We start from the raw sequence: 57,671 nt of genomic DNA on the forward strand, positions 1-57,671 counted from the left end.
GACCAGCAGACCAACCGGCCCGGGGACCACAGCGAGCACCGAGGTGCTGACGGTGACGAGGCCGAACACGGTCACGGTGCGCACGGTCAGCGAGGCATGCCGGGCAAGAGCGGTGTAGACGAGCCGACCGGCGACCTGCCCGAGTCCGCCGAGGCCGAGCACCCAGGCGGCGGCCTGAGGACTCAGGCCGCGCTCGAGCATAAGCGGCACCAGAGCCAGCAACGCGGCGTACATCGCCAGGGCCACCAAGGTCAGTCCGGCGGCAAGCAACCGGAACCGTGAGTCCCGCACGACGCCGGCAGCGTATGCCTTCTCAGCCTCTGGCTCCTCCGCGTCGACATGCACCGGGCGGGGCCAGGGGCGTCGCAGCACGAGCCAGTGGACCGGGACCGTGAGGACCGCCAGTACGACCGCCGCCCAGAAGTACGTGCCTCGCCATCCCAGCTGGTCATACGCGGCTGCGGTCAACGGCGCGAAGACCGTGCTCGCCAGTCCTGCCACCAGCGTCAGCGTGGTCAGCGCGCCGAGTCGGCCCGCAACGAACCAGCCGGTGATCGCGGCGAAGGCCGGCGGGTAGAGCACTCCGGCCATGGCGACTCCGGCCAGCGCCCAACCGACGACGAACACCAACAGATTCGGCGACGCGGCAATCACCACCAGCGTCACGACGCCGAGACCCGAGCCAGCCGTCATGACGAGACGGGGTCCGTGCCGATCGATAAAGCGCCCGACCGGCACCCCGGCCAACGCCGACACAGCCAGGGCCACAGAGAACGCCGAGGTCACGGCCACCGACGACCAGCCAGTGTCCGAGCTGATCCGCGGAACCAGGACCGGGAAAGCATAGTAGAGCAAGCCCCACGAGACGATCTCGGTCACGCACAGCGCAGCCAGCACCCTTCCCCGCCCGGGCCGCACAACAGCCTCAGCCAACGACGACGCCCCTCGACTGCCTGGCCAGGGCATCGACGACGTAACCCGCGTCGCGGTGGACACCGCGCAGGGTGTTCGACGAGAACGAGCGCTGGAACTCCAGGCCCAGGAACGCCAGGCCAGGCAGCACGGTCGAGACGCCGCGATCGTGCCTCGGCGCGCCGGCCTCATCGAGGACGCCGAGAGATCGCAGGTACGGCATGTGCGGCCGATAGCCTGTCGCGAAGACTATTGAGTCGACGCGCTCCCGCGAGCCGTCGGGCCACGCGACACCGTCCGGGACGTAATTGGCGAACATCGGCCGCTCGTCTGGATGTGCCGCCTCGAGCGCAGCCCTGTACTGTCCGTCGTCGATGATCGGTGTGCCTGTGATGATCCTGGCGAGGACCGACGGCGGCAGGAGGTCAGCGCGGGTGAACCGCAACCACCAGTGCAGGTCGCGCCCGGCAATGACCTGCGGCGCATACCGGACACGGTCCCGCACCGCCAGCGACGTCTCCGCGTGGTCGGCCAGTTCGTGGGCGATCTGGACGGCAGAGTTGCCCGCACCGACGACCACGACCCGCTGACCGGCGAACTCCTCCGGCGACCGGTAGTCGGCCACGTGCAGGACCCGGCCCTGAAATTTCTCCCGGCCGGGGATCATCGGCACGTAGGGGTTGGCGAACGACCCCGAGGCAGCGATGAGTGCATCCCCGACCAGGCTGCTCCCATCGGCCAGCTCCACGGCAAAGCCCGGGCCGTCGGCGGCGACCTCGGTGACGCGAGCATTGGTCCGCACCTCGACGCCCAGCCACTCTGCGTAGCCGCGGAGGTAGTCGGCGACCTCGTCGCGGCCCGGGTACCCGTCGGGGTCGCCGGGGAACCGGTGACCCGGGAAGGCGCTGTACCGGCGCGGGGAGAACAGCCGCAGGCTGTCGTAGTAGCGCGGCCACGACCCAACCGGCTCGTCACCGGCCTCGAGCACCACCGGCTCCCAGCCGCGGTCACGCCCAGCACGGGCCGCGGCGAGGCCCGACTGCCCGCCGCCCACGATCAACAGGCGACCGCGGCTCATCCGTCGGTCCTCGTGCCGATCTGGACCAGCTGGGGCGCGGGTGTGCAGCACCCGCCCGACGTCGCCTGCTCCGGGGCGTCGAACAGGCCCGATCCGCCGCACACGCCGGTGTCGGGCAGCTCCAGCTCGACACGGTCAGCCGCCTCGTGATCGCCGGCGAGCTCGGCGACGACACTGCGGACCTGCTCGTATCCGGTCATCGCTAGAAACGTTGGAGCGCGGCCGTAGGACTTCTCGCCGACGATGTAGAAGCCCGGTTCCGGGTGGGCGAAATCGGTCGCCCCCGTGGCGCGCACTGAGCCGCAGGAATGAAGATTCGGATCAACCTCAGTGGCGACCTTCGTCGGAGCCTGCAGGCGCACGTCGAGGTCGAGTCGGACTTCGGAGAGGAACGACAGGTCGGGACGAAAGCCCGTCGCGACGACCACTCGGTCCGCGGGTTCGAGTCGGCGTCCGTCCTCGGCGACGAGCACCGCCCGACCGTCTTCGACGAGGACCCGCTCGGTACGGAATCCGGTGACGAGGTCGATGAAGCCATCCTCGACTACCTTCTTCGCTCGCTGGCCCAGGGCACCGCGCTCGGGCAGTTCGTCGGCGGAACCGCCGCCGAAGGCGTTGCCGACGGTACCGCGGCGCAGCGCCCAGGTCACCCGGGTGCCCGGCTCGCGGCGGACCACTGTCGCGAGGTCGCCGATCGCGGTCGCGGCCGAGTGGCCGCTGCCGACCACGACGATGTGCTTGCCTGCCAGTTCGGCGGCCTCCTCGCGGCTCGGCGTGCGGTGATCAAGTAGGCCGGCTTCGACGGCGGCCTGTTCGCCGAGGGCGGGCAGTCCCTCCGCGCCCGCCGGGCTCGGTGCCCGCCAGGTGCCCGAGGCGTCGACCACAGCCTTGGCCTCAAGCCGTTCTTCAGTGTCGTCGGCGCGGCGGACGTGGACGACGAACGGCTGCTCCGCGCGGCCGGCGTCGACCGAGAGGTCGCGGCCCTTGCGGCCCACGCCTATGACGCGGGAGCTGTAGCGAACACGGTCGCTCAGCGTCTCGGCCAGCGGGGCCAGGTATTCCTCGACCCACTGAGCGCCGGTCGGGTAGCCGGTCTCGGGCGCGCTCCAACCGGTCGGCTCGAGCAGCCGGCGCGACGCTGGGTCGATGAGCTCGGACCACGGCGAGAACAGGCGGACGTGGCCCCACTCGGATACCGCAGATGCCGGACCGTCGCCCGACTCCAGGACCACGGGCTCCAGGCCTCGCTCGAGCAGATGAGCAGCAGCGGCCAGGCCCTGCGGACCGGCCCCGATAACGACGACGGGATTCACTTCAACCTCCATGTATTGATGTTCTTCGATGGGTCGAGCTTGCCCCACATATCGACAGATGTCAATGCATGAGGCAGAATGGACCCATGACCACTCCCCCAGCCATCGAGTCCGCATCCGACGTCGCGCCCTGCTGCGTCCTCGGCGAGACGATCGACGACGCGGTCGCCCAGGACCTCGCCAGGGTGTTCAAGGCTCTCGGCGATCCCACCCGGGTCAAGCTCATGTCCATCATCGCCGGAAGCAGCGCGGGCGAGATGTGCGTCTGCGACCTCACAGAACCGGTAGGCCTGTCGCAGCCGACGGTCTCCCACCACATGAAGCTGCTCGTCGAGGCCGGCCTGGTCGAGCGCGAGCAGCGCGGCCGCTGGGCGTACTACCGGCCGACCATCGACACCCTGGCGTCCGCAGCCAAGGCGCTCATCGCCTGATGGAAGGCGTGCGCGTCTGTCGACGGAGTGCCTGATTGCCGGACGACCCTCGCTCAGCAGCACTGGCGTCACCAAGACCGATTCTTCCTGCTGCGACAGCCTGCGGAAACCTGCGACGCAGCGGACACGTCGACCAAGACGAGCCAGTGCTAACTTGAAAGCACTACATCCCTCACGCCTCTCCACGATGCGCACTTGGGGGATTTTCTCTGCCCACGTCGTCAAGCTCAGACCGGTCGGTGCTGAGCCTTATCGAGCTCCGCCAGCACCTCGCCAGGATTCTTGACCAGGTCGAACAGGCTGCTTGTCCGGCGGGCCCACCGCGCTGGGTCGTCACCCTCAGCAAACGCGGCAGCCGAGGCGAACTGGTCGTGGAGATTGACCGGCAATGGGTCAGCCAGCTCCGCACCGAACTCGCCAGCGCGGCCGGCTCGAGGAGACGAAGGCCGCAAGAATCTGCCCGGCTTCCCGGTCGCCGGGATCAGTTCGTCTGATGCACCTTCAAGGGCTGCGACAGCGTCGCTCACCCAATCGGTGTCCCAGGCATCAGACAGAGGTACCGCGATCTGCTGAACGCCTTGGATCGCATCTCGTCCCAGCTCCAGTGAGAGCCCGCCTGGATCCTCGTGGTAGTTGAGGTAGCGTGCGACGTCGATTCCTGGAGGGCAGACCTCGGCGAGGACGACGTCACCAAGCCAGTTGCTGGGATCGACGATCCAACCCTCCCGTTCTGTGACAGATGGTTTCAGATGGACCCGGTAGAGGTAAAACTGATTGCCTCGGTCAGCCTGGTCGCGCATTCGCCTGAGCATGTTGTGCACCGCGGCCTCGTACGTGCCGACGTGGAGCGCTTTCGCCCGCTGCCGCGCGGCCCACGCTGTGACCCTCTCGTCGCCGCCCATCATCCTTCGGATCCCGGGCGTCAAGTCCGCCGCGGGGTCGAAGTCCCTCGACGGCCAGTCCGGCTGCGTGCTCGTGTGATACCAGAAAAACTGTGCTACCAGGTCGTCGTTCAGGGCAGGGTCGCCAGCATCGACCGTCACTCTGGGTGCGTCCTCGTGCTCGCACGTCAGGCCGCAGCCGGGACATGTCTCCTTCGCCTGCTCCCAGCGGTCGATCCAGTCCAGGTCGACGACGAAACAATGGCCGCAGCCGCCGCACAGCATGCGCCGATCGCGCCAGAAGTCAAGGGGTCGTTCCATGGCTCCATTCTCCAGGAACGTCTTGCAGAGAAGGACCAACAATCTGGTCCGGGTCGACGGGATGGTCTGTGGTCGTCGGTGCACGAACTCTAGAACGAATCTCAGAAAGGCTGATTGACCGAAGCCAATCGTGGCCGCCCTGAACGCACGACTCCAGACCTGCGAGCTCATCGCACATTTCGATTACACCAAAGGAGAACTCCTCCTCATAGGCGGAGACGTTCCGATCGTTGACGACAATGGCCGGCTGATAGATGCACTTGGCCTCCCGGGTGGCACCCCCGAGCAAGACGCGGAAGTCGCCCGCGATGCAACGGGCTACGAGCTCATCCTGCTCGGCGCGACGAAGCTGCTCATCGCACCGGCCTCCTCGACTGCCGCTGTGAAGTCCCGCTCGGATACTGAGTGCAGCAGGTCGGCCGGCGATCGATCCGAGCCGTCCGGACCCTTCGGTAATCCAGAGTGCGATGTCTGCCACCAGTCCAACAGCGCAGACGCGAGCAGTGTTGGGTCTGTGTCTGCGTATGTGGTGGCGAACATTCTGTTAATTTCCGCGAGGGCGTCGATGATCTTGCCGTCACGGAACTGGAAAGCGGGATAGTGCCTGGTCTTCCCGAGTTCGACCTCGATTACGACTTGGTATTTCCGATAGGCCCGCAACAGGCTGCGTTGAGCCGCCTTCATCGCTCGCGCGGCCTGCTCTGGCGTCCGATCGTACCCGGCGTCGATGACCTCTGCGCCAGTCAACGACGCTCGCGTCTCGGCGGCCGTCCGACACTCAGCACGGTCAAGCAGACTCGCCGCCAGCATGGGCGAAGTGTCGAGTGCGAAGCCCCGGTCCCATACAGGGCTGCTCCGCCAATCGTCGGGAAACCCGAGCTGCAACATTGAGAATCCAATCTCCTGCGACCTGGCTTCAATGAAGTCAGCGAAGTCGACGACATCCGACCGCTCCGGCGCGATGCTCAACATGAGGTGACGCAAGATGAGCAGCACGCCATAGAGCTTGTTATCCACGCCCTTGTCCGCGAGCGAAGCCAGAAGGTGGCTCGGGTCCGCGCGTGTCTGTCCCGGTGCGTCGATGACCACGTCGAACGTACGGTTCCACAAGCGGCCGTAATGCGCACAGATGTTCCGGACGTTGCGGATGTTGTTAAGCCAATTGCTCAGTGCACCGCGGTCGCCGCTACCGTCGGCGGTGCAGATTTGGAAGCGCGCGGCGAGGATCTCCTGATCGCCCTGGGGCATCAGGTCGTAAAGGCCGCTCAGGACGCCGAACGACATCACCTCCGTGGCGACCCAGATCGGCAGATGTGGACCGTATGTCTCGCGGAAGTGCACGACGAAGTCTCCGCGTGCGCGCTTCTCGTGGCGGTCGTACTCCTCGAGCCATTCGCGGTAGGCAGTGGTCGGCTCGGGAGACTCACTCGGGTCCGCCGACCGGAGCGCGCCAAGGTCGTCCGGCCGCCGATGGGCGAATCGGTCCGCCCTGCCGAGCCGGTGACCGATGTGGAACCGGAACGACGTTTCGACCATGCTGATGAAGTCACTTAGACGGGTCCGCAGCTCGTGGTCGAACTCGTACAGGGCGACCACGTGGGCCAGGCTCGTCTCGGGCATGAACGAGTCCAGGCGGATCTCGCGGCCGTCCTTGTCGAAACGGTCTGCAGGAGGCTCGGGTCGAGCTCGGTAGAGGTGCCAGTACCCCGACAGCCGGTAGTACCCGTAGCGTTCGAGGACGCCGGCAGCGAAGGTCTCTGTTCCGCAGTCCATGCCCCGCGTGCGCAGCCGCTGGATCTGCTCGGGGATCGTCAGGAATGGCTTGGCGTAGGTGCTGTCCGGCGTGCTCATCTGCTTATCGTCCTCGTGTCCCCGGCGCGGGGCAGAAAGAGAACAGGCCCGCGTCTCATCTAGAGAAGCGGACCTGTCGTGTTGGTACTAGCTTACGGCATCGGTTCACACGGACCAAACGGGCCGACGGAGCAGGACGAGGCCTTCATGAATCGCCAGCCTCACTAAGTCAATGCGTTGGCCGGGCTCTGGATTCACTCTGAAGACTGGCCATGCAACTGCGCGCTAGAGACATCGGCGACTGGGCAGACGACCCGTTCTGGCGTCGCCACCTCGACTGAACCATAGCCACACACATGGCCCCGTCAGGCCAGAGCCTGACGGGGCGCATGTGTGAGACGCTAGAGCTACACATAAGCGGGCATGTCAGCTGTCAGATCGCCTTCTATCTGAGCGGTTCAGCTCAACTACCGGCAAGTTGGCGAAGCACGTACTGCAGGATGCCGCCGTTGCGGTAGTAGTCGGCTTCACCCGGTGTGTCGATGCGGACGACGGCGTCGAATTCGACCTTCGTGCCGTCTTCCTTCTCGGCGGTGACCTTGACGGTCGCCGGGGTCTTGCCCTCGTTGAGCTCCGTGACGCCTTCGATGGAGAAGGTCTCGGTGCCGTCGAGTCCGAGCGAATCAGCGGATTCGCCGGCGGGGAACTGCAGCGGCAGAACGCCCATGCCGATGAGGTTCGAGCGGTGGATGCGCTCGAAGCTCTCGGTGATGACGGCCTCGACGCCGAGCAGCTTCGTGCCCTTGGCGGCCCAGTCACGCGAGGATCCCGAGCCGTACTCCTTGCCACCGAGGACGACCAGCGGGGTGCCGGCGGCCTGGTAGTTCACGGAGGCGTCGTAGATCGTCGTCTGCGGTCCGCCCTCCTGCGAGAAGTCGCGGGTGAAGCCGCCCTGGACTCCGTCGAGGAGCTGGTTCTGCAGACGGATGTTCGCGAAGGTTCCGCGGATCATGACTTCGTGGTTGCCGCGGCGCGAGCCGTAGGAGTTGAAGTCCTTGCGCTCGACGCCGTGCTCGACGAGGTACTTGCCGGCCGGGGTGTCGGCCTTGAAGGAACCTGCGGGCGAGATGTGGTCGGTGGTCACCGAGTCGCCGAGCTTCGCGAGCACGCGGGCACCCTTGATGTCCTTGACGGCTTCGGGCTTGAGACCCATGCCGTCGAAGAAGGTGGGCTTGCGCACGTAGGTCGACTCGTCGTCCCACTCGAAGACCTTGCCCTCGGGGGTGTCGAGCTGCTGCCATCGCTCGTCACCGTCGAAGATGCGACCGTATTCGTTGTCGAACATATCGGTCGAGATCGAATCGGCGATGACCGACTCAACCTCTTCAGGCGAGGGCCACAGGTCGGCCAGGTAGACGTCGACGCCTTCCGAGTCCTTGCCCAGGGGCTGGTTCTCGAAGTCGAAGTCCATGGTGCCGGCCAGTGCGTAGGCGATGACCAGCGGAGGCGAAGCGAGGTAGTTCATCTTCACGTCCGGGCTGATGCGGCCCTCGAAGTTGCGGTTGCCCGACAGGACTGCGGTGACCGAGAGGTCGTTGTCCTGGATGCTGTTCGAGATCTCCGTATCCAGCGGACCGGAGTTGCCGATGCAGGTGGTGCAGCCGTAGCCGACGATGTAGAAGTTCAGGGCTTCGAGGTCCTCGATGAGGCCGGCCTTGTTGTAGTACTCGGTGACGACCTTCGAGCCCGGTGCGATCGAGGTCTTGACCCACGGCTTCGAGTTGAGTCCGCGCTTGCGGGCATTGCGTGCCAGCAGGCCGGCGGCCATCATCACCGAAGGGTTCGAGGTGTTGGTGCAGGAGGTGATCGAAGCGATCGCGACGGCACCGTTGGCCAGCTCGAAGTTGCGTCCGTCGGCGGTGCTGACGTCCACGGACTTCGACTCCTCGCCGGGAGCGGCGTAGTTGTGGATGTCCTTGGCGAACTGGCTCTTGGCGTCGGAGAGCTCGATGCGGTCCTGCGGGCGCTTCGGTCCGGAGATCGAGGGCACCACGGTGGACAGGTCGAGTTCGAGGTACTCGGAGTACTCGACTTCGTTCTCCGGATCGTGCCAGAGTCCCTGCGTCTTGGCGTAGTCCTCGACGAGCTGGATCTGCTCTTCCGAGCGGCCGGTGAGCTTGAGGTAGTCGATGGTGACTTCGTCGATCGGGAAGATCGCGGCGGTCGAACCGAACTCGGGGCTCATGTTGCCGATTGTGGCGCGGTTGGCCAGCGGCACCTCGGCGACGCCCTTGCCGTAGAACTCGACGAACTTGCCGACCGCGCCGTGCTGACGGAGCATATCGGTGATCGTGAGCACAACGTCGGTCGCGGTGACACCCGAGGGGATCTCACCGGTGAGCTTGAAGCCGACGACGCGCGGGATGAGCATCGACACGGGCTGGCCGAGCATGGCGGCCTCTGCCTCGATGCCGCCGACGCCCCAACCGAGCACACCGAGGCCGTTGACCATTGTGGTGTGCGAGTCGGTGCCGACCAGTGTGTCCGGGTAGGCACGGAGGACTCCGTCGACCTCGCGCGGCATGACCACGCGAGCCAGGTGCTCGATGTTGACCTGGTGGACGATGCCCATGCCCGGAGGCACGACCTTGAAGTCTTCGAATGCGGTCTGGCCCCAGCGCAGGAACTGGTAGCGCTCACCGTTGCGCTGGTATTCGATGTCCATGTTGAGTTCGACGGCGTCAGCGGTGCCGAAGCGGTCGATCTGCACCGAGTGGTCGATGACCAGCTCGGCCGGAGCCAGCGGGTTCACCTGATCCGGGCTGCCGCCGAGTTCGACGACCTTCTCGCGCATGGTGGCGAGGTCGACGATGCAGGGCACACCGGTGAAGTCCTGCATCACCACGCGGGCGGGGGTGAACTGGATCTCCGTATCGGGTTCGGCATTGGGGTCCCAGCTGCCGAGGGCTTCAATATGTTCCGAAGTGATGTTTGCGCCGTCTTCCGTGCGCAGCAGGTTCTCCAACAGCACCTTGAGGCTGAAAGGAAGCTTCTCCGACCCTTTGACCTGGTCCAGGCGATAGATCTCATAATCCTTATCGCCTACGGTCAGGGTGCTCTTCGATTTGAACGTATCGACGTTGCTCATCGTGATTCTCCTGTTTCATCCGACACTCATCCAAGAAACCGGGTCCGTCCGACTCGGCGGTCGGACCCTTGCATCACGCACCGATTTACGCGACACATATGTTTCCAAAAGTATCTTGACGTCAAGATAAATTCTATCGCATTTGAGGGCCTTTGACCACCGTGGCACACGGAGGTGCGAAACCCTGCGATCGGGTTTTCCGCAGGCCCTCGTGCGGTCATCACCTGGGCCGCGGCCGGGCCTCACGGCCTAGCGTGGACAGCACACTCAAAGCAGCAGCGCACTCGCCTGCCGTCCCCGAGGAGATCCCATGGACCCGTTCACCCTAGGCGCCGGATTCGGCTTCGGCGCACTGCTCGTCGGCATCATCTTCGCCGTCGTCTGCAGCTCATTCGCGAAGGAGAAGGGCCGGTCGGGCAGCTGGTGGGGACTGTGGGGCTTCCTCACGACGTTCATCGCCCTCATCGCGCTCGTCCTCCTCCCCCGCCGCTCGGTCACCGCCTGAGGACTGTCACCGTCTCCAGGTGCGAGGTCAGCGGGAAGAGGTCGAAGCCGGTGAGGCTCTCGATCCCGAATCCCCCGCCTGTGAGCGCCGCGAGGTCCCGAGCCAGCGTGGCCGGGTCACAGGACACGTAGACCACGGTCCTTGCCGCTGATTCGATGATCGCCGAGGTGGCTTTCCTCCCGGCGCCCGCCCGTGGCGGGTCGAGGATGATGACGTCCGAATCGGGCAGTCGGGCCCGATCCACGCTGAGAGCGAGGAACCTGGCCTCGAGATCGGCGGCATTGTCACGAGCATGAGCAATGGCGGTCTCGACCCCTTCGACTCCGAACAGAGGCGCTCCGGTGGCCCGGGCGGCAGTGATGCCGAGGAGCCCGACCCCGCAGTAGAGGTCGGTGATCGCTTCGACATCAGCAGGCAGTGCTCTGACGACCTCCGAGCTGAGCAGTGCGGCCGCATCCCGGTGGACCTGCCAGAAGCCGTCGGCGCCGACGGCGAACTCACGACCGTCGACCGTTTCGGTCAGAGTGCGGTCTCCACGGATCACGCGCAGGGCGGGAGCCGGCGCATGAGCGCGACCCCGACCGCGGGGACGACCCCCGCGACCACGACCATGACTCTGCTCCGGTCCGGTCGCCTCGGTGAGGAGGGAGAACGACGTCGGCAGCCAGGACTCGATCTCGTCGAGGACCTGCGCAGTGGGCCGACCACGGACGATGAGCGCACCATGGTCGCCGGCCCACGCGAATTCGAGTCGGCGGACTCCGGGCACATGCAGTGTTGTCATGTCGAGGTCGTGCAGGGGCCCCGCGGCCAGAGGGGGCGTGGTCACAGGGATGACCGCATGTGATCTGGGGGCGAGCATTCCGGCGCGGCCCTCATCGTCGACGGCCAGCTGCACACGGGTGCGCCAGTCCGCGCCGTCGGTCTCGCCCGGTGCGGGCAGCACCTCGGCGGCGCGGTCGATATGTCCGATGCGCTGAAGCTGGTCGCCCAACACCTCGGCCTTGAGCGTGCGGGAATGGGCGAGGTCGACGTGGGCGAATTCCATTCCGCCGAACCCGGCCGAATCCGGCACGGCCCCAGCACCGGGGCCCGCAGCGAACCCCGCACCGGAACCGTCGGCAGAATCACCGGGAACATAGTCGAGACGACGATCGGGGACGCGGTGAGCCGAGGCCTCGATCACCTCGGTGACAGCGGCGCGGAGGAACCGGGCAGGCGGTCCCGCCTCGGTGCGGACTCGGACCTTCTCACCGGGCAGGGCCCCGGAGACGAAGACGACCTGACCGTCGTGTCGGGCGATGGAGGTGCCGCCGGCCGCCGGTGCCTCGATGTCGAGGGTGAGATCCTGGGCGGGAACCGAAGTGTCGCTCATGCGTGTTCTAGGCCTGTCTGTACAGCGAGGTGTCGGAATCGGGTCCGTCTCCGCCGTACTGTCGAGAGAAGGATTTCAGTCGCCAGGGCACGGACACCACGACGACATTGGGCACCAGCAGCAGTCGGGTGCGCAGTTTGAGAGCCACCTGGTTGTGCAGGATGTGCTCCCACCAGCGACCGACGACGAACTGCGGGATGTAGACGATGACGAGGTCCCTGGGCGACCTGCGGCGGATGGCGAGGATATGGGCGAGCATCGGGCGGACGAGTTCGCGGTACGGCGAGCCGAGCACGGTCAGCGGCACCGGCAGCTCCATCTCGTTCCATCGTTTCTGCAGAGCGGCCGCAGCCTCTTCGTCCACGGCCACGGTGACGGCTTCGAGCTGGCTCGATCGGGTCACCCGGGCGTAGGAGAGGGCCCGCATCGTCGGTTTGTCGATTTCGCTGACGACGACGATTGCGTGGGTGTTCGACGGGATCGTCCGGGAGTTCACGTCCGCGTCGGGGGCGAGCTCGCGGGCCACGCGCGAATAGTGGCGGTGGATGGCGCCCATGACGAGGTAGAGCCCGGCCATGGCGGCGACCGCCAGCCAGGCGCCGGCGAGGAACTTCGAGACGATGACGACGATGAGGACGCCGGCGGCGAGCACGCAGCCGACGGCGTTGACGACCTGGTTGAACTGCATCCGCATCCGGGCCTTCGAATCGATGACCAGGCGCAGCCGTTTGCGCCAGTGCAGGACCATTCCCGCTTGGCCGAGGACGAAGCTCGCGAAGACTCCGACGAGGTAGAGCTGGATGAGCACCGTCGCCGAGGCGGACGTGGCGACGACGAGGACGATCGCCGCCGCGGCCAGCAGCAGGATGCCGTTGGAGAAGGTGAGTCGGTCGCCCTTCGTCGCCAGCTGCCTTGGCAGGAATTCGTCACGGGCCAGCCGAGAGGCCAGTCCCGGGAAACCCTCGACCGCAGTATTCGCAGCGGCGATGAGCACGAGCGCGGTGATGAGGACGACGATGAAGAACATCGCCGGCGCATTGTCGAAGATCGCGTGCGCCAGCTGCGCGAGGACGGGTTCCTGTTCGTATTCGGCGCTGACCGGACTGCCGTCGCCGCGGACGAGATAGAGATGCGGATCGTCGACGTATTTGATTCCGGTGACCGACGCCAGATATGTCAGCCCCGTGAGCATGAGGGCGGCGAGCAGACCTGACAGCAGCAGGGTGTTGCCGGCGTTCTTGCCGCGCGGCTTCTTGAACGCCGGAACCGCCGTGGCCACGGTCTGCACACCGGCCAGTGCGACGGCTCCGGAGGAGAACGCGCGCAGGACGATGAGGACGGTGGCCAGGCCGAGAGTCGCCTGATCGCCGATGTTGCTGTGCACGACCGTGTAGTCGGCGGTCTGGGCGTGCGGGGTGTCACCGAGCCCGACGCGGATGAGACCGACCGACATCGTGAGGAACACGGCACCGAGGAACAGGTAGGTCGGCACGGCCAGCAGCATCGGAGTGGCCCGGGAACCGCGCAGGCCGGCGAAGCAGATGAGCAGGATGCCGACGATGGCCACGGGCACACGGTAGGGCGCGAGTGCCGGGAACGCCGTGGTGATGTAGGCGGCGAACACCGTCATCGACACGGCCAGGGTGAGCACATAGTCGACGAGGAGGGCCGCGGCCACGATGAGCCCGGCTCCGGAGCCGAGGTTCTTCGAGGCCACCTCGTAGTCTCCGCCGCCGGAGGGGTACGCACGCACGTTGATGCGGTAGCAGGCGACGATCACGAGGATGACGATGCCGACGGCCACACCGATCCAGGGGGCGACGGTCAGGGCCACAAGTGAGGTCAGTGACAGTGCCAGCAGGATCTCATCGGGGGCGTAGGCCACCGAGGAGAGCATGTCGGAGGCGAAGACGGGCATCGCGATGCGCTTCTTCAGCGCAGGCGCACGCCTGTCCTCACTGCGGAAGGGCCGTCCAACGAGTAGTCTTTTGACGGCATCAGAAAAACTGCTGGCCACGGCAACCAATGGTAGATCACTGCGGGAAGGATTACCCATGCACTTCGTGATTATGGGCTGCGGTCGAGTCGGGGCCTCCTTGGCCAAAGCCCTTGATGCGAATGGGCACTCCGTCGCAGTCGTCGACCGAGACCCCGACGCATTCCTCAAGCTCGGTCGGGATTTCAGCGGTTCGACGATCACCGGAGTCGGTTTCGACAGGGAGACCCTGTCTCAGGCGAAAACTGCCGAGGCCTTCGCCTTCGCCGCCGTCTCCAGCGGTGACAATTCGAATATCCTCGCCGCGCGTGTCGCTCGTGAGACCTTCGGGGTGAGCAATGTCGCCGCCCGCATCTACGATCCCGACCGTGCGCAGGTCTTCGAACGTCTCGGCATCCCCACGGTGCCCACCGTTCGGTGGACGGCCGAGCAGGTGATGCGCAAGCTCGTCCCGCAGGGGTCGATCACCGAATACCGTGAGCCCTCCGGCAACCTCGTCCTGGCGGAGGTGCATCTGGACCCTGGCTGGGTGGCCCGTCCGATCAAGGAGATCGAAACACGGACCAAGGCTCGGGTCGCCTATGTCACCCGCCTGTCCGAGGGCATCGTCGCCCACGATGATCTGCTCCTCCAGGACGGCGACCTCGTTCATCTCATGGCTCCGGTCGACCGCCTCGGCGAGATCGAACGGATCCTCGATCAGCCAGTGCGAACCGTGGAGGAAGAAATATGAGGGTCATCATCGCCGGAGCCGGCTCCGTCGGACGTTCGGTGGCCAGGGAGCTGCTGGACAAGGACCATTCGGTCCTGCTCATCGACCAGAGCAAGGAGGCGCTGGGCCATGAGCGCATTCCGGGTGCCGAATGGCTGCTCTCCGATGCGTGTGAGCTCGCCGGTCTCGCCGAGGCGGGGCTGGAGGAGGCCGATGTCGTCGTGGCCGCGACGGGAGATGACAAGACCAATCTGGTGCTCTCCCTGTTGGCGAAGACCGAGTTCGGAGTGCCGCGGACGGTCTCGCGCGTGAACAATCCGAAGAACGAATGGCTCTTCGACGACAATTGGGGCGTCGATGTCGCCGTGTCCACTCCGCGCCTGATGACCGCGCTCGTCGAGGAGGCCGTGGAGGTCGGCGGCCTGGTCCACCTCATGAGCTTCGAACGCGGGCAGGCGGGACTGCTGGAGTTCACCGTGCACGAGAACGCCGAGCTCGTGGCCGAGCGCGTCGGTGGGATCACCTTCCCGCTGGATACGGTGCTGGTGGCGATCCTCCGCAATTCGCGGGCGTTCGCTCCGAGCACCGATGATGTCATCGAAGCCGGCGACGAACTGTTCTTCCTCTCCTCCCCCGATCAGAAACCGGCGCTGCTAGCGCTGCTGCAGGAGACGGCGATAGCCGACGGAAACACAGAGGGCTGAGCCCGGTCGTCTGCGGCCGAGATCATCAGTTCTGCGGCCGACGGCTGCCCGGCCCCGTGAGGACGGTCAGTTGTCGGAGTCGTCGCGGGTCTGCAGGAGTTCGTAGACGGGATTGTGCGCGGTGAGCACTCCGTCCTTGCTGCAGAACCGTCCTTCCAAGACGATGAGGGACCCGGGACGGATGCCGCTGATCTCCCGGCGTCCGAGGAATTGGGCGCGGGCTTCGCCGGTGCCATCGGCGACGGTGATGTCGAGCCTGGGGCTGTCGGCGCTGCACGACTGAGTGGTCGCTGAAACGACTCCGGCGATGCGTGAGGTCTTTCGCGCCTCCAGCTCTTCGACCGGAATGACCCCGGGGATCTGGCTGACCAGTCGCAGATCGGCCCGGGCCTCGGCCTCACGGGATCCGAAGTCGCGCACGAGGCGAGGGATGAGGTTCCGCATCAGCGCTCAGCGGACCTCTGTGATCTCGGGGCCGCGCTCGAAGGGGTTGAGCTCGTCCTCGTCCTTCTTCTCCTCCGCCTCGTCCTGGTCGACCTGCGGTGCGGTCAGTGCGATGAGCTCGCGGGGAGCCATCGCTTCCTCACCGCGATCGACGACGACACCGCGGAAGAGTGCGGAGAGTTCGGCACGCACCTCGTCATCGGTCACGGCCTTGCCGGAGAACACGGCGCGGACGAACCAGCGTGGTCCGTCGATGCCGGCGAAGCGCATGGCGCGTTTGCCGGGGCGACCGGATTCCGTCTTCGCCGGAACCTCGATGGCCAGCTCCTTGCCGAGAGTGGTGTGCAGCTTAGTCGACTCCCCACCCTGTTTGGTCACGGATTCGGCGAGCTGACCTCGCACCGTGTTCCACAGGCCCTCGGAGCGTGGTGTCGCGAACGCCTGCAGCTGGATGCCTCCACCGTCGTGGATGAGGGTGACGGCCAGCACGCGCTGAGAATCGTCGTCCGTGTCCAGGCGCACCTGCATGCCGTCGACGACGGGCACCTTGAGCGCGCCGAGGTCGAGGCGGTCATGCTCCGGGTACTCCTCGGAGATGTCGAAGGGGCCCTTCTCGGACCGGCCGAAGGGTGCGGACTTCTCCAGCAGCGCTTCTTCCTCGTCGATATCGTCATCGGACTCGGCCGCCTCTGCGGACTCAGCCTCGTCGTCATCGGCGTCGTCGTCTGCACGATCGGCCGCCTCGGTGTCGGTGTCCTGAGCGTCGAGCTCATCGTCGTCGGTGAGTTCGTCGTCGGCGCGGACGTCGTCATCGGTCGGTGTGGATTTCTTGAACCGGGAGAACAGTCCCATGAGTCCTCACTTCTCCTTTTCGCTGAGGCCGGCGACGATTCCGCCGGTGGATCCGAATCCCCCGGCGCCGCGGGTGCTGTCTTCGAGGGATTCGACGATGTCGAAGTCGGCGTGGGCGATCCTCTGGATCACGAGTTGGGCGATGCGGTCGCCGCGCACGACGCTCAGCGGGGTCTTCGCATCGAGGTTGATCAGCGGCACCTTGATCTCGCCGCGGTAGCCGGCGTCGATGGTGCCCGGCGCATTGACGACCGTGACTCCGTGCTTGCTCGACAGGCCCGAACGCGGATGCACGAATGCCGCATAGCCTTCCGGCAGGGCGATCGCGATTCCGGTCGGAACGACACGGCGCTCGAACGGCTCGAGCACGAAGTCGATCGCCGAATGCAGGTCCGCCCCGGCGTCGCTGGCATGCGCGTAGCCGGGCGCGCTCATGCCCGCGTCGAGGAGCTGGAGGTTGATCTTCACGGTTTCCGTCACAAAGATGCACTCTAACGCTCCAGCCTGAGCGTGGCCAAACTTCTCGCTATGGGACAATGGCCCCATGGCAACAACTCAATCCGGAACCCATGTGGTCTATCAGGAGAAGGTCCGCCCCTCGGTCGGCATGTGGATCCTCGTCGTGGTGGCCGCTCTGTCCACGGCACTCATGGTCATGCCCGTCTGGCAGCTCGGCACCATCATCCTTCCCATCGTCAGCTTCGTCCTCTTCGCCTGGTGGCTGAATTCGCTGACGCTGACGATCATCGTCACCGAACGGCAGCTGTTCGTGGGCGAAGCTCATATCGATCGCACGTTCGTTCCGGGTGCGGTCGCCTTCGACGGCGAGGAGGCCCGCCAGGCCCGCGGTGTCGATCTCGACGCCCGCGCCTTCCTCAAGATCCGGCCGTGGGCGAAGTCCGTCGTCCGCATCGATCTCGACGATGAGACGGATCCGACCCCCTACTGGCTCGTCTCGAGCCGTCATCCCCACGAATTAGCCGCCGCCCTCACCCCCTAATTGCTACCTGACGGCGGCCCAGCAACCTCGCGCGCGGTGGCTGGGCCGCCGTCAGGTAGTAAGGGGAGAAGAACGGACCGCGACCCTTACGAGGGCGCGGTCCGTTTTCGGGTTTTCGCGAAGAGAAGCGATTCAGCCTGCACAGTCCGTGCAGATGGGGACACCGCCTTCTTCGGTCGCAAGCTGAGAGCGATGGCGGACCAGGAAGCACTCCATGCAGGTGAACTCATCGTTCTGCTTCGGCAGGACCCGAACGGAGAGCTCTTCGTTCGACAGGTCCGCACCGGGAAGTTCGAAGCCTTCGGCTACTGCAGTCTCGTCTTCGTCGATCTTGCTCGCCTGATCCTGGGAACGCTGGGCCTTGAGCTGCTCGATCGAATCGCTTTTGATCTCATCGTCTTGCTTGCGAGGTGCGTCGTAGTCTGTTGCCATATGGCCTCATCGCTCTCTGTCCGGAGGGGGTGCCGAAGAGGAGCATTTTCTCCTCTTCCGAGATGTGTCCCCAGCATTGTGCACTGTATGCTTGCCGTTGGCAAGATGGAATGAGCACCTGATGCGGTGATTCTCGTCACCAGCTTGTCCGCATGGACAGAGCACACATAGAGTTCACGAAATGCTCTGCAAGAATGCTTGTGATGGACAGCACCGACAGCCCGCTCTGTCGGTCGAATACCGGGTTCGTCCCCTGTGGAGGCGGCCCGAGGAAGGACGGATCCACAATGAGTGAATTCGCTGATCAGCTCGACACCCGAATCGATGATGTCCGTCATCGCATTCACGAGGCCCGTTCTGCCGGTGACGACTTCCTCGTCGAAAATCTCATCGACGACCTGCAGAACCTGATGGAATTGGCCGGACGCAACGATGTCGACACCGGTCCCATCGCCGAGGTGATCCAGGCCGAGACGGGGGCCCTGCCGGTCATCCCGAGCCCCGAGGATCACTGAGAGAACGCACAGAGAAGAACCCTCCCCCACCGCTTCGGTGAGGGAGGGTTCATTCTTTTCCCGGGATCAGTTCGCAATGGCCCAATTCGGGTAGGTCGCGCGTTCGATGCGGCCGCGGCAGCAGTCGATGCTGCAGGCCCCGCTGCCGGGCACCAGGGCCTTCGTCCCGGGCAGGGCAGGAGCGTCGACGCCTTCTCCGCGCAGCTGAGCCGCGCGCTCCTCGACGAGGTCGACGAGTCCCCTGACGAAGGCGTCATGGGTGCCGACGGTGTCGACCCGGGTGAAGTCGAGACCGAGTTCTTCAGCGGTCTCCTTCGCTTCGGTGTCGAGGTCGAAGGCGACCTCCATATGGTCGGAGATGAAGCCGATGGGCACGAGCACGACACCGGTCACCCCCTCCTCGGCGAGTTCGGTCATCCGGTCGTTGACATCGGGTTCGAGCCAGGGAACCTCAGGTGAGCCGGAACGTGAGCAATAGACGAGTTCGGAAGGAACACGATCGGCCTCATCGATGCGCCCCATGAGGTGGTCGATGAGCTCTTCGTGCTGGGCCCGGTATCCGTTCGTGGTCACCTCTGAGGCGTCCTGCATGACGTTCGGGATCGAGTGGGTGACGAAGAGGATCCGGTGCTTGGCCGAATCGATCCGCCCGACCTTCGACCGGAAGTCCGCGAGACCCTGGTGCAGGCAGTCGGCGCAGGCGTCGGCGTAGCCGGGGTGATTGTAGAACTGACGGATCTTGTCGATCGAGACGGTGAGACCCTCGTCCTGGAGAGTGTCGATCGTCTTCGCGAAGTCCTCACGGTACTGCCGGCACGACGAGTAGGAGGAGTAGGCGGAGGTGTCGATCGAGAGGAACTGCGTGGCACCGTCCTGTGCCAGCTTGCGCACCTCATCGGTGAGATAGGGATCCCAGTTCCGGTTGCCCCAGATCAGCGGGGTCTCGATCCCACGACGGTCAAGTTCACCGCGCAGCGCGGCCAGCAGCGCCTTGTTCTGATCGTTGATCGGAGACTTGCCTCCGAAACCGAAATAGTGCTCCCCCACCTCCTCGAGTCGTTCCTCGGGAATCCCGCGGCCGGCGGTGACGTTGCGAAGGAATGGAACCACTTCTTCTGGGGCCTCCGGTCCTCCGAATGACATGAGGATCAGGGCGTCGATGGGTGCAGTCGTATTCACCTTCCCGATTTTACAGACTGCAGAGCCGCTCGGCCCGCTGTCCACACAGTGAGCCGCGACCACTCACGGTGCAGACGTTGACAGGACGGGCCATCGCCCGCCCCCGACGGCGTGGTGGCGACGCCGGCGGCGTGGTGGCGACGCTGTCCGAGCCGACGCACGGGTTTCCCTCCCGCACATTTCTCGCACGTGCGTGGCCGGTCTCACAGAATCACTCCGCCGGCTCCCGATCCGCCCCGTGATTTCGCGACTCGCGCGGAAATCTGCCCGGCACGACGCGCCGAACGTGACACGATCTTTAAGAGACGCGACAAAGGAGCTTAAGGCAATGCGTGAACTGATCTTGAACGGAGTCAACGCAGACGGCACACATCTGCTGTTGAACGACGAGAACGGGCTTCAGTACCGAGTCGTCCTCGATGAGGCTCTCTTCGCCGCGGTCCGCAGGGACCGCTCCCACCCCAAGTCCGAGACTCCCGTGCGCCCGAAAGAGATCCAGGCCATGATCCGCGGCGGCATGGACGCCGAGGAGGTCGTGGCCGCCACCGGTGCCGACATCGAATACGTGCGCACCTACGAAGGTCCGGCGATGGCCGAACGCGAACGCACCGCCTACCTCGCCAGCCGCCATCCCATCTATTCCGATCATGATCCCAACGGTGAGCCGACTCCGCTCGTCGAGCTGTGTCAGGAACGTCTGGCGATGCGCGACGTCGATATCGAGACGATGGAGTGGGATTCCTGGAAGCAGCAGGACGGCAACTGGTACATCCAGCTCAGCTTCACCGCCGCTGATCGGGTCCGCACCGCCAGCTGGCATTACTACCGCCGTTCGCTGACCCCGATCGACGACGAGGCGAAGTGGCTCGCCGATTCCGGTCCCACCGACACCGGACCGATCCCGAACTACGGCAGCGGTGCCGAACGACAGAGGAACACCGAGGAGGTCGATGTCCTCCCGGCGACCGATCAGTCGTCCGCGTCGATCGCCGCAGACGGACCGGTGCGCCCCACCGCCGGTTCGGCGCCGTCGCAGCAGGCCCGCGATCATCAGGCCGAGACCGGCCGGATTCTGGAGAACCTGCGCAAGCGCCGCCACGCCGAGGAGGAGCCGCGGACCCGTCTGCGCGCGGTCACCGAGGACCCCGAGACTCACCCGCAGGGAGCGCACACCGCCCCGGGCCAGCCCGAAGCCGCCACGGATGACGAAGTCTTCGCCTTCGAGGAGGCGGCTCGGTCTCCCGAGGAGCCGCAGGAGCCGACCGAGAAGGTCGGTGTCTTCGACGACGAGAATCAGCTCTCCCTGCTCAATGAGCCCGGAGTGAGCGATCACGACGACCAGTTCAAGGACTCCGCCTCGGCGAAGGATTCGAAGCCGAAGTCGAAGAAGAACTCGCGCGCCTCGATCCCGAGCTGGGACGAGATCATGTTCGGGTCGAAGCGGGACTGACCTCAGACTCTCGAGTGTTCGAGCTCGGGATCGTGTGAGCCGAGGTCTGCTGCACCCGGTTCGACCGTGCCGAGGTCGACGACCTCGTCGCCGTCCGAGATCAGTCTCCTGTCATGGGTGACCATGACGACAGTGCAGTTGCCCAGGCTCCCACGCAGATCGTCGATGAGCAGCCGAGCCGTCTCGTCGTCCAAGTGCGCTGTCGGTTCGTCGAGGACGATCACATCGGCTCCCGTCAGCAGGGTTCTGGCCACCGCCAACCGCTGTCGCTGACCGCCGGAGATCTCCGCTCCGTGGTCGCCGACCCACCGGTCGAGACCCTCGGCGTCGGCCCAGTCGCTCAGCCCTGCCGCTCTCAGCACGGAGATCATCTCGTCGTCCCCGGGAACCGACCGCCCGGCGAGTGCGAGATTGCCGCGCACGGTGGAGCGGAAGACGTGTGCCTCCTGAGGGCACCAGGCGATTCGGCCGACGAGGTCCTCGGGTGAGTAGGTGAGCATATCGTGGTCGATCCCGTTCCGGTCACGGGCACGGTAGCCGCCGGACCAGGGGTCGAGGAACCGCAGGAGCACACTCAGGCTCGTCGTCTTACCGGTTCCGCTGTCACCGCACAGCACGGTCCAACTGCCGCGTTGAGCTCTCAGGTCCAGTCCTGCGACGACAGCCCGATCGTCCCATCCGACTGTGATCTCATCGAAGTCGAGGGCGTCGACGCCGACGAGCTCGACCGGGCCAGAGCGGCGCGACAAGTCGTCGCTCTCGCCGGCCGTCGTTCCGGCAGCAGGAGCCTGCACTTCGACGTCGTGCCCCGAGACCTCGGCTTCGCGGTCCGCACTGTCTGCATCGGGCAGACAGTCCAGTGCCGATCCCAGGGCGGGCAGCTGGCGGAATGCGTCGAGTGCCGAAGCGAACTCTTCGCCCAGGCCCAAGGCCATGAGGGAGAGCACCGCGACGATCTCGATCGGAGCATCCGTGGACACCGCCAGGATCACTGCGGTGGTGAACGTGCTCAGCTGCAGCCACAGTTGGGCGAGCCCGAAGTTGCGGGCAGAGGCCTTCTGCTTCTTCTCGAGGTCGGCCTCCAAGCTGGCCAACAGGCCGAGGACTGCGGAGTCGACCCGGTTCGTGCGCAGATCGTCCTTTGCATGCAGAGCGCGGGTGAGCACGGACAGGATCCGGTTGCGGTCCTCCCTGATTCCGTGCGCCAACCTGCTCTCTGCCCGGATGACGAGAATCGGGACGATGACGAGGTTGATGGCGCCCACCAGGACGAACCAACCCAGTGACCTCACGTCGAGAAGTGCCGCAGTGATGCTCACGCCGATGACGACCATGGTGGAGACGAAAGGCGGGAACAGAGTCCGGGGCACCAGGTCGCGGACGTCGTCGGCGTCGGCGACCATGGCGCGCAGCGCCGAATCCGAGGTCAGCAGACGCCGATCACTCATGCCGACGCGTTCGAAGTGCTCCCACAGCCGTGTGCGCAGTCTCGTGAGCGCGGCGAAGATCGCCGAGTGGAGTCTCAGCCGGCTGACATAGAGCAGCACGGAGCGACTGAGCCCGAAGAAGCGCACTCCGACGATGGCGACCATGAGCAGCATGATCGGCGGCTGGTACGAGGCTTCGACGATGAGCCATGCGGAGACGGCAGTCAGGGCGATGGCGGCGAGGCTGGACGCGCAGGCGGTGAGCGCGGCCACCAGCATAGTCGGGGTGAACAGCGGCAGGCTCGAGCCCAGTATCGACCAGCGACGTCGCAGTGCAACTGTCCAGGACTCGCTCCGGGAGTCCTGCGTCGAGACATCCGGGTGCCGCTCGACGCCGGACCGATGCCCGGGCTCGCTGCCCGACCCCGTCCGTTCCGCCCAAGCCGAAGCTTCAGCCCGAGCCTGCGCGGCAGGAGCCTCGGCGGCGTCGGCTCGGGCATGATCCGCGATCGCGGTCGCCTTTGAGTCCGCTGGTACACCGTTCTCTGCCGCTTCGACGTGCGTCTTCTCAGGGCGGATCTCTGAGTCGGCCAGCGCGCGAACCTGTTCGTCATGGCTGGCGAGGATCACGCGGTGGGTGGCGGCCGCCTCGGCGATCATGCCGATGACGATGGCGGCATTGGCGGCGTCGAGGTGGGCAGTCGGTTCGTCGAGGACGAGCAGCTCGGCCCCGTCACCGAGGCGGTGCCGCACTCGCACGAGGGCCAGCCGACGCTGTTGGCCGGGGCTCAGCGCCGCCGTCTGCACCCGCAGATCGGTGGGCAGTCCGGCAGCCGACAGCGCCGTCCGAGCTTGGTCGGCGTCGAGACCGAAGAGTGCCAGTTCGGCGCCGATGGTCTCGGCGAACATACGTGGAGCCTGCGGCACGTAGGCCGCGCTCACCGGGCCGACAGTGGTGTGTGCATCTGCCGGCAGACTGCCGACCAGCGCGCTGAGCACTGTCGTCTTGCCGGTTCCGGACCTGCCGCTGATCGTCGTCACTCCCGGCCGGGTGTCGATGTCGCCAGACCACGTGATGAGTGTGCCGTCGGCATAGCGAACCCACTGGTCCCCCGGACGGCCGGAGTTATCGAGTGCGCGTGACCTCGCAGCCGCCGACAGAGTCCCTGTATCCGCCGACGGCGTCTCCGACAGCAGCGCCCGAGCTCTCTCCCGAGCCTCACGCCCGTTCTCGCTCGCATGATAGCCGGCCCCGAGTTCTCGCAGGGGGATGAAGCATTCGGGTGCGATGAGCAGAACCAACAGGCCATCCCCGAGGTCCATCGACCCGTTGACCAGGCGCACACCGATGACCACGGCGACAAGCGCCACGGAGATCGTGGCGATGAGTTCAAGCGCCAGACTGGAGAGGAACGCGATGCGCAGCGTCGTGAGGTTCGCCTGATGGTAGCGCTCCCCCAGTTCCCGCAGCCGGCGCGCGTGATCGCGTGAACGGCCGAGACCGATGAGGACGGGCAGCCCCTCGGCGAGTTCGGCCAGGTGATCCGACAGCCGCTCCAGAGCAGCCATGGTCTCCGAGGTCGACTCTGCCGTGTAGCGGCCGATGAGCACCATGAACATCGGCACCAACGGCAGGCAGACCGCGATGATGACCGCCGAGAGGACATCGCTGAAGACGATGCGCACCAGCAGTACGATGGGCACCACCGCGGCCGCGGTCAGCGCCGGCACCACCGTGGTGAAGTAGTCGTCGAGATCGTCGATTCCGCGGGTGACCGTGACCGCCGCATTCGTCCGCGGGCGTCCCCGGCCGCGCAGCAGACCGGAGAGGATCGAGCGCCGCAGACCCTGTTTCGAAACGGCTGCCAGGCTGGTGCCCAGACTGCGGTCGAGCCAGAGACCGCCGCCGCGCAGCAGCGCACCGAGGGCTCCGAGGACCATCCACAGTCCGGGCGCGCTGTGGCCGATGATGGCTCTCACCAGGGCTTCGGCGATGAGCACGATTCCCACCGACCGGCACAGGGCGGAGAGCACGGACAGCGCCAACCCCCGCCGACCGGTCGGCAGCTCGAACAGGATCGACAGGGGCGAGCTCACGATCGGATCGCCACCGGCAGCTTGTGAGCTTCGGGGATGTGGGTCTCGGCGATGCGGGCGAGGAACATCCGGTAGCTGAAGATCTGGTAGGCGATGATGATCGGCAGGATCACGATCGTCACGATGAGCATGACGTTCAAGGTGTAGTCCGACGAGGATGCCGCAGCGATCGTCAGCGAGTTCGCGGGGTCGATCGTCGAGGGCAGGACATTCGGGAAGACACCGGCGAAGACCGCGGCCAGACCAGCGATGAGGTAGATCCCGTGCAGGATGAAGGCGCGCTTCTCGGCACCGGCGCGGACCGCGACGAACGCGAAGATGAGAGCGGCGATCGCGATGAGCACCGGAACGACGAGCCAGGTCCGCTGGGTGATCGAGAAGGCGAACCAGATGAGGAACGGAATCGCGGCCGGCAGCATGATCCGACCGGCCCAGCGCCGCGACCGCGCCCGGACCTCGCCCTGGGTCTTGAGACCGAGGAAGATGAGCCCGTGGGCCAGGGAGAAGCCGAGGCCGCCGAGTCCGCCGACAAGCGCAGGCCATGACATCCAGGCGAAGGCACCGCCGATCATGTCGCCATGATCATTGAGCGGCAGCCCGATGGTCGTGAGTGCGAGCATCGCACCGATGCAGAAGGCTGTTCCGGCCGATCCCACGGCCAGGGCCCAGGTCCAGAAGGCCTTCCACTTCTCCGAGTGCCCCTTTCCGCGGTATTCGATGGCCACGGCGCGGAAGATCAGCGCGAGCAGGCAGACGGTCAGTGGAATGTAGAGCGCGGAGAACAGTGAGGCGTACCAGTGCGGGAAGGCCGCGAACATCGCTCCGGCGGCGGTGATCAGCCAGACCTCGTTGCCTTCCCAGACCGGACCGATCGAGTTGAGCAGAACGCGCTTGCCGCGTTCGCTGCGGCTGAGGAAGGGCATCATCATGCCCACCCCGAGGTCGAAGCCGTCGAGGAACAGGTATCCCATCCAGAGCACGACGATGAGGACGAACCAGATTGTGGCGAGGATTTCCATCGTGACCTTCCCTCAGTACGCGAACGACAGGACGTCGTCGCCGTTGTCGGTGATCGTGGGTTTCGTATTCGTCTGGTCGAGTTCGGGCATCGCCGAGGCGACTCCCCCCTTGACGTACTTCGTGATCAGCCGCAGTTCGACGACCATCAGAATTCCGTAGACGGAGGTGAGACTGATCAGTGAGAACAGCAGCATCGCCGGTGTCACCTCGGGTGACAGCGCCGCCTGGGTGTACATGTACACTCCGTCGAGCTGAGCCGGGTTCGGTGCGACGACGAAGGGCTGGCGTCCCATTTCGGTGAAGATCCATCCTGCCGAGTTCGCCAGGAACGGCGCCGTGATGGCCAGGACGAATCCGCGGCTGAGCCATTTCGACTCGGGCACCGTGCCCTTACGGGCCAGCCACAGCCCGATGACGCAGACGCCGGCGGCCAGAACGCCGAACCCGATCATCATGCGGAAGCCCCAGTAGGTGACGATCATGATCGGCTGGTAGTCGATGGGTTCGCCGGCGTGGTCGCCGTACCGCGGGTCGTCGGGGATATGGGTGCCGTAGCGCTCCTGGTATTCAGGCAGCAGCGTCGTCACTCCGTGGACCGGGGTATCGAAGTCGCCGTTGGCCAGGAAGGACAGCAGACCGGGGATCTCGAAGATGTTCTGCACTCCGTCGCAGTCGTTCGACGACGGATCGGCGATCGTGAGGACGGAGAATTGGGTGCCGTCGTGGCAGGCCGCCTCGGCGGAGGCCATCTTCATGGGCTGCTGATCGAACATCAGCTTGGCTTGGACGTCGCCGGTGATCGAAACGCCGGCGAAGGCGAGGACGCCGACGATCGCGCCGATGCGCAGGGACTTGATCCACACCGCATGATCCGTCTTGTCCCGCCCGGGAAGCTCCTTCGAAGAGCCCACGACGACCTTGCCGTCGGCACCGACGGTGTCGATTCCGGCCTTGCGCCGGTGGTAGAGGTGGTACCAGGAGATGCCGAGGAGGAAGGATCCGCCCACTGCCAGGGCGCCGAAGATCGTGTGCGTGAAGGCGGCGACGGCGGTGTTGTTGCCGAGGACCGCCCAGACGTCGGTCATCACGGGCCGACCGTCGACCATCTCGACGCCGACGGGGTGCTGCATCCAGGAATTCGCGACGATGATGAAGTAGGCCGAGATCCATGTGCCGATGACGGCGAGCCACAGCGAGCCGAGATGAACCGCGCGAGGCAGTCGGCCCCAACCGAAGATCCACAGGCCGAGGAACGTCGATTCGAGGAAGAATGCCAGCAGAGCCTCAAGCGCAAGGGGTGCGCCGAAGACGTCGCCGACGAAGCGGGAGTATTCGCTCCAAGCCATGCCGAATTGGAATTCCTGGACCAGTCCGGTAGCCACGCCCATGATGAAGTTGATGAGGAAGAGCTTGCCGAAGAACTTCGTGCTCCGCAGGTACACCTCGTTGCCGGTGCGATGATAGATCGTCTGCAGGACCGCCACGAGCATGCCGAGTCCCAGGGTCAACGGCACCATCCAGAAGTGGTAGACCGTTGTGATTCCGAATTGCCACCGTCCGATGAGGACCGGGTCCAGCTCCATGGATGCTCCATTCAGGTTTCACGCAAGCAATGTTTCTACGTCTCGTAGAATTCTACAGTCCGTAGAAGCAGTGCCCGAGTGGTTTCATCATTCAAGACTCCCGGTTCCAAGTATGCGCTCGGGCAAGCTCCCCTGACCAGAGCCGCCCCTCTGCCGATGCGCACGCGTCTATGTGGAATTCGACAGACTGTAGAGATATACTGGGGCGATCAGACCGGCAAAGAAATTGAGGGCGAAAGAACTGTGGGAACACTGGGTGAACTCGAACGCAGCGTCATGGACGCCATCTGGGTCCACGACGACGGGTTGAGCGCCGCCGAACTCCGCGAAGTCCTCTCGGATCGCGAGCTCGCGCTGACAACGGTCCATACCGTCCTGTCTCGACTCGAGAAGAAGGGCTTCGTCACTCGCGATCGCAGCATCCGTCCGCATCGCTACGTCGCGGTATCGACACGTGAAGACCACGTGGCGGAGCTGATGACCGAGATGCTGTCTCAGGCACCGGATCGTCAGGCTGTCCTCGCTCGCTTCCTCGGCACCGTCTCTGAGGCCGACACCAAGGCGCTGCGCAATCTGCTCGGGCGCAATCACTCGACGCAGTCCTGACCCAGGCCGGTCACCTCAATGACCATCGTGGGAATCGTTCTGGCTGTGCTGGCTTTTCTGCTGGCATGGCCTATTCCTGCGGCACTCGCGCGTTTCCGCGGTGACCCGATCTCCGAGGTCGTCCTCTGGCAGGCAGTCGGACTCTCCGGAGGCCTCTCCCTCATCGGCGCCGCCCTCGCCTTCGCGGTCGCCCCGGGAACGACGAGTCTCCCGCAGGGACTCTTCGACCTCATCCGGGGCAAGGACCACACTCAGCTCTCACTCTTGGCCTGGATCTTCCTCATCATCGCCGTGCTCCTCATCGCTCGGCTGCTCGGTTGCCTGATCTTGACCCTCTATTCGGCGCGACAGACTCGCCTGCGCCACGACGAGATCCTGCATCTGCTCAGTGAACCGTCGATCGCCTATCCCGACACCCGCATCATCACGACCGACGAAGCCGTCGCCTACTGCCTGCCCAAGGGGCCGCGGAAGGGCACTGCCGTACTGTCGACCGGTCTGCTCAAAGCCCTCGACGAGGATGAGCGCACCGCCGTCATCGCCCATGAGCGGGCGCATCTGGATTTCCGGCACGATGTGCTCGTCATCCCGTTCGCCGCATGGCATCGGGCCCTGCCGTACTTCTCGGCCACGGCGATCGGGCTGAACTCGGTGAATCGGCTCATCGAACTCATGGCCGACGATGAGGCCCGCGATCATGTCGATCCGCAGATCCTGGCTCAGGCGGTGAGATCGGCCGCCGCGATCAGTCCCGACCACCGCAGCGATCTGTCCGCGCAGCGCATCCAGCGCCTGTCGCATCCCCTGGATCCGGCACGGATCCCCGTGCGGCTGATGTCGATCGGACTGGCCGTACTGCTGCTGCTCCTGCCGACCCTGCTCATCGTCACACCGTCCGCATTCGGCATCTGAGCCCGGACCGATTCTCGGTCCGGGCTCAGATGAAGTAGTGCTGACTCAGCATTGGTGCCGACTCAGCAGTCGAGATCAGCTGTCGATGCGTTCGGCGTCGAGGACAGCAGCTCCGGAGACGATGAATTCCTTGCGCGGCCCGACCGATGATCCCATGAGGAGTTCGAAGGTGTTCTCCGCCATCTCGGCATCGGCCATCGTCACCCGACGCAGCGTGCGCATGCTCGGGTCCATGGTCGTTTCGGCCAGCTGGTCGGCGTCCATCTCGCCGAGGCCCTTGTACCGCTGAATCGGTTCCTTGTAGGTCTTCTTCTGCTTTTCGAGCTTCTTCAGCAGAGCATGGAGTTCGGCTTCGGTGTAGGTGTAGACGATGTCGTTGGGCGCTCCGCGCTTCGTCACGATCTCGACTCGGTGCAGCGGAGGCACGGCCGCGAAGACGCGACCGGCCTCGACCAGCGGCTTCATGTACCGGAAGAACAGAGTCAGCAGGAGAGTGCGGATATGCGCTCCGTCGACATCGGCGTCGGTCATGATGATGACTCGACCGTACCGGGCGGCGTCGATATCGAAGCTGCGCCCGGAGCCGGCGCCGATGACCTGGATGAGTGCTGAGCATTCGACATTGGCGAGCATGTCGGCCAAGGTCGCCTTCTGCACGTTGAGGATCTTCCCGCGGATGGGGAACAGCGCCTGGTGGTCGGAGTTGCGAGCGGCCTTCGCCGTACCCATCGCCGAGTCTCCCTCGACGATGAACAGCTCCGTGTTCTCCACCCCGTTGTCACGGCAGTCGTAGAGCTTCGCCGGCAGCGACGAGGCTTCCAGCGCGGTCTTCCGCCGCTGGTTCTCCTTGTGTGTGCGGGCGGAGATGCGCGACTTCATCTCGGCCACGACCTTCTCCATGAGCACAGCGGCCTGCTGCTTTTCAGCGCGCTTGGTCGAGGCAAGCACCTCGCCGAGCTGAGACTCGACGGTCTTCGCCACGATCTGTCGCACTGCCGCGGTGCCGAGGACCTCCTTGGTCTGCCCCTCGAACTGGGGTTCGGCCAGCTGCACGGTGACGACGGCGGTGATGCCGGCGAGCACATCGTCCTTCTCGAGCTTGTCTTTGCCGACCTTGAGCTTGCGCGCGTTGGCGTCGACTGCCTTGCGCATCGCCTTCAGGCAGGCCTGTTCGAACCCGGCGAGGTGTGTTCCGCCCTGTGGGGTGGCAACGACGTTGACGAAGGACTTCAGCTTCGTGTCGTAGCCGGTCCCCCAGCGCAGAGCGATGTCGACGCCGACCTCGCGTTCGACTTCCTTGGACTCGAGGTGGCCCGAAGAGTTGAGGACCGGGACGGTCTCCTTGAAGGTGCCGGTGTTCTGCAGACGCCAAGTGTCGGTGATCGGCGGGTCGATGGAGAGGTGGTCGACGAACTCGGTGATTCCGCCGTCGAACTTGAAGACCTCTTCGCGCTCTTCGATGACGGCACCGGTCTCGTCACGGGCGACACCGCGACGGTCGACGATGCGCAGCTCGAGACCGGGCACGAGGAAGGCGGTCTGCCGGGCGCGTTCAACCAGATGGGAATAGTCGAACTGAGCCTTGGACAGGAAGATCTGCGGGTCGGCCCAATACTGGACTCGGGTGCCGGTGGCTCCGCGCTTGGCCTTGCCGACGATGTCGAGGCCGGTCGGCTCCTGGAAGGCCTCGAACGGGTTGTCGGGGCTCGGTGTGCCGGATGAGTCGTCGAAGCGGCCGGGCACGCCTCGGCGGAAGGACATCTTGTGCACCTTCGATCCGCGGGTGACCTCGACGTCGAGGCGAGCGGACAGGGCGTTGACGACCGAGGCACCGACGCCGTGCAGTCCACCCGAAGCGGCGTAGGAGGAACCGCCGAACTTGCCGCCGGCATGGAGCTTGGTCATGACGACTTCGACGCCGGTCAGCCCGGTCTTCGGTTCGATGTCGACGGGGATGCCGCGGCCCTTGTCGGTGACGGCCACCGATCCGTCAGCGGCGAGTTCGATGAGGATCTCGGAACCGTGTCCGCCGAGCGCCTCGTCAACGGAGTTGTCGATGACCTCCCACAGACAGTGCATGAGACCACGGGAATCGGTCGTGCCGATGTACATGCCGGGTCGCTTGCGAACCGCCTCAAGACCGGACAGGACGGACAGGTGCCTGGCGCCGTAGCTTTCGTCTTCCACACAATTCCTCTCGTTCGATTAAATTCTAATCGCTGCACGCTCAGGACCCTATTCCCTCGGGCCCGTGTCGGGAATACATCCGGTCGACCCCGACCATGGGCACTCCTGAGCTGAAACAATGGAGTCATGCCGCATCGCCTCCTCGTCCCAAGTCTCCTTCTCACCGCCGCTCTCAGTCTGCCCGGACTGGCGTCCTGCTCCCAGGACGCAGGCGCCCCCGGACGAACGAGTCAGGCCGCCGAGACGACCGGCGAGTCTCCGACTGCCGGCAACGGTGCGGACGGAGGCGACGACGCGAACTCGGGCACCGCCTCGGCGAAGGAGGCAGAGGCGGATCTCAAAGGGAAGGTCATTGCGATCGATCCGGGACACAACGGCGGAAATGCGGACCATCCGGAGAAGATCAACCGGCAGGTTCCGGACGGACGCGGCGGAACGAAGCCCTGCAACACCACGGGCACCTCGACGAATTCCGACTATCCGGAAGCCGATTTCACCTGGGCCGTGGCGAAGAAGCTGGAGCAGTCGCTGACCGACGCCGGAGCCGAGGTCGTGCTCAGCCGGAAGGACAACACCGGAGTCGGACCGTGCGTAGACGAGCGCGGAGAATTCGCCGACGACGCGGACGTGCTCGTGAGCATCCATGCCAACGGCAGCGAGTCGAGTTCGGTGAAGGGCTTCCACATCATCGTCGCCGATCCCGGTGAGGACGAGAAGACCGAGAAGGCCTCCGGGGACTTGGCGAAATCCGTGGGGAGTTCGATGGGTGAGGAATTCACCCCGAACAAAGCCTATGGAAAGGGTGCGATCAGCCGCCGCCCGGATCTGGCCGGGTTGAACAACGCATCGGTTCCCGCCGTCATCGTCGAATGCGGAGAGATGCGCAACCCTTCGGAGGCCAAGCTCATGGAGTCGAAATCCGGGCAACGGAAATACGCCGATGCCCTGTTCGACGGCATCGTCGACTGGTTCTGACTCGTGAATGCCGAACACCCCTGGGACGATCCCAGGGGCGTTCGAAATTCTCAGCGCCGGCGGTCACCCCGCCGCTGCTGACCGGTATCAGTCGAGGTAGTCGCGCAGCACCTGCGAGCGGGACGGGTGGCGCAGCTTGGCCATCGTCTTCGACTCGATCTGGCGGATGCGCTCACGGGTGACGCCGTAGACCTTGCCGATCTCGTCGAGGGTCTTCGGCTGACCGTCGTTGAGTCCGAAGCGCATGGACACCACTCCCGCCTCACGTTCCGAGAGCGTGTCGAGCACGGAGTGCAGCTGCTCCTGGAGGAGGGTGAAGCTCACCGAATCCGAGGGCACAACGGCTTCGGAGTCCTCGATGAGGTCGCCGAACTCCGAGTCGCCGTCTTCACCCAGCGGGGTGTGCAGCGAGATGGGCTCGCGACCGTACTTCTGGACCTCGACGACACGCTCGGGTGTCATGTCGAGTTCCTTCGCGAGCTCCTCCGGGGTCGGTTCGCGACCGAGGTCCTGCAGCATCTGGCGCTGAACGCGGGCGAGCTTGTTGATGACCTCGACCATGTGCACCGGGATGCGGATCGTGCGAGCCTGGTCGGCCATCGCGCGGGTGATCGCCTGGCGGATCCACCAGGTTGCGTAGGTCGAGAACTTGAAGCCCTTCGTGTAGTCGAACTTCTCGACGGCGCGGATGAGGCCGAGGTTGCCTTCCTGGATGAGGTCGAGGAACAGCATTCCGCGGCCGGTGTAGCGCTTGGCCAGGGACACGACGAGTCGGAGGTTGGCTTCCAGCAAGTGGTTCTTCGCGATGCGACCGTCGTGGATGATCCACTTGTAGTCCATCGTTTCGCGCGGGTCGGTCACCTCTCCGCCGTCGAGCAGGTGCTCGGCATACATTCCGGCTTCGATGCGCTTGGCGAGATCGACCTCCTCGGCGGCGTTGAGCAGGGCCACCTTGCCGATCTGCTTGAGGTAGTCCTTGACCGGGTCAGCGGTCGCACCGGCGGAGACGACCTGCTGAGCGGGCGCGTCCTCCTCGTCGGCGTCGGAGACGATGAAGCCACCGGCCTCGGCCACGGCGGCGTTCTTCTCCTTCTCCTCCGAGTTCTTCGTCTCGGTCGCCTCGGCGGGGCTCTCCTCTGTGGCCAGAGCGTCCGCGGCCGGTTCGACCTCCTCGGTGGTGTCGATATCGTCGTCGGTCTTCTTCGCCTTGGTCGCCTTCTTGGCTTCCTTGGCGGCGGTGGCCTTCGTCGTGGTCGTCTTCGGAGCAGAACTCGATTTCGCGGCGGTCTTCTTCGCAGCAGTCGTCTTCTTCGACGCAGCCGTCTCGGTCTTTGCTGCCGTCGACTTCGCAGTCGTCGACTTCGCGGTCGCTGTCTTCTTGGCTCCGGCCGCGGTCGTCTTCTTCGCAGTGGACTTCGACGCCGCAGTGGTCTTGGATCCACCGGTCGAGGTCGTGCCGGCCGTTCCCTCCGACTTCTCCGTCACCGTTGTGGATTCCTTGTCGACTCTGGGCACGTGTTCACCTTTCGCGAGCGTTGAAACTTCCCCATGCATTCGGACAGTACTAAGACCCAAGTCAAGTGGTCCGCGGGCGGTCCGGGGCGAACGCAGAGTTCGCCCATCATGCAATGACTGGGTCAACGCTTAATTTTCTCACGTTATTCCTCGCTTTGCGAATCGGTCGTCGAAGACTCCGGGACGATCCGTCCGGCCTGTCCCCGACAACAACGTGACCTGCGAATCTGTTCCTCCTGCGTCCTTCTCGCGTCGATCTCGCCGAGGCGGCCGACCGCCCACATCGGGGAGGCCGACCGGCCGCGCCGCTCCATCGTCGAGGGCGCCGTCTCATCGATGACAGGGCCGCCCCATCATTGACAACACCGGTCCATCAGCGCCAGTGCCTTACACGGCGGCCCGATCAGATGGTCGAACGCTGAGTCTCCGTCAGCCAGCGGGGCAGGCATCCCATTTCGACCGCGCTGACGATGAGCTCGGCCAGCCCGTGTTCGGCTTCGAGCCCGAGGGCGACGCGCGCATAGTTCAGCGCCATCGTCGACCCGCCCAGAGACCATTCGAACCAGGCGATGACGGCATAGGCGTTGGCTCTGGCCCGTGGGTGGCCGGCCGGCAGGTAGTCCTTGAGGAAGGCGATGGTGAGCATGATGTCGCGCGGCCTGGGCGCACGCGCTGAGAGCCCGACGAGCTGCTGAGCCGCCCGTGCTTGGGCGACCACACGGCGGCTCATCACGATGAGTTCGTCACCGTCGAGTCCCTTGACCAGCGAGGGCGGGAAGTCCGGGTGGTCGAAGCTGAGGATCATCTCGAGGGCGTCGCGCGACCACTTCTCGACGAGCAGGGTATCGAGTGCCATCACGGTGGGCAGGTCCATGAGGTCGTGGATGCGCGCCTCGTCGATCGCTTCCTCCTCGCAGCGCATGGCGTCCAGGCGCGGGTAGACCTCGGCGAGGATCGCGAAGGCCTCGTCCGTGCCCATCCATTCCTCGGCATGTCCGCGCCGACTGTCGGCGAAGGCTTCGGCGGGCATCGGGGCGATGACGAGATCCTCAGGATCGTTGACCGGGTTGGATCCGCCGGCGACGAGTTCCGTGGCACACGCCGAGGTGGTTGCCTCGATCAGCGGTGTGCAGTCATAGCCGTCCTCGTCGATGCGTCCGAAGTGCTCTTGGTTGACCCACCACGCGCTGAGGGTGTCGACGCTTCTGGCGGCGAAGGTGATTGCCAGTTCGTCGATCGCTGCTCGGATGAGACCACGGTGGACCTCTGCGTATTCGGCGTCTGCACCGACGCCGAAAGCGCTGACCGGCTGATAGTCATCATCATAGAGAACGAGGAAGACCCCGGTGACCGTACCGGCGCGCATGACGAGGTCGGCGTACCAGCCGCCGCCTTCGGACAGAGTCTGCGCCGCGCTCTCACGGTCGAAGTCGATGCGCAACGTGGTCGAACTGGTCTGTGAGCCGTTGTGCTCGGTGCCGACGATGACAGCGACGAGGCTGCGACGCGGGGTGTACCCGAGCGTGTGGGGGATGATCCCGATGATGTCCTCGGGCGTGCGGGCCGGTGTCTTCACTGCGTCCTCCTTGAGCGGTTCGGAACCGGCCGGTGCGGAGCGGTTCCCGTGCCTGAGGCGAGGCCCATGCCTGGGATGGGCTGCCTGTCTGGGTACCCACTTCAACTGATCCCGCATCCGTTCCTCCAGATCCTGGTCGACGCCTGTGGATGGACCGCACGAGTCCACAGCGCTCTGATGGGCGAGTGACATCCGTCATCCCCACGAGAACCCGGGCCGAATTGCCTCGAAAGCCGCGCTGGCATACAAGTGAGGGGTGGCGAAGAGACGGATATACACAGCTCCTGGTTCTCAAGTGGTCGATATCTCGACGGGTGAAGCCCGGTTGGAGAAGCTCGACGGTGAGGCCGGTTCCTATGTGCTCCACGTCAATGGGGTCCCTTCTTCGTCGATCACGCTCAGCGATCCGCAGCGACTGGACTTCGAGTACCTGGACTGGATGCGACGCAGCATCGACGTTCAGCTCCCTGACCGGACGGTGCGGGCCGCTCACATCGGTGCCGCCGGCTGTGCTCTGGCCCGGGCGCTGAACTCGGCACGACCGGGATCGAAGCAGACGGCGATCGACATCGATGCCAAGCTGCTCGACTTCGCCCGCGACTGGTTCGACCTGCCACGCTCCCCCGCCCTGGCGCTGCGCGCCGGCGACGGGGCGGTGGAGATCGGCAAGTTCCGGCCCGATACCCTCGACGTCCTCGTCCGCGACGCCTTCGACCACGACTCGGTTCCCGCGTCTCTGCAGAGTTCGGAGTTCTTCGCCTCCTGCGCCGAGGCGGTCAAGGACTCCGGGATCTACGTCGCCAATGTGCCTGACACAGGTGACCACCGCGTCCTCCGATCCGAACTTCGCAGCCTCGGCGACCACTTCGCCCATCTTGCCGCTGCCACGGAACCGGCGATCCTCAAAGGACGTCGACGCGGAAACGTCGTCGTCCTCGCTTCCAACACTCCCCTCGACACGGGCGGGCTGGACCGCAGTCTGCGCACCGCCGCCTCCTCAGCGACCTTCCTGGCGGGAGCAGGACTGCGCTCCCGGCTGGGCCTCTGACGCCTGCACCTGACTGCGCTTGTCCGGAATGTGAGGTACGCCCCGGTCCGAAATGACGATGCGACTACAGACACTGGGGAAAGTTCGGCATAATTGAATGCCGACCCAAGAAGGTGAGATGACCGAAACTTCAGAAATTCGTGTCGAGCAGACCAAGCTCGACGAGCTCTATGCCCGCCTCGATGAGCTCCGCGAGGAGACGACGGCCCGCCTGGGCACGGTGAGGGTCTCCGAGGTCGGAGGCAACCACCAGCACCGCACCGAACGCGATGCCTTCGCGACGATGTACGAAGATCAGCTCATCCGTCTCGACGGTGCCGAGGAGGGACTGTGCTTCGGTCGCCTCGACATCATCGACGAAGACGACCCCACCTACATCGGCCGCATCGGACTCACTGACGAACAGCGTCAGCAGATCCTCATCGACTGGAGGGCGCCGGCCGCCGAGCGCTTCTACCAGTCGACTGCGGCCAATCCCGACGGGATCGCCCGCCGCCGTCACCTCGTCACCGCGAACCGGAAGGTCACCGGCATCGAAGACGATGTGCTCGACATCGACGCGCTCGATGACGCTCAGCGATCGAATCTCCAGGGCGAAGGCGCACTCCTCGCCGCCCTCACCACTCATCGCACCGGACGGATGGGCGATATCGTCGCGACCATCCAGGCCGAGCAGGATGCGATCATCCGCCGTCCGCTCTCCGGCGTGCTCGTCGTCCAGGGAGGGCCGGGAACCGGCAAGACCGCCGTCGCGCTCCACCGTGCCGCTTTCCTGCTCTACCGTCACCGTGAGCGCATCGCGAAGTCCGGTGTCCTCCTCGTCGGCCCGTCGACGGTGTTCCTCAAGTACATCGAGAAGGTTCTGCCCAGCCTCGGCGAAACCGGGGCCGTTCTGCTCACTCCCGGTCAGCTGTACCCGGGCCTCGATACGGATGCCGCGGATGCACCCGCTGTCGCCGAGATCAAGGGCCGCTCCGTCATGGCTCGGGTGCTGAAGAACCATGTTGCGAACTATCAGCGCATTCCCGATCACGATGTCGAGATGCGGGTGCGTTCGCACACGATCGTGCTGCGTCGCAAAGACGTTCAGTCCGCGCGTGATCGGGCTCGTCGCAGCGGGGACCCGCACAATGCCGCCCGTACCGGATTCGTCACCGGTCTGCTGAAGATCCTCGCCGAGGATCTCGCCCGTGAGATGGGGATGGATGCGGCCGGCGAACGGCTGCCCGAGCTGCTCGAAGATCTGCGCTCCTCTGTTGACGTTCGTCGCGCCCTCAACCTCGCATGGTTCCCCATCGGCCCGGCTGCCGCTCTGCGTTCTCTGTTGGGCCGGCCGCACAAGCTGCGGGCCGCTGCCCGCAAACTCCTCACTCCTGCCGAGCAGTCGATTCTGCTCGAGCAGCGTCGGGATGAGTACACGGTCGATGATGTGCCGCTGCTCGACGAGTTGGCCGAGCTGCTCGGATCCGCTCCGCAGCAGACGCAGGCGCGGGATGACTCGGCACGCGAATACGCCGAAGCCGTCGTCGATATGACCGAGACCGGCGGGATGGTCTCCGCCGAGACCCTCGCTGCCCGCTGGGAGGAGCAGGGACCGACGATGACTCTGGCCGAACGCGCCCTCGAGGACCGGGAGTGGACGTACGGCCACCTCGTCGTCGATGAGGCGCAGGAGCTCTCCCCCATGCAGTGGCGGGTGCTCTTCCGTCGAGTGCCGTCGAAGTCGGCCACCGTCGTCGGCGACCTCGCCCAGTCCTCGCAGGTCGACAACGCCCGCACCTGGTCATCGATCCTGAGCGAATTCGTCGGGGATCGCTTCGCCCTCCAGGTGCTCACGGTCTCCTACCGCACCCCACAGTCGGTGATGGATCTGGCCAACCGCTACCTGCACCGGCATTTCCCGCAGCTCGAACTCGTCGAGTCGGTGCGCCAGGGAGGATCGGATCCGCGCCTGGATTCCTTCGCCGACGAATCGGAGATGCTGGGCGCCCTCCCCGAGACGGTCGGGGCCGAGGTGTCCGCCGCAGCAGGTGGGAAGATCGCCGTCATCACTGATGAGGAGCTCATCGAACTCATCGCCGAGGCGATCGCGGACTTCGATTTCGGGCGGTCGGTCACGGGCTTGGACCATCAGATCGCCCTCATCACCCCGCAGCAGGCCAAAGGCCTCGAGTTCGATGCGGTGATCATCGTCGAACCCGGCCGCATCGCTCCGCTCGGCAGCGAGGAGGGCGTCGGCGGTCTCTATGTGGCGCTGACCCGCACCACGGAACGTCTGCGTGTCCTGGCATCGGCATCGACGGAGCTCACCGAGCTCTTCTCCGCCGAAACGATCCGCCAAGCCGGCTGACCCCAAACCCCTATTACTACCTGACGGCGGCCCAGCAACCACCCGCGAGGTTGCTGGGCCGCCGTCAGGTAGTAATTGAGGGTGAATGTGAAAGGCCGCTTGGGTTCGGCTTCCCCTCCGAACCGCAAGCGGCCGCGCGCCGTAGCACGCACGTTCAATACTACACAACTATTTCTGTACCGCGGTACTCGAAACGGAGATTTCTGACAGAAATCTCAGCAGTCTCAGGATCCGGTCGGCCGAACCCCCTGGCTGCTCAGTCGGCGAAGTCGTCGGGGGTCGGTTCCCGAGTCTGACCGGACTGCAGCAGCGCATCGGCGCGCAGCGAATCGATCGCCGCCTCGAAGTCCTCGAGCGAGTCGAACCCCTGGTAGACGCTGGCGAATCGCAGGTAGGCGACCTGGTCGAGTTCGCGCAGCGGTTCGAGGATCGACAGCCCCACCTCATCGGCGTCGATCTCGGCGATTCCGCGCGACCGGATGTTCTCCTCCACCCGCTGAGCGAGCTTCGCGAGATCATCGTCGCTGACCGGACGACCCTGGCAGGCCTTGCGCACACCCGACATGATCTTCTGGCGGGAGAACTCCTCAGTGACTCCGGAGCGTTTGATCACCGACAGGCTCGTGGCCTCCATCGTGGTGAAGCGGCGACCGCAATGACGGCACTGCCGGCGCCGGCGGATCGCAGCGCCGTCTTCGCTGGTCCTCGAATCGACGACCCGCGAATCGGACTCACGGCAGAACGGACAGCGCATCTCTACTCCTCGAACCTGATGTCGACAGCCCGGCCGTGGGCCGGCAGCTGTTCGCCGGCGGCGAGAACACCGATGTGCTCTGCCACCGCGGACAGTGCCTGTCGGTCATAGTCGATGACCTGGCTGACCTTGATGAATGAGTGCACACCCAGCCCGGAGCCGTGAGCGGCGGTGCCCATCGTGGGCAGCACGTGGTTCGACCCGGCACAGTAGTCACCGAGCGACACCGGAGCCCAATCACCGAGGAAGACCGCGCCCCCGTTCGTGATCCGTGCCCCGACCGCTTCCGCATCGACCGTGTGGACCTCGACATGCTCACCGGCATAGCCGTTGACGACAGTGATCCCGGCGTCGAGGTCGTCGACGAGCACGATCGCCGACTGCCGTCCGGCCAGAGCCGCCTCGATCCGCTCGGTGTGCATCGCCTCCGGCACCTGCACGTCCAACTCCTTCTGCACCGCTTCGGCGAGATCGACGGAGTCGGTGACCAGCACCGAGGCGGCCAGTTCGTCGTGTTCGGCCTGACTGATGAGGTCGGCGGCGACGAAGCGCGGATCCGCCTGTTCGTCGGCGAGGATGATGATCTCTGTCGGGCCGGCGACCGCGTCGATGCCGACCCGGGAGCGGACGAGTGACTTCGCCGCAGCCACATAGGCGTTTCCGGGACCGGTGATGAGGTCGACGGGCTCGAGTTCCTCACCGTCGTCGAAGCCATAGGCCAGAGCGCCGATCGCCTGTGCCCCGCCCATCGCCCAGACCTCGTCGACGCCGAGGATGTGTGCGGTGGCGAGCACGATCGGGTGCGGCAGACCATTGCTCTGCGGCGGACTGGCGATCGCCAGCGAGCGTGCTCCGGCCGTCTGTGCAGGCACGACGTTCATGATCACCGTCGACGGGTAGACGGCCAGTCCGCCGGGCACATAGAGTCCGACCCGCTCGACCGGCAGATGCCGGGTGGTGACGAAGGCGCCGGAGGCCAGTTCGGTGCGGACATCGACGGGACGCTGATCGGCGGCGACCTTCCGGGCGCGGGCGATCGATTCGTCGAGCGCGGCCCTGACCGGGGGATCCAGTTCTGCCGCGGCCTCGGCCAGCGCGGATTCCGGTACCCGCAGCGTTTCGGGGCGCACTCCGTCGAAGCGTTCGGTGAAGTCCGTCACCGCGGCCGCTCCCCCACCGGCGACGGTGTCGAGGAGTTCAGCTACCCGTCGTTCGATATCGGCATGGGTCTCGGCGGCCCGAGGCAGCTTCTGCGCCAGGAATCGCTTGTTGAGGGTCTCACCACGGAAGTCCAGAATGTTCACCCGCACCATTCTAGTCTCCACGGCAGCAGCGCTGTCCTCCGACCCGAAGTGCGGACGAGAGGCGGGCGCGGCGTTCGCGCCTCAGACGCTCAGGCAACGGGATCCCAGCAGCGCCTTGAGGTCTCCGAAGAGACTCGGGTTCGGGTCGACCCGGATCGACCTGTCGAGGCGCATCACCGTCTGCCGTCCCGGCTGGGACAGAGTGATGTGGACATCGGTCTGGCCCTTGTTGGACTCGAGGATCTGCTTGAGTTTCGTCGCCATCTCCTCGGTCGCCTTCTCCATCGGCATGATGAGGTTGAGCGGGCGATCGTTGGGGTCGGTGACATCGGGAATCGTCATCGACATCGCCATCAGCGAGGTCGGACGGTCATCGGAGGTGCGGATGCGCCCGGTCAGGGAGATCACGAGGTCGGTCGCCAGGAGGCTCGCCACCGGTTCGTAGGTGTCGCCGAAGAACATCACTTCGATCTCTGCTTCGAGGTCCTCCAAGGTCACGATCGCATAGGGGCGCCCGGAGTTCTTCGACACCTTGCGGGTGACCTGCGTGATCATTCCGCAGACCTTGATCTGGGATCCGTCATGACGGTGCGACTCCGGATCGACCACCTCGGCGATGGAGGCATCGGATTCGGCGGCCAGCACGCCTTCGAGCCCGTTGAGCGGGTGATCGGAGACGTAGAGGCCGATCATGTCGCGTTCGAAGGACAGCTTCTCCTTCTTCTCCCACTCCGGACGATCGGGAATGGTCACGGAGAATCCGGGTGAGTCGTCTCCACCGCCGAGCCCGGCGAAGAGATCGAACTGACCGTTGGCTTCCTGCCTCTTGACGCCGATGACCGAGTCGACGGCCTCCTCGTGGACTTCGACGAGTGAGCGGCGGCCGTGGCCGAGCGAGTCGAAGCCGCCGGCCTTGATGAGCGATTCGATCGTGCGCTTGTTGCACACATGGCTGGGCACCTTGTCGAGGAAGTCCGTGAACGAGGAGTAGGAGCCCTTCTCTCCGCGGGCCTCGACGATGCCCTCGACGACGTGGGCGCCGACGTTGCGCACCGCTCCCATGCCGAAGCGGATATCCGTACCGACAGGGGTGAAATGGAGAGCGGATTCGTTGACGTCCGGAGGCAGCACGGTGATGCCGAGGCGACGGCACTCGTTGAGGTAGATCGCGAGCTTGTCCTTGTTGTCACCGACCGAGGTCAGCAGGGCCGCCATGTATTCGGCCGTGTAATGCGCCTTGAGATAGGCGGTCCAGTAGGACACGACACCGTAGGCGGCCGAGTGCGCCTTGTTGAACGCGTAGTCCGAGAACGGCAGCAGGATGTCCCACAGGGCTTGAGCGGCAGCTTCGGAGAAGCCGCGTTCCTTCATTCCGCCGAAGAAGCCGACCTGCTGCTTGTCGAGCTCGGACTTCTTCTTCTTGCCCATCGCGCGGCGGAGGATATCGGCCTGGCCCAGCGAATAGCCGGCGACCTTCTGCGCGATCGCCATCACCTGCTCCTGGTAGATGATGAGACCGTAGGTCGTGTCGAGGATCTCCTTGAGCGGCTCCTCGAGCTCCGGGTGGATCGGGGTGACCTCCTGCAGACCGTTCTTGCGCAGGGCATAGTTCGTATGCGAATCCGCACCCATCGGACCGGGGCGGTAGAGCGCCAGGGTCGCGGAGATATCCTCGAAGTTGTCCGGCTTCATCATCCGCAGCAGGGCGCGCAGACCGCCGCCGTCGAGCTGGAACACACCGAGGGTGTCACCGCGGGTCAGCAGCTCGTACGCCGCCGGATCATCGAGGGCAAGGTGCTCGAGGTCGAGATCGAAGTCCCGGTTGGCTTTGATGTTCTCAACAGCGTCGGAGATGATCGTGAGGTTCCTCAGCCCCAGGAAGTCCATCTTGATGAGCCCCAGGCCCTCAGATGTCGGATAGTCGAACTGGGTGATGACCTGACCGTCCTGGAACCGACGCATGATCGGGATGACGTCGATGATCGGGTCCGAGGACATGATGACACCGGCGGCATGGACGCCCCACTGACGCTTCAGCCCTTCCAGACCCTTGGCGGTCTCGAAGGTCTCTCGGGCCTCCGGATCGGTGTCGACGAGTTCGCGGAACTCCCCTGCTTCCTTGTACCGCTTGGACTCCGGGTCCTCGATGTCCTTGAGCGGAATGTCCTTGGCCATCTCCGCCGGCGGCAGCGCCTTCGTCAGGCGCTCACCCATGGAGAAGGGTTTGCCGAGCACACGCGCGGAGTCCTTCAGCGCCATCTTCGTCTTGATCGTGCCGTAGGTGACGATCATCGCCACACGCTCGTCGCCGTACTTCTCGGTCACATAGTCGATGACCTCGCTGCGGCGACGATCATCGAAGTCGACGTCGAAGTCGGGCATGGACACACGGTCCGGGTTGAGGAAGCGCTCGAAGAACAGTCCGTGCTGCAGCGGATCGAGGTCGGTGATGCGCATGGCGTAGGCGACCATGGAGCCGGCTCCCGAACCACGGCCCGGTCCGACGCGGATGCCGTTGTCCTTCGACCAGTTGATGAAGTCGGCGACGACGAGGAAGTAGCCGGGGAAGCCCATGGAGATGATGATGTCGAGTTCGTAGTCTGCCTGCCGGCGGACCTCGTCGGGAACGCCGTTCGGGTACCGGTAGTCGAGTCCCTTCGCGACTTCCTTGATCAGCCACGAGGTCTCGTCCTCGCCGGGAGGGCACGGGAACTTCGGCATGTAGTTCGCCGAGGTGTCGAATGAGACTTCGCACTTCTCGGCGATTTCGAGAGTGTTGTCGCAGGCTTCGGGGAATTCCTTGAACAGGGTCCGCATCTCTGCGGGGGTCTTGAGGTAGTAGCCGGAGCCGGAGAAGGCGAATCGCGAACCGCCCTGATCGTAGGTGGGTTCGATGAGCTTGGAGCCGGACTGGATGGCCAGCAGCGCCTCGTGCGCCTTCGCATCCGATTCGTGCGTGTAGTGGAGGTCGTTGGTGGCGACCAGCGGAATGTCGAGTTCCTTCGACAGCCGGATGAGGTCCTTCGTCACTCGCTTCTCGATGGACAGACCGTGGTCCATGAGTTCGACGTAGTAGTTGTCCTTGCCGAAGATCTCGCGGTATTTCCCGGCGGCCGCCTTGGCCTCTTCGTACTGTCCCAGACGCAGCCGCACCTGCACCTCTCCCGACGGGCAGCCGGTGGTGGCGAGGAGTCCGTCGGAGTAGCTCTCGAGCAGATCCTGGTCCAGTCGGGGCCATTTCGCCGTCACCGAGTCCAGTGAGGCATACGACGATGCCTTGAACAGGTTGCGCATGCCTGTGTTGTTCCGAGACAGCAGGGTCATGTGTGTGTAGAGACCACCGCCGGAGAGGTCGTCGCTCTTCTGCGATTCGTCGGTGCGCCACTTCACGCGGGTCTTGTCCCGCCGGTCCGTGCCGGGGGTGACATAGGCCTCGACGCCGATGATGGGTTTGATTCCGGCGGCTGTCGCCTGCGACCAGAAGTCGAAGGCGCCGAACAGGTATCCGTGGTCGGTCGTGGCGATCGCGGACATTCCCGATGCCTTCGTCGCGGCCATCAGATCGGCGAGGCGGGCCGCACCGTCCAACATGGAGTATTCGGTATGGACGTGGAGGTGGACGAAGTCCTCGTTCGGCACTGGGCGCCGCCTTCCTGAAGTTGCCGGAGTTGCCGTTCCAGCTTAGTGCATCGGCACCCGCGGGGAGTCTTCCCGCGACTGTTGTTCCGGGCACTTCACGACGAGGCTCCGGTTAGTGCGGATCCCGCCGGCGCGTGGCTCAGCAGTCAGTCTCCGACACAGTCAGGCGGCGGCAGCGCGTGGCCGCGGCGTCAGTGCGGGCGGATGCGGTCGAGCGCGGTCTGCAGGTCGTCGGGGTAGCCGCTTTCGAATTCGACCCACTTCTGCGTGTCGGGGTGGTGGAAGCCGAGTTTGACGGCATGCAGCCATTGGCGTTCGAGACCGAGTTCCTTCGCCAGCACCGGATCGGCACCGTAGGGCAGGTCGCCGACGCAGGGGTGTTTGGTGGCGGAGAAGTGGACGCGGATCTGGTGGGTGCGTCCGGTCTCCAGGTGGACCTCGACGAGCGCGGCACGGCGGTGGGCTTCGATCACCTCGTAGTGGGTGATCGCGTTCTTGCCTTCGGTGCGCACCGCGTAGAGTCCGTCGTGCTTGGGGTGTCGGGCGATCGGGGCATCGATGGTGCCGAGCACTGGATCGGGCAGTCCCTGCACGACCGCGTGGTAGGTCTTATCCACCGTGCGTTCCTTGAAGGCGCGTTTGAGCACGCTGTATGCGTACTCGCTCTTCGCCACGACCATGAGCCCCGAGGTTCCGACGTCGAGTCGCTGCACGATGCCCTGACGTTCGGGGGCGCCGGAAGTCGCGATGCGGAATCCCGCGGCGGCGAGCCCACCGACGACGGTGCGTCCGGTCCAGCCCAGAGCCGGATGCGCTGCCACACCGACGGGCTTATCTACCACTACGAATGCATCCTCGTCGTGGACGATGCGCATTCCCGGCACGGGGTCGGGCACGACCTCGAGGGGCTTCTTCGGTTCGGGCATCATGATGTCGAGCCGTTCGCCGGCGATGACGCGATCGGACTTGATGACCGGACGCCCGGACATCTCCACACCCCCGTCGGCGCAGATGTCGGCGGCGGCGGTGCGGGAGAGGCCGAGCAGCTTCGACATCGCAGCGTCCACGCGCTGACCGTCGAGTCCCTCTGGGACGAGGATGGAGCGTTCAGTCATGAGAGTCCTCTTTCACGCGGGTGGAGTCCGATCCGTCGATGTCGATGCCTCTGAGACTGACGATGACCAAGGTCACTGCGGCGGCGGAGATCGCGATGTCCGCGACGTTGCAGATGAACAGCGACAGATCGATGAAGTCGACGACGGCTCCGTGCAGGAATGCGGGCTCGCGGAAGAGCCTGTCGACGAGGTTGCCGAAGAGTCCGCCCAGGAGCAGACCGAGACCGATCGCCCAGGCTCTCGAGCCGAGCTTGCGCGAGATCACGAGGATCGCTGCGAAGACGCCGATGGCGATGATAGGGAAGATCCACGTCACGCTAGAGCCGAGGCCGAGGGCGGCTCCGGGATTGCGGTAGAAGGTGAATCCGGCCAGCGGTCCGAGCACAGGCACTGGAGGCTGGTCTTCGAGGAGACTGACGGCGAGGAATTTGGTGAACTGATCGATCACGAGCACGACTGCCGCGATTGTGAACAGCAGGGCCATCATGGCGGCGCGAGGTCGTTTCACCCGTGAGGCAGGATCGTTCATTTGGTTCATTCTAGCCCACCGCCGAGGCAGCGGGATTCAGCCGCACGACGGCGCGGTGTGCGAACACGACGGAGGCCCGGGTACTCCGCGGAGTTCCCGGACCTCGGTCGGTGATGCGCTGAGATCAGAGCTTGTGGTTCGACGAACCGCCGAGTGGGCCATTTCCGTCAAGGGTCTCCGGAGCCAGGCTCGTGGAGTTCTCGAGCTCACGCAGCTGATCGTTGAGGTAGCTCTTGAGTCGAGTACGGTACTGGCGCTCGAAGTTCGATAGCTGGTCGATCGCGCGCTCGAGGGCGGACTTCTGCGATTCGAGGGTCGACAGCGTTTCGTCGCGCTTGGCTTCGGCCTTGCCGACGATGTCGGCGGCTTCCTTCTCGGCTCGCTTGATGAGCTCGTCGCGCTTGCGCTCACCTTCGGCAACGTGCTCGTCGTGGACCCTCTGAGCGAGAGCGATGAGACCATGAGCGTCTCCGTCGCCGCTGAGCGCGGCAGCACCGAGACCGGCACCCGCAGCACCGGCGGCCGTCGCTGGTGCAGCGGAGTCGTCCTGCGGTGCGGGAGCGGCTTCCTTGACGACCGGAGCCGGGGTCTCTTCGACCGGTGCCGGAGCGGCAGGTGCCTCGGCCGGAGCCGGAGCCTCTTCCTTCTCTTCAGGAGCAGGAGCAGCGGTGGGCATTGCCTGTGTGGCGTCGATGTCCTGTGCCGGTGCAGCGGAGGCGCCGCCGGCTTCGAGTTCCTTCACACGCTGTTCGGCGGCGGAGAGCTTCTGACGCAGTTCGTCGTTCTCCTGGTAGAGACGGCGAATCTCAACGACGACCTCATCAAGGAAATCGTCAACTTCGTCCTGGTCGTACCCGTCGCGGAACTTCACATGCTGGAACCGCTTGTTTACTACGTCTTCAGGCGTGAGCGCCATGAGGTCACCTTCGGTCGATCTACATTCATTACTCTGCCGCCCAGAACGACGGCTTCAACGTCACATTAGCGTAACACCTGCAGTTTTGTCCCGCAGTAATGGCGTGTCTTGCTCTCAATGACGAAGTACTTCGCATTCGAGGCTAACAACTCGAACCTGCGATCAGCGAATCCTGGTCAGCGTCTTCACCATTCATCGGCTATTCACTCAATGGAATCCCGCTAATCAGCCGGAGCACTATTCAAGCAGATCTCGTCGCCCGATCAGTGTGATTCGTCAGGCGAGATCACCGACAGAACGGGGATCAGGCGGAGCTATATCACCTAGTTCAGCTAGCAAGCGCAAGACTACGAAAGACTCCGGAAAGGATCTGGACGCCGATGAGCAGAACGATGAATCCCAGATCGAGCGAGACCTGCCCCAGCCGCAGCGGCGGAATGATTTTGCGCAACATCCTCACGGGTGGATCGGTGAGTGTGTAGACGATCTCGGCGAGGACGAGGAGGAAGCCTGTGGGCCGCCAGTCGCGGGAGAACACCTGGACCAGATCGAGCACGACTCGCGCCAGGAGCACATAGACATAGATACCCAGCAGGACACTGATAAGACCAAACACAATATCCAAGTGGGTCCCCGCGCCTTTCGTTGTTATTAAAATGCCGACGCTTAAGCTTAACGGCTCCAGCTGAGGACGAGTTGAGAGATTCTCCAGCGCACTCAGCTCTGGTTGAAGAAGCTGGCCTGAGTATCCGAATCGGCTTCGCTTTCGCCGGCGACTTCGATGTTCTCGGGGGTGAGCAGGAAGACCTTGTTCGTCACGCGCTCGATCGACCCGTGGAGGCCGAAGATGAGACCGGCGGAGAAGTCGACGAGGCGCTTGGAGTTGTTCTCGTCCATCTCCGAGAGGTTCATGATCACAGGAGTGCCCTCACGGAAGGCGGCACCGATGACCATGGCGTCGTTGTAGCTGCGGGGGTGGATGGTCCTGATGCGATTCATTGAGGTTCCTGGCGCCGGGGTGTCTACGGGACGGATCGGTGACGGGTGAATCGGTGTCACCGGAGCCGGAGTCCGTTCCTCGGCGGCGGCCGGTTCGTCGTACTGGTCGTCCTCGTCGAAGGTCTCGACGACCTCGCGGTCCCGACGGGCGGGTTCACGACGGTCGGTGTGCTGGGTGGTCTCGTCCTCTTCTTCGACGAAACCCAGGTATTCCAGCGTCTTCTTGATTGCTGACATGTCTAAAGCTCCTCGGACTTCGGCACTTGCTCACCTGTCGCCCAAACTATCGCACGCGAGCATCTGGGCCGGTGAGTCCTATCGGTGTGTCGCGGTGTTTTCTTCCTGCAGCCAGATGATCCCTGCGAAACGGCCCGTGCGCTTCTGCCTGCGGTAGGAGAAGAGATCCTCGGATTCCTTCGTGCAGGTGCGGGAGAAATGATCGATGGTCACATCGTTCCGGCGCAGCTGTTCGGCCACGGCTCCGGCGACGTCGAGTGCCGGTGTTCCGGTCACCGACACCGAGGCGGCCGTCGGCTCGGTCGCCGCGACCTCGCTCCTCAGCTCGGCTGGGACTTCGTAGCAGCGCGGACAAACCGAGGGACCGATGACCGCGTGGATGTCCCGTGCACCGGCGTCGTGCATCGCGGTCACTGTTCTGCCGACGATTCCTGCGGCCATTCCCGGGCGACCTGCGTGGACGGCGGCGATGACTCCGGCGTCGGCATCGGCGAGCATGACAGGGGTGCAGTCGGCGACCATGATCGCCAGTCCGAGTCCCGGGACGGTCGTCAGCTGGGCATCGGCCTCCACCGGTGTCTGCCGCAGCTGAGCTTCGTCGCCGATGATGTGCACATCGGTGCCGTGGACTTGGGAAACGAACGAGAGCCGCTCGCCGCTCAGGCCGATGACCTGAGCGAGAGCGGCTCGGTTGGCTGCGACGAGTTCGTCATCGTCTTCGACGTGGCGGGCGAGGTTGAACGAGGAGAATTCCCCGCTCGAGTATCCGCCGTGCCGGTCGGTGAAGGCGACGTGGGCGGTGCGCCTGCCCGGGATGACGAACCTCGAGCGCAGCATATTACTTGAGGAAGTCCGGGATATCGAGGTCGGAGTCGAAATTCGAGCTGCTGCGTTCGCCCGGCAGCGAAGCGGGAATCTGGTGTTCCTCGCTGCGGCGCGGGGCAGGTGCAGGCTCGTCGGCTTCGGGCGCCTCGGGCTCGGACTCGGCGATGACGGGCGACTCGGATTCGGTCTCGGCCGGAGCTGCGGCCGGGATCGGCGCGGGGACCTGGTCGGATCCGGCGACCTCCGCATTCGGGGAGGTGTTGTCGAATCCAGCGGCGATGACGGTCACTCGGCATTCGTCGCCGATGTTGTCATCGATGACGGCGCCGAAGATGATGTTCGCCTCGGGGTGCGCGGCTTCCTGAACCAGGCGTGCGGCCTCGTTGACCTCGAAGAGTCCGAGGTCGCCGCCGCCGGTGATGCAGAAGAGCACGCCGTGGGCGCCGTCGATGCTGGCTTCCAGCAAAGGGGACGCGATCGCGGATTCGGCGGCCTGCACGGCACGGTCGTCGCCGGTTGCCGCACCGATGCCCATGAGCGCGGTCCCGGCATCCTGCATGACCGACTTGACGTCGGCGAAGTCGAGGTTGATCAGACCCGGGACCGAGATGAGGTCGGTGATGCCCTGGACACCGGAGCGCAGAACCTCGTCGGCGGAGCGGAATGCTTCGACGACGGAGACGCTGCGATCGGAGATCGAGAGCAGACGGTCGTTCGGGATGACGATGAGGGTGTCGACCTCTTCGCGCAGTGCCGCGATTCCGGCTTCTGCCTGCGCGGAACGACGGCGTCCCTCGAAGGTGAAGGGGCGGGTCACGACACCGATGGTCAGAGCGCCGAGCGACCGGGCCACGCGGGCCACGACCGGGGCGGCACCGGTTCCCGTGCCGCCGCCTTCGCCGGCTGTGACGAAGACCATGTCCGCGCCCTCGAGAGCGTCGCGGATGGCGTCTTCGGAGGATTCGGCGGCTTTCTTGCCGATCTCCGGGTCTGCGCCGGCGCCGAGGCCTCGAGTCTGGTCACGGCCGATCTCGAGCTTGACATCGGCGTCGGAGAGGACGAGAGCCTGGGCGTCGGTGTTGATCGCGATGAACTCCACGCCGCGCAGGCCGACGTCGATCATCCTCTGTACAGCGTTGACACCGCCGCCGCCGGTTCCGGCAACTTTGATGTCCGCTCCGGATTGTGGGAATTCAGCCAAGTCGGTTCCTCGTCTCAAGCGCTTGCGCTCCGCAGGGTCTGCGTGCGCATTCGGTCTGTGTTCTCTGCCCTGAGGCTATTGGGCGGGGCAATCTCACTGCAACCATTCTCGCCGGAGTGTCGGGGTTCGGCCAAACTTCACACCCGGTGTGTCGGGGCCAAACGGAGGCAATCGCAGCGGCTGGCCCGTACAGGGCAGCTCACGGAGGCCCGGACCTGCCGCGGCGGAGTGCTCGAGCCCGGTTCGGGCCGACGACTGGCCGGGCGGGACTCAGTCGGTCACGGGCACCGAGGGCACTGAGACATCGATCTCGGTGCGACCCTCGGCGGCCAGCTGGGCGGCGGTGCGCACCTTGAGGCTGGAGTCCGAGGAATCGCCGAAGACGACCGTGGCCTTCTGCTTTCCGGTGTCGAGTCGTCCCTTGAGGCTCATGGCGTCCTTGGCCTCGATCGTCACCAGCTGACGCCTCAGCTCCGGTCGCAGTTCGCCCATGAAGCGGATGACCGCGGAGACGGTCTCTCTGTCCGGTTGGTGTCCGCCGCCGCTGAGCACCGTGAGCTTCTTCGGTGCAGTGTCGACCGTGCCGAGGTCGACGGCTTCGGAGTCGTAGAGGCGATAGCCGGATTCGCCTTTGATGGCGATGACGGGGGTACGGTCGGTGATCTCGATCTTCAGCGCCCGGGGCCCCGCGTAGTGGACCGAAGCCGCTTCGGCCTTCGGGAATTCCTTCAGCACGGTGTCCTCGACGCGGCCGGGGCGCACCTGCGGCAGCGGTCGGCCGCCCTGGTCGTCGAGCACGGAATTGCTGACCTCATCGGTGTCGAGCAGTCGACTGCCGCTCACCTGCACCTTCTGCAGGGACAGCAGGGGTGAGAACCAGGCGACGGCGACGAGTGCGAGCAGCGCAGCCACGATGCCGATGGCGATGAGGCGTCGACGCCAGGTCCTGAGGCGGCGGGCCCGGATGACTCCGGTGAGATCCGCGGTGGAGTTGTCACCGGCCTGGGCCGGGGGAAGCGGCACCATGGGCGTCAGCCCTCCAGCGCGCTCAGCAGCTCGGGCCCGAGGATGGTCACGTCACCGGCTCCGACAGTGAGCACGAGATCTCCGGGCTTCACGCGAGCGGCGACGAAGGGGACGGCCTCGGCGAAGGACTCCAGGAAGGTCACGTTCTCGTGCGGGACTCGGTCGGCGATGAGCGCGCCGGTGACTCCGGGCACGGGATCTTCGCGTGCGGGGAAGACGTCGAGGACCACGACCTCATCGGCCAGGCCGAGGGCCTGTCCGAACTCCTCCCGGAATTCCATCGTCCGCGAGTACAGGTGGGGCTGGAAGACGGCCCAGACCCGTCCCCCGTCGGTGACGACTCCGCGGGCTGCACTGAGCACCGCACGCACCTCGGTCGGGTGATGGGCGTAATCGTCGATGACGCGCACGCCGGCGGCGATTCCGCGTTCCTCGAAACGGCGGCGGGTGCCTCCGTAGCCGGCGAGACCCGTGGCCGCACGTTCGACATCGGCGCCGAGGCTGTGCACCACGGCGATGGCGGCGGTGGCGTTGAGCGCGTTGTGCATTCCCGGCTGCCGCAGTTCGACTCGCAGCTCCTCGTCCCGCCCGGGCAGGTCGAGGACGAAGCTCGAGCCGATACCGGAGTCGAGGTCACGCAGCACGATATCGGCGTCCTCGGACGTGCCGTAGAGGACGACATCGGCACCCTGGCTGCGGGAGTGCAGGGCGACGTCGTGGGAGCCGGGATCGTCGGCGCAGGCGATGATCGTTCCGCCTCGGGTCTGGATGCCGTCGCAGAATTCGATGAAGGCTTCGCGCACCTTCTCCGGGGTTCCGTAGTGATCGAGATGGTCGGCTTCGACGTTCGTGAGGATGCCGATGGCCGGTTCGTAGAGGAGGAACGATCCGTCGGATTCGTCTGCTTCGGCGACGAAGACGTCTCCGGTGCCCAGATGGGCGTTCGTGCCCGTCGTCGACAGCACTCCCCCGATGACGAAGGACGGGTCCACTCCGCAGGCCTGCAGCGCCACGGTGGTCATCGACGTGGTCGTGGTCTTCCCGTGGGTGCCCGCCACGGCCACGGCCCGCCGGTCGACCATGAGCGAGGCGAGTGCTCCGGAGCGGTGGAGGATGCGCAGTCCCCGGCGCTGTGCTTCGACGAGTTCGGGGTTGTCCTTCCGGATGGCCGACGAGATGACGAGGGTGTCGGCCTCGCCGAGGTTGTCGGCCGAATGTCCGATCGTGACCGTGGCGCCCAGGGTCCGGAGAACGTCGACGACGTTGGATTCCTTCGCGTCCGAACCAGACACGGTCACTCCGTTCATGACCATGATCCGGGCGATGCCGGACATTCCCGATCCGCCGATGCCGATGAAGTGGACGGCTCCGAGGTCGCCGACGGGAACGATGTTCGCGGGGCTCGTGTTCGCAGAGGTCATGGTCAGCCTTCCAGCGCGCGGTTGACGATGCCGGCCATGCGGGCCGCGGCATCGGTGGGGTAGTTGAGATGCAGGGCCGCCTGGCTCATCTGCGTCAGACGGGACGCGTCGGCCAGCAGCGGCAGGATGGTGTCGACGACGGTCGAGGGTGAGAATTCGGCATTGTCGACCATGAGCGAGGCACCGGCGGAGACGCTTCCGGAGGCGTTGAGGCGCTGTTCTCCGTTGCCGATGGCCAGGGGCACGTAGACCGCCGGGACTCCGGCGACCGTGGCTTCGGAGACCGTGGCGGCACCGGAGCGGGCGACGAGCAGATCGGCGACCGCATAGGCCCGATGCATTCCGTCGACGTAGTCCACGACGTGGTAGTCGGGCAGTTCGGCCGCCGCCTCCCGCAGGGCCTCTCCCTTCCCGGCTCCCGTGATGTGCAGGACTTGGATGCCGGCCTCCTGGCACGCGGTCGCGGTGTCCAGGAATGCTTCGTTGATCTTCTGCGCACCGGAGGATCCGCCGGTCACGACGAGGACCGGATGGTCGTCGCGCAGCCCGAGATCGGCACGGAAGCCGGCACGCTGATCTTCGTCGCTGCGGTCGAGATCAGTGATCTCTGTGGGCATGGGCATGCCGACGAGGGTCGAATTGCGCAGCTCGGTGTCCGGGAAGGTGATCCCGACGCGCCCGGTGGTGGTCAGCCGAGCGCCGAGGCGGTTGGCCATTCCCGGCTTCGCATTGGCTTCGTGGACGATCAGTGGGATCTTCGCCTGTTTGGCGGCGAGGAAGGCCGGCGGGCAGACGTAGCCGCCGACGCCGACGACGGCGTCGATGCTGCGGGAGGCGATGATCTGCTTGACGGCGGAGATGTTGCCGCGGAAGCGTCCCGGGAATTTCAGCAGGGCGGGACTGATCGACCGCGGCATGGGCACCTTGTCGATGGTGAGCAGTTCGAACCCGGCGCGCGGTACGATTTCGGCTTCGAGTCCGTCGGGGGTGCCCAACGCCACGACGTCCCAGTCGGGGTGTTGCCGTCGCAGCTCACGGCCGATCGCCAGCATCGGCGAGATATGGCCGGTGGTGCCGCCACCGGCGAGGAGGATACTCGTCATCTCATTTCCTTTTCTTGCGGGCAAGCACGGCGAGTGAGGATCGCAGTCGATCCTTGTTGGCGGCGATGGCCGCCTCGGCGCCCGGTTCGGTGCGAGCGAACGACAGCACCACTCCCACGGCGAGGAGAGAGGCGATGATCGAGGAGCCGCCGTAGGACACGAACGGCAGCGGCAGACCGATGACCGGCAGCAGTCCGGTGACGACGCCGATGTTGATTCCTGCCTGCCCGATGATGAGGGCGAAGAAGCCGGCGGTGGCGACCTGGACCATGAGACTGTTCGAACGCATGACCACGCGGACCATGCCGAAGCCGAGGACGGCGAAGATGAGAATGACGACGAGGGTGCCGACGAGTCCCAGCTCCTCTCCGATGATGGCGAAGATGAAGTCGTTGTGGGCTTCGGGCAGCCAGGACCATTTCTCGCGGCTGGCGCCGAGACCGACCCCCAGCCATCCGCCGGAGGCCAGCGAGAACAGTCCGTGGTTGGACTGCCAGGCTTGGCCCATGGTGTCCGCGGCGCTCTGATCCGCGTGACCGGTGAGCATCGCCTGGATGCGGTCGAGACGGTTCTGGGAGCTGAGCACGAAGAAGGCGACCGCGGCGGTGAGCACGCTGCCGAGGAGGATGAAGTACTTCATCGGGAACCCGCCGACGAACAGGCAGACGATCGCCATGGCAATGATGACGAGTCCGGTGCCGAGGTCGTTGCCGGCCACGACGAGTCCGGCGGCGCCGAGGACTCCGGGCACGACGGGGATCATGGCGTGGCCGAAGGTGGTCATCTTTCCGACCTTCTGGGCGAGGATGAAGCCGAGCCACAGGGCGAGTGCGACCTTGAGGAACTCCGAGGGCTGGATCTGGAATCCGCCGAACCCGATCCAGTTCGCATTGCCCTTCGTCTCCTTGCCGAGTCCCGGGATGAAGACCGCAGCCTGCAGGAAGAGTCCGCCGACGATGGCGAACCATGCGATCCGCTTCCAGAACTGCAGCGGCATGCGGCTCGCGATGTACATGAGGACGAGACCGACCCCGGCGAACATCGCCTGCTTGTTGAAGTAGGCGAATGAGGAGCCCGCTCCCCCGTCGTAGGAGGTGATCGATGAGGCTGAGAGCACCATGACCAGGCCGAGTCCTGTGAGCAGGACGACGGAGGCGAGGATGAGGAAGTAGGTCGTCAGCGGGTGCGCGGAGAGGCTGGAGATGTCACCGCGCAGATGGGTCCATGCCTTCTTGAGCACCGAGGCGGTCTGGTTCTTCCCCGCTGCCTTCGCAGGCTTCTTCGAGGTGGCCTTCGCGGCCCCCGCCTTCGGTCTGGAGTCGCGTGCGGCAGATGTCGACCTGTCGGTTCCGGACGAGTGCCTGCCAGCGGTCTTCGCCGGCTTATTCGCGGCAGACGCTGTGCCTGCAGACTTCGCGTTTCGCGCCTTCGGGGCGGTCTTGACTCCCGTATGCTGCGGCCCACTCGTCGACCTTGAAGTCGTCGACGCCGTCGGAGCGGATGCGGAGACAGAGGTCTTCGCAAGCTTGCGGCGGCGGCGTTCATCCGCCTTCGCGGTGGTCTGCCGTCCCATCTCAGCGCTCCAGGTGCGAGTTGACGGCCTCGGCGAAGAGTTCGCCGCGAGTGTTGTAGTTGAGGAACTGATCCATGCTCGCGGCCGCCGGTGCCAGGAGAACGGTGTCTCCGGCTTCGGCCAATCGTGCGGCCGCGTCGACGGCGGCCGCCGCGACGGCCTCGCCGCGGCGCTTCGGGACTCCGGAGTCCACGGCCAGGGCCGGTTCGATCCGGACGACTTCGAGGTCGGGGATGGTCGCGGCGATCGCCTCTCGGTAGGCCGAATCGTCCGAGCCGATGAGCACGAGTGCCTTGAGCCGTTCGCGGTGGTCGGCGAACAGCGAGGTGAAGTCGGCGCCCTTGGGCAGTCCGCCGGCGATCCAGATGATCGAGTCGAAGGCGGCCAGCGAGGCATTCGCTGCGTGGGTGTTCGTCGCTTTGGAATCGTCGACCCAGCGGATGCCGTCCGCTTCGGCGACGGTGACCATGCGGTGGGCTCCGAGCGAATGGTTCTGCAGTCCTGCGGCGATCGCCTGACCGGGCACGTCGATGGCGCGGGCCAGACAGGCTGCGGCAAGAGCGTTGGCGACCTGGTGGGGGGCCGGCCGCGAACCCGCAACGCCGGTGGCCGTCGCCACATCGTCGAGGGAGGCGAGTTCGGCGGCCGATGAGTAGCGCTGCGGAATGAAGGCTCGGTCGACCAGCAGGTCCTCGACGACACCGAGCTCGCCGGGGCGAGGCACACCGGTGGTGAAGCCGATGGCCTTGGCCCCTTCGATGACGTCGGCGTCCTCGACCATGTGCAGAGTCACCTCGTCGGCGCAGTTGTACACGCAGGCGAGCTTCGCATTGTGGAAGATCTTCGCTTTGTCTGCCGCGTAGGCTTCGGCGCTGCCGTGCCAATCGAGGTGATCGGGAGCGATGTTGAGCACGGCTGCGGCGTCGGCGCTCATCGACTCCTGCCAGTGCAGCTGGAAGCTCGAGAGTTCGATCGCGAGGACCTCGAGCCCGGGTTCGAGCACGGCTTCGAGCAACGGGGTGCCGATATTGCCGCAGGCCTTGGCTTTGAGCCCGGCGGCCAGCAGCATCGATTCGAGCATCGTCGTGGTCGTCGTCTTGCCGTTGGTGCCGGTGATGGCGAGCCATTTGGCGTCGTTGGTGCCGCGGATCCGCCACGCCAGCTCGACTTCGCCGATGACCGGGATGCCGGCCTTCGCTGCGGCCGCGAGCACGGGCTGGTCCGGACGCCATCCGGGTGAGGTGACGACGAGGTCGAGTTCGCCCTCGGGCAGAGCTTCGACGTGTTCGGGTCCCCGTCGGATATCGACGTCGAAGACCTCGAGGATCTGCGCCTTCTCGCTCACATCTGCGGTGGCGTCACCGTCGATGACGATGACATCGGCTCCGCGTTCGCCGAGGTGGACGGCAGCGGGGAATCCCGTCACCCCGAGACCGGTGACGAGGATGCGCAGTCCTGCCAGGGATGAACTCGGTCCGTGCAGTGCGGCCGGGATCTCCTTGGTGGTCGGTTCATCAGCCAATGCGCGCCACCCAATCGGCGTAGAACAGGCAGATTCCGGCGATGACGAAGAGGGCCGCGATGATCCAGAACCTCACCACGATCGTCACTTCGGCCCAGCCCTTGAGTTCGAAGTGGTGCTGCAGCGGCGCCATGCGGAACACGCGTTTGCCGGTGGTCTTGAAGGAAGCGACCTGGATGATCACCGACAGGGTGATGATGACGAAGAGTCCGCCGAGGACGATGAGCAGCAGCTCGGTGCGCGACATGATCGCCAGTCCGGCGAAGGCTCCGCCGATGGCCAGCGAACCTGTGTCGCCCATGAAGATCTTCGCCGGCGAGGTGTTGAACCACAGGAAGCCGAAGCAGGCCGCGGCCATGGCGCCGGCGACCATGGCGAGGTCGCGGGGGTCGCGCATGTAGTAGCAGGCATTCGTGGCCTCGGACATGAGGTTGCAGTTCTGGGTCGACTGCCAGATGCCGATGACGACATACGCGGCGAAGACGACCACCGAGGCGCCGGCGGCGAGACCGTCGAGGCCGTCGGTGAGGTTCACCGCGTTCGAGACGGCGGTGACGATGAGGTTCGCCCAGATGACGAACAGGATGAGGCCGAGGATCGCCGAGCCGAATGCGAGATCGAGGTTCGTGTCGCGGATGAACGACACCTTCGTCGACGCCGGGGTCTCGCCGAAGGAGTTCGGGAACTGCAGCGCGAGCACGGCGAACGAGATTCCGACGAAGGCCTGGCCGATGAGCTTCGGCATCGGGCGCAGCCCCAGTGACCGCTGCTTCTTGATCTTGATGAAGTCGTCGAGGAATCCGACGACCGCCAGTCCCGCAGCCAGCCACAGCACGAGCAGGCCGGACGCCGTGGGCACGGAACCGGTGAACAGGTGTCCGAGCAGGTAGGCGAGCACAGCGGCGCCGATGATGACGACTCCGCCCATGGTCGGGGTTCCGCGCTTCGTCGCGTGCGAGGTCGGACCGTCGTCACGGACGAACTGGCCGTACCCCTTCTTGACGAGCACCCGAATGAACAGCGGAGTCCCGACGAGGGCGAAGATGAGAGCCAGGCAGGCTGCGAGCAGTACGGCAATCATTGGGCCCCCGATACTCCGGCGATTTCGTCTCCCAGGTAGCGCAGACCGGCATCGCGGGAGGATTTGAAGAGAACGATGTCGCCGGGAGCGA

General features: G+C 65.3%; 48 protein-coding genes (2 of these 48 cut by a window edge). 12 read left to right on the plus strand and 36 right to left on the minus strand.

The features are described 5' to 3' along the window. The 3 genes in view from HK353_RS04425 to HK353_RS04435 are tightly spaced (at most 46 nt apart) and all read right to left on the minus strand, a layout consistent with a single transcriptional unit that may run on beyond the window. Positions 1–879: the 5' portion of an MFS transporter gene (locus HK353_RS04425; RefSeq protein ID WP_200885294.1), read on the minus strand. 327 nt of this gene lie to the left of the window's left edge; 879 of the gene's 1,206 nt are visible here — the first part of the coding sequence; the start codon lies at positions 877–879; the stop codon falls past the left edge of the window. Positions 880–925: 46 nt separating this feature from the next. Beyond that, complete coding sequence (locus HK353_RS04430) at positions 926–1,990, minus strand: flavin-containing monooxygenase (RefSeq protein ID WP_092013160.1); 1,065 nt, start codon at positions 1,988–1,990, stop codon at positions 926–928. Continuing rightward, entirely contained in the window at positions 1,987–3,315 is a 1,329-nt protein-coding gene (locus HK353_RS04435; RefSeq protein ID WP_173152899.1) for an NAD(P)-binding domain-containing protein, read from the minus strand. Before HK353_RS04435 ends, HK353_RS04430 begins: the two co-directional genes overlap by 4 nt. A 74-nt stretch (positions 3,316–3,389) precedes the next feature. On the opposite strand from HK353_RS04435, the gene HK353_RS04440 reads away from it, so the two are divergent. Then, positions 3,390–3,734 carry an ArsR/SmtB family transcription factor gene (locus HK353_RS04440; protein ID WP_092013154.1) on the plus strand — a complete coding sequence of 115 codons (345 nt, stop codon included), beginning with the start codon at positions 3,390–3,392 and terminating at the stop codon, positions 3,732–3,734. A gap of 227 nt (positions 3,735–3,961) precedes the next feature. Here HK353_RS04440 and HK353_RS04445 read toward each other — a convergent pair whose 3' ends face one another. The 3 genes from HK353_RS04445 to acnA form a co-directional block, all read right to left on the minus strand. Beyond that, positions 3,962–4,936 carry a hypothetical protein gene (locus HK353_RS04445; protein ID WP_173152902.1) on the minus strand — a complete coding sequence of 325 codons (975 nt, stop codon included), beginning with the start codon at positions 4,934–4,936 and terminating at the stop codon, positions 3,962–3,964. A 318-nt stretch (positions 4,937–5,254) separates the two neighbouring features. Then, positions 5,255–6,787, minus strand: a complete 1,533-nt coding sequence (locus HK353_RS04450; RefSeq protein WP_173152905.1) for an Abi family protein — start codon at positions 6,785–6,787, stop codon at positions 5,255–5,257. Positions 6,788–7,190: 403 nt separating this feature from the next. Next, positions 7,191–9,875 (minus strand): aconitate hydratase AcnA, encoded by a 2,685-nt coding sequence (gene acnA / locus HK353_RS04455; RefSeq protein ID WP_217278227.1) that lies wholly within the window; start codon positions 9,873–9,875, stop codon positions 7,191–7,193. Positions 9,876–10,185: 310 nt separating this feature from the next. Between acnA and HK353_RS04460 the strand changes: the two genes are divergently transcribed. Then, positions 10,186–10,380: a hypothetical protein gene (locus HK353_RS04460; protein WP_173152908.1), complete on the plus strand. Its 195-nt coding sequence runs from the start codon at positions 10,186–10,188 to the stop codon at positions 10,378–10,380. Here HK353_RS04460 and HK353_RS04465 read toward each other — a convergent pair. Together HK353_RS04465 and HK353_RS04470 are read right to left on the minus strand one after the other, a co-directional pair. Next, a complete protein-coding gene (locus HK353_RS04465; protein WP_173152911.1) occupies positions 10,370–11,755 on the minus strand; it encodes a class I SAM-dependent RNA methyltransferase in 1,386 nt (461 codons plus the stop codon). The genes HK353_RS04460 and HK353_RS04465 overlap by 11 nt on opposite strands. A gap of 7 nt (positions 11,756–11,762) precedes the next feature. Beyond that, entirely contained in the window at positions 11,763–13,673 is a 1,911-nt protein-coding gene (locus HK353_RS04470) for an APC family permease (RefSeq protein WP_173153243.1), read from the minus strand. A gap of 136 nt (positions 13,674–13,809) precedes the next feature. On the opposite strand from HK353_RS04470, the gene HK353_RS04475 reads away from it, so the two are divergent. Together HK353_RS04475 and HK353_RS04480 are read left to right on the plus strand one after the other, a co-directional pair. After that, positions 13,810–14,484, plus strand: coding sequence for a potassium channel family protein (locus tag HK353_RS04475; RefSeq protein WP_173152914.1), 675 nt, complete (start codon positions 13,810–13,812; stop codon positions 14,482–14,484). Next, entirely contained in the window at positions 14,481–15,167 is a 687-nt protein-coding gene (locus tag HK353_RS04480) for a potassium channel family protein (protein WP_173152917.1), read from the plus strand. Before HK353_RS04475 ends, HK353_RS04480 begins: the two co-directional genes overlap by 4 nt. A 66-nt stretch (positions 15,168–15,233) precedes the next feature. Here the strand turns inward: HK353_RS04480 and HK353_RS04485 are convergent, their stop codons facing one another. From HK353_RS04485 to dut, 3 genes are read right to left on the minus strand one after another with little or no spacing between them, the layout of a single operon-like run. Next, entirely contained in the window at positions 15,234–15,611 is a 378-nt protein-coding gene (locus tag HK353_RS04485) for an OB-fold nucleic acid binding domain-containing protein (RefSeq protein WP_173152919.1), read from the minus strand. 6 nt (positions 15,612–15,617) lie between these two features. Beyond that, positions 15,618–16,463: a DUF3710 domain-containing protein gene (locus HK353_RS04490; protein ID WP_173152921.1), complete on the minus strand. Its 846-nt coding sequence runs from the start codon at positions 16,461–16,463 to the stop codon at positions 15,618–15,620. Positions 16,464–16,469: 6 nt separating this feature from the next. Then, positions 16,470–16,943 carry a dUTP diphosphatase gene (gene dut / locus HK353_RS04495; protein ID WP_342589815.1) on the minus strand — a complete coding sequence of 158 codons (474 nt, stop codon included), beginning with the start codon at positions 16,941–16,943 and terminating at the stop codon, positions 16,470–16,472. A gap of 64 nt (positions 16,944–17,007) precedes the next feature. On the opposite strand from dut, the gene HK353_RS04500 reads away from it, so the two are divergent. Beyond that, on the plus strand, positions 17,008–17,463 hold the full coding sequence (locus tag HK353_RS04500) for a DUF3093 domain-containing protein (RefSeq protein ID WP_173152925.1): 456 nt from the start codon (positions 17,008–17,010) through the stop codon (positions 17,461–17,463). 132 nt (positions 17,464–17,595) lie between these two features. Here the strand turns inward: HK353_RS04500 and HK353_RS04505 are convergent, their stop codons facing one another. Next, positions 17,596–17,895 (minus strand): DUF4193 domain-containing protein, encoded by a 300-nt coding sequence (locus HK353_RS04505; RefSeq protein ID WP_101546971.1) that lies wholly within the window; start codon positions 17,893–17,895, stop codon positions 17,596–17,598. Between the two features lie 287 nt (positions 17,896–18,182). Between HK353_RS04505 and HK353_RS04510 the strand changes: the two genes are divergently transcribed. After that, positions 18,183–18,410: a hypothetical protein gene (locus HK353_RS04510; RefSeq protein ID WP_173152927.1), complete on the plus strand. Its 228-nt coding sequence runs from the start codon at positions 18,183–18,185 to the stop codon at positions 18,408–18,410. A gap of 66 nt (positions 18,411–18,476) precedes the next feature. Here the strand turns inward: HK353_RS04510 and HK353_RS04515 are convergent, their stop codons facing one another. Beyond that, entirely contained in the window at positions 18,477–19,589 is a 1,113-nt protein-coding gene (locus tag HK353_RS04515) for a ferrochelatase (RefSeq protein ID WP_173152929.1), read from the minus strand. A 328-nt stretch (positions 19,590–19,917) separates the two neighbouring features. Here HK353_RS04515 and sepH point away from each other — a divergent pair, with 328 nt between their 5' ends. Continuing rightward, entirely contained in the window at positions 19,918–21,039 is a 1,122-nt protein-coding gene (gene sepH, locus HK353_RS04520; RefSeq protein WP_173152930.1) for a septation protein SepH, read from the plus strand. Positions 21,040–21,041: 2 nt separating this feature from the next. Here sepH and cydC read toward each other — a convergent pair whose 3' ends face one another. The 3 genes from cydC to HK353_RS04535 are packed head-to-tail and all read right to left on the minus strand — an operon-like array spanning position 21,042 to position 27,166. Beyond that, positions 21,042–24,563 carry a thiol reductant ABC exporter subunit CydC gene (gene cydC, locus HK353_RS04525; RefSeq protein WP_173152932.1) on the minus strand — a complete coding sequence of 1,174 codons (3,522 nt, stop codon included), beginning with the start codon at positions 24,561–24,563 and terminating at the stop codon, positions 21,042–21,044. Next, on the minus strand, positions 24,560–25,582 hold the full coding sequence (gene cydB / locus HK353_RS04530) for a cytochrome d ubiquinol oxidase subunit II (protein WP_173152935.1): 1,023 nt from the start codon (positions 25,580–25,582) through the stop codon (positions 24,560–24,562). The genes cydC and cydB overlap by 4 nt, the downstream gene beginning before the upstream one ends. A gap of 12 nt (positions 25,583–25,594) precedes the next feature. Next, positions 25,595–27,166 carry a cytochrome ubiquinol oxidase subunit I gene (locus tag HK353_RS04535; protein ID WP_173152938.1) on the minus strand — a complete coding sequence of 524 codons (1,572 nt, stop codon included), beginning with the start codon at positions 27,164–27,166 and terminating at the stop codon, positions 25,595–25,597. Between the two features lie 243 nt (positions 27,167–27,409). Here HK353_RS04535 and HK353_RS04540 point away from each other — a divergent pair, with 243 nt between their 5' ends. Then, complete coding sequence (locus HK353_RS04540; RefSeq protein ID WP_092013109.1) at positions 27,410–27,772, plus strand: BlaI/MecI/CopY family transcriptional regulator; 363 nt, start codon at positions 27,410–27,412, stop codon at positions 27,770–27,772. An 18-nt stretch (positions 27,773–27,790) separates the two neighbouring features. Further along, the gene (locus HK353_RS04545; protein WP_173152941.1) at positions 27,791–28,684 is read left to right on the plus strand and encodes a M56 family metallopeptidase; all 894 of its coding nucleotides are present in this window, start codon (positions 27,791–27,793) and stop codon (positions 28,682–28,684) included. Positions 28,685–28,759: 75 nt separating this feature from the next. Here HK353_RS04545 and HK353_RS04550 read toward each other — a convergent pair whose 3' ends face one another. Further along, positions 28,760–30,871: a DNA gyrase subunit B gene (locus HK353_RS04550; RefSeq protein WP_173152944.1), complete on the minus strand. Its 2,112-nt coding sequence runs from the start codon at positions 30,869–30,871 to the stop codon at positions 28,760–28,762. Between the two features lie 126 nt (positions 30,872–30,997). Between HK353_RS04550 and HK353_RS04555 the strand changes: the two genes are divergently transcribed. Continuing rightward, positions 30,998–31,846, plus strand: a complete 849-nt coding sequence (locus HK353_RS04555) for an N-acetylmuramoyl-L-alanine amidase (RefSeq protein ID WP_173152947.1) — start codon at positions 30,998–31,000, stop codon at positions 31,844–31,846. A gap of 87 nt (positions 31,847–31,933) precedes the next feature. Here the strand turns inward: HK353_RS04555 and HK353_RS04560 are convergent, their stop codons facing one another. Next, a complete protein-coding gene (locus HK353_RS04560) occupies positions 31,934–33,361 on the minus strand; it encodes an RNA polymerase sigma factor (protein ID WP_342589816.1) in 1,428 nt (475 codons plus the stop codon). Positions 33,362–33,764: 403 nt separating this feature from the next. Then, positions 33,765–34,937: a DUF4192 family protein gene (locus HK353_RS04565; protein WP_173152953.1), complete on the minus strand. Its 1,173-nt coding sequence runs from the start codon at positions 34,935–34,937 to the stop codon at positions 33,765–33,767. A gap of 295 nt (positions 34,938–35,232) precedes the next feature. Between HK353_RS04565 and HK353_RS04570 the strand changes: the two genes are divergently transcribed. Together HK353_RS04570 and HK353_RS04575 are read left to right on the plus strand one after the other, a co-directional pair. Further along, on the plus strand, positions 35,233–35,985 hold the full coding sequence (locus tag HK353_RS04570) for a spermidine synthase (protein WP_342589817.1): 753 nt from the start codon (positions 35,233–35,235) through the stop codon (positions 35,983–35,985). A gap of 118 nt (positions 35,986–36,103) precedes the next feature. Then, on the plus strand, positions 36,104–38,335 hold the full coding sequence (locus HK353_RS04575; protein WP_173152959.1) for a HelD family protein: 2,232 nt from the start codon (positions 36,104–36,106) through the stop codon (positions 38,333–38,335). A 256-nt stretch (positions 38,336–38,591) separates the two neighbouring features. On the opposite strand, the gene nrdR is transcribed toward HK353_RS04575, so the two are convergent. From nrdR to HK353_RS04660, 17 genes are all read right to left on the minus strand, one after another. After that, positions 38,592–39,089: a transcriptional regulator NrdR gene (nrdR, locus tag HK353_RS04580; RefSeq protein ID WP_025777954.1), complete on the minus strand. Its 498-nt coding sequence runs from the start codon at positions 39,087–39,089 to the stop codon at positions 38,592–38,594. 2 nt (positions 39,090–39,091) lie between these two features. Continuing rightward, entirely contained in the window at positions 39,092–40,402 is a 1,311-nt protein-coding gene (gene hisD / locus HK353_RS04585) for a histidinol dehydrogenase (RefSeq protein WP_173152962.1), read from the minus strand. Between the two features lie 72 nt (positions 40,403–40,474). Then, positions 40,475–43,984, minus strand: coding sequence for a DNA polymerase III subunit alpha (gene dnaE / locus HK353_RS04590; protein WP_217278281.1), 3,510 nt, complete (start codon positions 43,982–43,984; stop codon positions 40,475–40,477). A gap of 239 nt (positions 43,985–44,223) precedes the next feature. Continuing rightward, complete coding sequence (locus tag HK353_RS04595) at positions 44,224–45,147, minus strand: RluA family pseudouridine synthase (RefSeq protein ID WP_173152968.1); 924 nt, start codon at positions 45,145–45,147, stop codon at positions 44,224–44,226. Continuing rightward, positions 45,140–45,676 (minus strand): signal peptidase II, encoded by a 537-nt coding sequence (locus HK353_RS04600; protein WP_173152971.1) that lies wholly within the window; start codon positions 45,674–45,676, stop codon positions 45,140–45,142. The genes HK353_RS04595 and HK353_RS04600 overlap by 8 nt, the downstream gene beginning before the upstream one ends. Positions 45,677–45,800: 124 nt before the next feature. Further along, positions 45,801–46,592 (minus strand): DivIVA domain-containing protein, encoded by a 792-nt coding sequence (locus tag HK353_RS04605; RefSeq protein WP_173152974.1) that lies wholly within the window; start codon positions 46,590–46,592, stop codon positions 45,801–45,803. A 328-nt stretch (positions 46,593–46,920) separates the two neighbouring features. Further along, positions 46,921–47,217, minus strand: a complete 297-nt coding sequence (locus HK353_RS04610; RefSeq protein WP_173152977.1) for a YggT family protein — start codon at positions 47,215–47,217, stop codon at positions 46,921–46,923. Between the two features lie 92 nt (positions 47,218–47,309). Continuing rightward, positions 47,310–47,828 carry a cell division protein SepF gene (locus HK353_RS04615; protein WP_101546293.1) on the minus strand — a complete coding sequence of 173 codons (519 nt, stop codon included), beginning with the start codon at positions 47,826–47,828 and terminating at the stop codon, positions 47,310–47,312. A gap of 78 nt (positions 47,829–47,906) precedes the next feature. Next, on the minus strand, positions 47,907–48,665 hold the full coding sequence (gene pgeF, locus HK353_RS04620) for a peptidoglycan editing factor PgeF (protein WP_173152980.1): 759 nt from the start codon (positions 48,663–48,665) through the stop codon (positions 47,907–47,909). Between the two features lies 1 nt (position 48,666). Further along, entirely contained in the window at positions 48,667–49,854 is a 1,188-nt protein-coding gene (gene ftsZ / locus HK353_RS04625; RefSeq protein WP_173152983.1) for a cell division protein FtsZ, read from the minus strand. A 270-nt stretch (positions 49,855–50,124) separates the two neighbouring features. Beyond that, positions 50,125–50,880 (minus strand): cell division protein FtsQ/DivIB, encoded by a 756-nt coding sequence (locus tag HK353_RS04630; RefSeq protein WP_173152986.1) that lies wholly within the window; start codon positions 50,878–50,880, stop codon positions 50,125–50,127. A gap of 5 nt (positions 50,881–50,885) precedes the next feature. Next, on the minus strand, positions 50,886–52,301 hold the full coding sequence (gene murC, locus HK353_RS04635; RefSeq protein WP_173152989.1) for a UDP-N-acetylmuramate--L-alanine ligase: 1,416 nt from the start codon (positions 52,299–52,301) through the stop codon (positions 50,886–50,888). Positions 52,302–52,303: 2 nt separating this feature from the next. Beyond that, positions 52,304–53,404, minus strand: coding sequence for an undecaprenyldiphospho-muramoylpentapeptide beta-N-acetylglucosaminyltransferase (gene murG / locus HK353_RS04640; protein WP_173152992.1), 1,101 nt, complete (start codon positions 53,402–53,404; stop codon positions 52,304–52,306). Between the two features lies 1 nt (position 53,405). After that, a complete protein-coding gene (gene ftsW / locus HK353_RS04645; protein ID WP_173152995.1) occupies positions 53,406–54,977 on the minus strand; it encodes a putative lipid II flippase FtsW in 1,572 nt (523 codons plus the stop codon). A gap of 1 nt (position 54,978) precedes the next feature. After that, the gene (gene murD / locus HK353_RS04650) at positions 54,979–56,499 is read right to left on the minus strand and encodes a UDP-N-acetylmuramoyl-L-alanine--D-glutamate ligase (protein ID WP_217278228.1); all 1,521 of its coding nucleotides are present in this window, start codon (positions 56,497–56,499) and stop codon (positions 54,979–54,981) included. After that, the gene (gene mraY / locus HK353_RS04655; protein ID WP_173152998.1) at positions 56,492–57,580 is read right to left on the minus strand and encodes a phospho-N-acetylmuramoyl-pentapeptide-transferase; all 1,089 of its coding nucleotides are present in this window, start codon (positions 57,578–57,580) and stop codon (positions 56,492–56,494) included. The genes murD and mraY overlap by 8 nt, the downstream gene beginning before the upstream one ends. After that, on the minus strand, positions 57,577–57,671 hold the 3' portion of the coding sequence (locus HK353_RS04660) for a UDP-N-acetylmuramoyl-tripeptide--D-alanyl-D-alanine ligase (RefSeq protein WP_173153001.1). It continues 1,372 nt past the right edge of the window; the window shows 95 of its 1,467 coding nt (coding positions 1,373–1,467); its start codon lies off the right edge, out of view; its stop codon occupies positions 57,577–57,579. Before HK353_RS04660 ends, mraY begins: the two co-directional genes overlap by 4 nt.

The organism is Brevibacterium permense, from assembly GCF_013280495.1.
In the GTDB taxonomy this organism is placed as follows: Bacteria; Actinomycetota; Actinomycetes; order Actinomycetales; family Brevibacteriaceae; genus Brevibacterium; species Brevibacterium permense.

Coding starts and splice junctions, on each gene's coding strand:
- HK353_RS04430 (WP_092013160.1), bottom strand. CDS start 1,990: ATGAGCCGCGGTCGCCTGTTGATCGTGGGCGGCGGGCAGTCGGGCCTC.
- HK353_RS04435 (WP_173152899.1), bottom strand. CDS start 3,315: ATGGAGGTTGAAGTGAATCCCGTCGTCGTTATCGGGGCCGGTCCGCAG.
- HK353_RS04440 (WP_092013154.1), top strand. CDS start 3,390: ATGACCACTCCCCCAGCCATCGAGTCCGCATCCGACGTCGCGCCCTGC.
- HK353_RS04445 (WP_173152902.1), bottom strand. CDS start 4,936: ATGGAACGACCCCTTGACTTCTGGCGCGATCGGCGCATGCTGTGCGGC.
- HK353_RS04450 (WP_173152905.1), bottom strand. CDS start 6,787: ATGAGCACGCCGGACAGCACCTACGCCAAGCCATTCCTGACGATCCCC.
- acnA (WP_217278227.1), bottom strand. CDS start 9,875: ATGAGCAACGTCGATACGTTCAAATCGAAGAGCACCCTGACCGTAGGC.
- HK353_RS04460 (WP_173152908.1), top strand. CDS start 10,186: ATGGACCCGTTCACCCTAGGCGCCGGATTCGGCTTCGGCGCACTGCTC.
- HK353_RS04465 (WP_173152911.1), bottom strand. CDS start 11,755: ATGAGCGACACTTCGGTTCCCGCCCAGGATCTCACCCTCGACATCGAG.
- HK353_RS04470 (WP_173153243.1), bottom strand. CDS start 13,673: ATGCCCGTCTTCGCCTCCGACATGCTCTCCTCGGTGGCCTACGCCCCC.
- HK353_RS04475 (WP_173152914.1), top strand. CDS start 13,810: ATGCACTTCGTGATTATGGGCTGCGGTCGAGTCGGGGCCTCCTTGGCC.
- HK353_RS04480 (WP_173152917.1), top strand. CDS start 14,481: ATGAGGGTCATCATCGCCGGAGCCGGCTCCGTCGGACGTTCGGTGGCC.
- HK353_RS04485 (WP_173152919.1), bottom strand. CDS start 15,611: ATGCGGAACCTCATCCCTCGCCTCGTGCGCGACTTCGGATCCCGTGAG.
- HK353_RS04490 (WP_173152921.1), bottom strand. CDS start 16,463: ATGGGACTGTTCTCCCGGTTCAAGAAATCCACACCGACCGATGACGAC.
- HK353_RS04500 (WP_173152925.1), top strand. CDS start 17,008: ATGGCAACAACTCAATCCGGAACCCATGTGGTCTATCAGGAGAAGGTC.
- HK353_RS04505 (WP_101546971.1), bottom strand. CDS start 17,895: ATGGCAACAGACTACGACGCACCTCGCAAGCAAGACGATGAGATCAAA.
- HK353_RS04510 (WP_173152927.1), top strand. CDS start 18,183: ATGAGTGAATTCGCTGATCAGCTCGACACCCGAATCGATGATGTCCGT.
- sepH (WP_173152930.1), top strand. CDS start 19,918: ATGCGTGAACTGATCTTGAACGGAGTCAACGCAGACGGCACACATCTG.
- cydB (WP_173152935.1), bottom strand. CDS start 25,582: ATGGAAATCCTCGCCACAATCTGGTTCGTCCTCATCGTCGTGCTCTGG.
- HK353_RS04535 (WP_173152938.1), bottom strand. CDS start 27,166: ATGGAGCTGGACCCGGTCCTCATCGGACGGTGGCAATTCGGAATCACA.
- HK353_RS04545 (WP_173152941.1), top strand. CDS start 27,791: ATGACCATCGTGGGAATCGTTCTGGCTGTGCTGGCTTTTCTGCTGGCA.
- HK353_RS04555 (WP_173152947.1), top strand. CDS start 30,998: ATGCCGCATCGCCTCCTCGTCCCAAGTCTCCTTCTCACCGCCGCTCTC.
- HK353_RS04575 (WP_173152959.1), top strand. CDS start 36,104: ATGACCGAAACTTCAGAAATTCGTGTCGAGCAGACCAAGCTCGACGAG.
- nrdR (WP_025777954.1), bottom strand. CDS start 39,089: ATGCGCTGTCCGTTCTGCCGTGAGTCCGATTCGCGGGTCGTCGATTCG.
- hisD (WP_173152962.1), bottom strand. CDS start 40,402: ATGGTGCGGGTGAACATTCTGGACTTCCGTGGTGAGACCCTCAACAAG.
- dnaE (WP_217278281.1), bottom strand. CDS start 43,984: ATGTTGGACGGTGCGGCCCGCCTCGCCGATCTGATGGCCGCGACGAAG.
- HK353_RS04595 (WP_173152968.1), bottom strand. CDS start 45,147: ATGACTGAACGCTCCATCCTCGTCCCAGAGGGACTCGACGGTCAGCGC.
- HK353_RS04600 (WP_173152971.1), bottom strand. CDS start 45,676: ATGAACGATCCTGCCTCACGGGTGAAACGACCTCGCGCCGCCATGATG.
- HK353_RS04605 (WP_173152974.1), bottom strand. CDS start 46,592: ATGGCGCTCACGCCTGAAGACGTAGTAAACAAGCGGTTCCAGCATGTG.
- HK353_RS04615 (WP_101546293.1), bottom strand. CDS start 47,828: ATGTCAGCAATCAAGAAGACGCTGGAATACCTGGGTTTCGTCGAAGAA.
- pgeF (WP_173152980.1), bottom strand. CDS start 48,665: ATGCTGCGCTCGAGGTTCGTCATCCCGGGCAGGCGCACCGCCCACGTC.
- HK353_RS04630 (WP_173152986.1), bottom strand. CDS start 50,880: ATGGTGCCGCTTCCCCCGGCCCAGGCCGGTGACAACTCCACCGCGGAT.
- murC (WP_173152989.1), bottom strand. CDS start 52,301: ATGACCTCTGCGAACACGAGCCCCGCGAACATCGTTCCCGTCGGCGAC.
- murG (WP_173152992.1), bottom strand. CDS start 53,404: ATGACGAGTATCCTCCTCGCCGGTGGCGGCACCACCGGCCATATCTCG.
- ftsW (WP_173152995.1), bottom strand. CDS start 54,977: ATGGGACGGCAGACCACCGCGAAGGCGGATGAACGCCGCCGCCGCAAG.
- mraY (WP_173152998.1), bottom strand. CDS start 57,580: ATGATTGCCGTACTGCTCGCAGCCTGCCTGGCTCTCATCTTCGCCCTC.